The organism is Enterobacter sp. 3U4, assembly GCF_057224565.1.
The window spans coordinates 3,028,096-3,085,766 of sequence record NZ_CP136665.1 but is presented as its reverse complement, the minus strand read 5'-3'; the positions used below and the strand labels follow the sequence as shown (position 1 = coordinate 3,085,766).

General features: G+C 54.5%; 48 protein-coding genes, 5 tRNA genes and 3 rRNA genes. 38 read left to right on the top strand and 18 right to left on the bottom strand.

All coding sequences use genetic code 11. The features are described from left to right. Positions 1-290 precede the first annotated feature (290 nt). The 7 genes from RVY89_RS14850 to dkgB all read left to right on the top strand — a co-directional run bounded on the left by RVY89_RS14850 (position 291) and on the right by dkgB (position 6,451). Positions 291-1,830: ribosomal RNA gene (locus RVY89_RS14850) — 16S ribosomal RNA — on the top strand. Positions 1,831-1,899: 69 nt separating this feature from the next. Next, a tRNA-Ile gene (locus RVY89_RS14845) sits at positions 1,900-1,976 on the top strand. Between the two features lie 42 nt (positions 1,977-2,018). Next, a tRNA-Ala gene (locus RVY89_RS14840) sits at positions 2,019-2,094 on the top strand. 171 nt (positions 2,095-2,265) lie between these two features. Continuing rightward, a 23S ribosomal RNA gene (locus tag RVY89_RS14835) occupies positions 2,266-5,169 on the top strand. A 69-nt stretch (positions 5,170-5,238) separates the two neighbouring features. Beyond that, positions 5,239-5,354 (top strand): 5S ribosomal RNA (gene rrf / locus RVY89_RS14830). The 16S, 23S and 5S rRNA genes sit together here with 3 tRNA genes alongside, the layout of an rRNA operon. A 56-nt stretch (positions 5,355-5,410) precedes the next feature. Further along, positions 5,411-5,487, top strand: a tRNA-Asp gene (locus tag RVY89_RS14825). Between the two features lie 160 nt (positions 5,488-5,647). Next, positions 5,648-6,451, top strand: coding sequence for a 2,5-didehydrogluconate reductase DkgB (gene dkgB / locus RVY89_RS14820; RefSeq protein ID WP_484825741.1), 804 nt, complete (start codon positions 5,648-5,650; stop codon positions 6,449-6,451). 27 nt (positions 6,452-6,478) lie between these two features. On the opposite strand, the gene yafC is transcribed toward dkgB, so the two are convergent. Then, positions 6,479-7,384, bottom strand: a complete 906-nt coding sequence (gene yafC, locus RVY89_RS14815; protein ID WP_024909446.1) for a DNA-binding transcriptional regulator YafC — start codon at positions 7,382-7,384, stop codon at positions 6,479-6,481. 104 nt (positions 7,385-7,488) lie between these two features. Here yafC and RVY89_RS14810 point away from each other — a divergent pair, with 104 nt between their 5' ends. From RVY89_RS14810 to RVY89_RS14800, 3 genes are all read left to right on the top strand, one after another. Then, complete coding sequence (locus tag RVY89_RS14810) at positions 7,489-8,664, top strand: MFS transporter (protein ID WP_484825740.1); 1,176 nt, start codon at positions 7,489-7,491, stop codon at positions 8,662-8,664. A gap of 136 nt (positions 8,665-8,800) precedes the next feature. Then, the gene (locus tag RVY89_RS14805) at positions 8,801-9,601 is read left to right on the top strand and encodes an endonuclease/exonuclease/phosphatase family protein (protein WP_024909448.1); all 801 of its coding nucleotides are present in this window, start codon (positions 8,801-8,803) and stop codon (positions 9,599-9,601) included. 75 nt (positions 9,602-9,676) lie between these two features. Then, entirely contained in the window at positions 9,677-10,450 is a 774-nt protein-coding gene (locus RVY89_RS14800) for a class I SAM-dependent methyltransferase (protein ID WP_484825739.1), read from the top strand. 52 nt (positions 10,451-10,502) lie between these two features. Here RVY89_RS14800 and mltD read toward each other — a convergent pair whose 3' ends face one another. Both mltD and gloB read right to left on the bottom strand, forming a co-directional pair. After that, complete coding sequence (mltD, locus tag RVY89_RS14795; RefSeq protein WP_063145495.1) at positions 10,503-11,867, bottom strand: murein transglycosylase D; 1,365 nt, start codon at positions 11,865-11,867, stop codon at positions 10,503-10,505. 68 nt (positions 11,868-11,935) lie between these two features. Beyond that, positions 11,936-12,694 (bottom strand): hydroxyacylglutathione hydrolase, encoded by a 759-nt coding sequence (gene gloB, locus RVY89_RS14790; protein WP_484825738.1) that lies wholly within the window; start codon positions 12,692-12,694, stop codon positions 11,936-11,938. 32 nt (positions 12,695-12,726) lie between these two features. Between gloB and RVY89_RS14785 the strand changes: the two genes are divergently transcribed. Then, complete coding sequence (locus tag RVY89_RS14785; RefSeq protein WP_023310484.1) at positions 12,727-13,446, top strand: class I SAM-dependent methyltransferase; 720 nt, start codon at positions 12,727-12,729, stop codon at positions 13,444-13,446. Here the strand turns inward: RVY89_RS14785 and rnhA are convergent. After that, entirely contained in the window at positions 13,443-13,910 is a 468-nt protein-coding gene (gene rnhA, locus RVY89_RS14780; RefSeq protein WP_023334599.1) for a ribonuclease HI, read from the bottom strand. The two genes, RVY89_RS14785 and rnhA, sit on opposite strands and share 4 nt — an antisense overlap. Before the next feature lie 64 nt (positions 13,911-13,974). Between rnhA and dnaQ the strand changes: the two genes are divergently transcribed. The 9 genes from dnaQ to RVY89_RS14735 all read left to right on the top strand — a co-directional run bounded on the left by dnaQ (position 13,975) and on the right by RVY89_RS14735 (position 23,069). Beyond that, positions 13,975-14,706, top strand: a complete 732-nt coding sequence (gene dnaQ / locus RVY89_RS14775) for a DNA polymerase III subunit epsilon (protein WP_484825737.1) — start codon at positions 13,975-13,977, stop codon at positions 14,704-14,706. Positions 14,707-14,838: 132 nt separating this feature from the next. Continuing rightward, a tRNA-Asp gene (locus RVY89_RS14770) sits at positions 14,839-14,915 on the top strand. 379 nt (positions 14,916-15,294) lie between these two features. Beyond that, positions 15,295-16,014 carry a FadR/GntR family transcriptional regulator gene (locus RVY89_RS14765; protein WP_484825736.1) on the top strand — a complete coding sequence of 240 codons (720 nt, stop codon included), beginning with the start codon at positions 15,295-15,297 and terminating at the stop codon, positions 16,012-16,014. After that, positions 16,011-17,024 (top strand): ABC transporter ATP-binding protein, encoded by a 1,014-nt coding sequence (locus tag RVY89_RS14760; RefSeq protein WP_484825735.1) that lies wholly within the window; start codon positions 16,011-16,013, stop codon positions 17,022-17,024. The genes RVY89_RS14765 and RVY89_RS14760 overlap by 4 nt, the downstream gene beginning before the upstream one ends. Continuing rightward, positions 17,021-18,103, top strand: a complete 1,083-nt coding sequence (locus RVY89_RS14755; RefSeq protein WP_484825734.1) for an ABC transporter ATP-binding protein — start codon at positions 17,021-17,023, stop codon at positions 18,101-18,103. The genes RVY89_RS14760 and RVY89_RS14755 overlap by 4 nt, the downstream gene beginning before the upstream one ends. A gap of 2 nt (positions 18,104-18,105) precedes the next feature. After that, entirely contained in the window at positions 18,106-19,620 is a 1,515-nt protein-coding gene (locus tag RVY89_RS14750) for an ABC transporter substrate-binding protein (protein WP_484825733.1), read from the top strand. A gap of 18 nt (positions 19,621-19,638) precedes the next feature. Next, positions 19,639-20,580 carry an ABC transporter permease gene (locus RVY89_RS14745; RefSeq protein WP_008500268.1) on the top strand — a complete coding sequence of 314 codons (942 nt, stop codon included), beginning with the start codon at positions 19,639-19,641 and terminating at the stop codon, positions 20,578-20,580. A gap of 2 nt (positions 20,581-20,582) precedes the next feature. Then, complete coding sequence (locus tag RVY89_RS14740; RefSeq protein WP_484825732.1) at positions 20,583-21,458, top strand: ABC transporter permease; 876 nt, start codon at positions 20,583-20,585, stop codon at positions 21,456-21,458. A gap of 9 nt (positions 21,459-21,467) precedes the next feature. After that, the gene (locus tag RVY89_RS14735; protein WP_484827941.1) at positions 21,468-23,069 is read left to right on the top strand and encodes a gamma-glutamyltransferase family protein; all 1,602 of its coding nucleotides are present in this window, start codon (positions 21,468-21,470) and stop codon (positions 23,067-23,069) included. A gap of 56 nt (positions 23,070-23,125) precedes the next feature. Here the strand turns inward: RVY89_RS14735 and RVY89_RS14730 are convergent, their stop codons facing one another. Then, a complete protein-coding gene (locus tag RVY89_RS14730) occupies positions 23,126-23,896 on the bottom strand; it encodes an amidohydrolase (RefSeq protein WP_484825731.1) in 771 nt (256 codons plus the stop codon). A 108-nt stretch (positions 23,897-24,004) separates the two neighbouring features. Then, positions 24,005-26,449, bottom strand: a complete 2,445-nt coding sequence (gene fadE / locus RVY89_RS14725) for an acyl-CoA dehydrogenase FadE (protein ID WP_371899786.1) — start codon at positions 26,447-26,449, stop codon at positions 24,005-24,007. Positions 26,450-26,688: 239 nt separating this feature from the next. Between fadE and lpcA the strand changes: the two genes are divergently transcribed. Together lpcA and RVY89_RS14715 are read left to right on the top strand one after the other, a co-directional pair. After that, positions 26,689-27,267 (top strand): D-sedoheptulose 7-phosphate isomerase, encoded by a 579-nt coding sequence (gene lpcA / locus RVY89_RS14720; protein ID WP_021242877.1) that lies wholly within the window; start codon positions 26,689-26,691, stop codon positions 27,265-27,267. A 46-nt stretch (positions 27,268-27,313) separates the two neighbouring features. After that, positions 27,314-28,081, top strand: a complete 768-nt coding sequence (locus RVY89_RS14715; protein ID WP_010427885.1) for a class II glutamine amidotransferase — start codon at positions 27,314-27,316, stop codon at positions 28,079-28,081. On the opposite strand, the gene dpaA is transcribed toward RVY89_RS14715, so the two are convergent. Next, entirely contained in the window at positions 28,052-28,792 is a 741-nt protein-coding gene (gene dpaA / locus RVY89_RS14710; protein WP_111965861.1) for a peptidoglycan meso-diaminopimelic acid protein amidase, read from the bottom strand. The two genes, RVY89_RS14715 and dpaA, sit on opposite strands and share 30 nt — an antisense overlap. A 298-nt stretch (positions 28,793-29,090) precedes the next feature. On the opposite strand from dpaA, the gene RVY89_RS14705 reads away from it, so the two are divergent. From RVY89_RS14705 to dinB, 8 genes are all read left to right on the top strand, one after another. Beyond that, complete coding sequence (locus RVY89_RS14705) at positions 29,091-30,434, top strand: Na(+)-translocating NADH-quinone reductase subunit A (RefSeq protein WP_484825730.1); 1,344 nt, start codon at positions 29,091-29,093, stop codon at positions 30,432-30,434. Between the two features lie 3 nt (positions 30,435-30,437). After that, complete coding sequence (locus RVY89_RS14700) at positions 30,438-31,673, top strand: NADH:ubiquinone reductase (Na(+)-transporting) subunit B (RefSeq protein WP_484825729.1); 1,236 nt, start codon at positions 30,438-30,440, stop codon at positions 31,671-31,673. Continuing rightward, positions 31,666-32,460, top strand: a complete 795-nt coding sequence (locus RVY89_RS14695) for a Na(+)-translocating NADH-quinone reductase subunit C (RefSeq protein ID WP_484825728.1) — start codon at positions 31,666-31,668, stop codon at positions 32,458-32,460. Before RVY89_RS14700 ends, RVY89_RS14695 begins: the two co-directional genes overlap by 8 nt. Further along, the gene (locus RVY89_RS14690) at positions 32,453-33,091 is read left to right on the top strand and encodes an NADH:ubiquinone reductase (Na(+)-transporting) subunit D (protein ID WP_045330387.1); all 639 of its coding nucleotides are present in this window, start codon (positions 32,453-32,455) and stop codon (positions 33,089-33,091) included. The genes RVY89_RS14695 and RVY89_RS14690 overlap by 8 nt, the downstream gene beginning before the upstream one ends. A 6-nt stretch (positions 33,092-33,097) precedes the next feature. Next, on the top strand, positions 33,098-33,694 hold the full coding sequence (gene nqrE, locus RVY89_RS14685) for an NADH:ubiquinone reductase (Na(+)-transporting) subunit E (RefSeq protein ID WP_008500255.1): 597 nt from the start codon (positions 33,098-33,100) through the stop codon (positions 33,692-33,694). 10 nt (positions 33,695-33,704) lie between these two features. Continuing rightward, positions 33,705-34,928 carry an NADH:ubiquinone reductase (Na(+)-transporting) subunit F gene (gene nqrF / locus RVY89_RS14680; protein ID WP_484825727.1) on the top strand — a complete coding sequence of 408 codons (1,224 nt, stop codon included), beginning with the start codon at positions 33,705-33,707 and terminating at the stop codon, positions 34,926-34,928. Beyond that, positions 34,928-35,131, top strand: coding sequence for a (Na+)-NQR maturation NqrM (gene nqrM / locus RVY89_RS14675; RefSeq protein ID WP_023615899.1), 204 nt, complete (start codon positions 34,928-34,930; stop codon positions 35,129-35,131). Before nqrF ends, nqrM begins: the two co-directional genes overlap by 1 nt. A gap of 107 nt (positions 35,132-35,238) precedes the next feature. Next, positions 35,239-36,297 carry a DNA polymerase IV gene (gene dinB, locus RVY89_RS14670; protein WP_484825726.1) on the top strand — a complete coding sequence of 353 codons (1,059 nt, stop codon included), beginning with the start codon at positions 35,239-35,241 and terminating at the stop codon, positions 36,295-36,297. 76 nt (positions 36,298-36,373) lie between these two features. Here the strand turns inward: dinB and pepD are convergent, their stop codons facing one another. Next, a complete protein-coding gene (gene pepD, locus RVY89_RS14665; protein ID WP_484825725.1) occupies positions 36,374-37,831 on the bottom strand; it encodes a cytosol nonspecific dipeptidase in 1,458 nt (485 codons plus the stop codon). Between the two features lie 260 nt (positions 37,832-38,091). Here pepD and gpt point away from each other — a divergent pair, with 260 nt between their 5' ends. From gpt to crl, 3 genes are all read left to right on the top strand, one after another. Next, positions 38,092-38,550 carry a xanthine phosphoribosyltransferase gene (gpt, locus tag RVY89_RS14660; RefSeq protein WP_010427903.1) on the top strand — a complete coding sequence of 153 codons (459 nt, stop codon included), beginning with the start codon at positions 38,092-38,094 and terminating at the stop codon, positions 38,548-38,550. Between the two features lie 104 nt (positions 38,551-38,654). Further along, positions 38,655-39,899 (top strand): esterase FrsA, encoded by a 1,245-nt coding sequence (gene frsA / locus RVY89_RS14655; protein ID WP_484825724.1) that lies wholly within the window; start codon positions 38,655-38,657, stop codon positions 39,897-39,899. A 57-nt stretch (positions 39,900-39,956) separates the two neighbouring features. Next, on the top strand, positions 39,957-40,358 hold the full coding sequence (gene crl, locus RVY89_RS14650; RefSeq protein ID WP_023310506.1) for a sigma factor-binding protein Crl: 402 nt from the start codon (positions 39,957-39,959) through the stop codon (positions 40,356-40,358). A 125-nt stretch (positions 40,359-40,483) separates the two neighbouring features. Here the strand turns inward: crl and phoE are convergent, their stop codons facing one another. Next, entirely contained in the window at positions 40,484-41,536 is a 1,053-nt protein-coding gene (phoE, locus tag RVY89_RS14645; RefSeq protein ID WP_112781982.1) for a phosphoporin PhoE, read from the bottom strand. Between the two features lie 304 nt (positions 41,537-41,840). On the opposite strand from phoE, the gene proB reads away from it, so the two are divergent. The 3 genes from proB (at position 41,841) to RVY89_RS14630 (ending at position 44,396) form a co-directional block, all read left to right on the top strand. Beyond that, the gene (gene proB, locus RVY89_RS14640; RefSeq protein ID WP_008501877.1) at positions 41,841-42,944 is read left to right on the top strand and encodes a glutamate 5-kinase; all 1,104 of its coding nucleotides are present in this window, start codon (positions 41,841-41,843) and stop codon (positions 42,942-42,944) included. Between the two features lie 11 nt (positions 42,945-42,955). After that, a complete protein-coding gene (gene proA, locus RVY89_RS14635; RefSeq protein WP_484825723.1) occupies positions 42,956-44,209 on the top strand; it encodes a glutamate-5-semialdehyde dehydrogenase in 1,254 nt (417 codons plus the stop codon). Positions 44,210-44,320: 111 nt separating this feature from the next. After that, a tRNA-Thr gene (locus tag RVY89_RS14630) sits at positions 44,321-44,396 on the top strand. A gap of 52 nt (positions 44,397-44,448) precedes the next feature. Here the strand turns inward: RVY89_RS14630 and catA are convergent. The 8 genes from catA to RVY89_RS14590 form a co-directional block, all read right to left on the bottom strand. Beyond that, positions 44,449-45,126, bottom strand: a complete 678-nt coding sequence (catA, locus tag RVY89_RS14625; RefSeq protein ID WP_484825722.1) for a type A chloramphenicol O-acetyltransferase — start codon at positions 45,124-45,126, stop codon at positions 44,449-44,451. 62 nt (positions 45,127-45,188) lie between these two features. Next, a complete protein-coding gene (locus RVY89_RS14620; protein WP_484825721.1) occupies positions 45,189-47,120 on the bottom strand; it encodes a putative bifunctional diguanylate cyclase/phosphodiesterase in 1,932 nt (643 codons plus the stop codon). 17 nt (positions 47,121-47,137) lie between these two features. Next, on the bottom strand, positions 47,138-47,632 hold the full coding sequence (locus tag RVY89_RS14615) for a putative pterin-binding protein (protein WP_484825720.1): 495 nt from the start codon (positions 47,630-47,632) through the stop codon (positions 47,138-47,140). A 400-nt stretch (positions 47,633-48,032) separates the two neighbouring features. Next, complete coding sequence (locus RVY89_RS14610) at positions 48,033-48,620, bottom strand: cytochrome b (protein ID WP_484825719.1); 588 nt, start codon at positions 48,618-48,620, stop codon at positions 48,033-48,035. Beyond that, positions 48,617-49,690: a catalase family peroxidase gene (locus RVY89_RS14605; protein WP_484825718.1), complete on the bottom strand. Its 1,074-nt coding sequence runs from the start codon at positions 49,688-49,690 to the stop codon at positions 48,617-48,619. The genes RVY89_RS14610 and RVY89_RS14605 overlap by 4 nt, the downstream gene beginning before the upstream one ends. Before the next feature lie 489 nt (positions 49,691-50,179). Further along, entirely contained in the window at positions 50,180-51,724 is a 1,545-nt protein-coding gene (locus RVY89_RS14600; RefSeq protein ID WP_484825717.1) for a DHA2 family efflux MFS transporter permease subunit, read from the bottom strand. A gap of 13 nt (positions 51,725-51,737) precedes the next feature. Continuing rightward, positions 51,738-52,880 (bottom strand): EmrA/EmrK family multidrug efflux transporter periplasmic adaptor subunit, encoded by a 1,143-nt coding sequence (locus RVY89_RS14595; protein ID WP_484825716.1) that lies wholly within the window; start codon positions 52,878-52,880, stop codon positions 51,738-51,740. A 49-nt stretch (positions 52,881-52,929) separates the two neighbouring features. Further along, positions 52,930-54,417, bottom strand: coding sequence for an efflux transporter outer membrane subunit (locus RVY89_RS14590; RefSeq protein ID WP_484825715.1), 1,488 nt, complete (start codon positions 54,415-54,417; stop codon positions 52,930-52,932). A 189-nt stretch (positions 54,418-54,606) separates the two neighbouring features. On the opposite strand from RVY89_RS14590, the gene RVY89_RS14585 reads away from it, so the two are divergent. Both RVY89_RS14585 and RVY89_RS14580 read left to right on the top strand, forming a co-directional pair. Further along, positions 54,607-55,251, top strand: a complete 645-nt coding sequence (locus tag RVY89_RS14585; protein WP_484825714.1) for a TetR/AcrR family transcriptional regulator — start codon at positions 54,607-54,609, stop codon at positions 55,249-55,251. Between the two features lie 124 nt (positions 55,252-55,375). Next, positions 55,376-55,780 carry a helix-turn-helix domain-containing protein gene (locus tag RVY89_RS14580; RefSeq protein ID WP_023326759.1) on the top strand — a complete coding sequence of 135 codons (405 nt, stop codon included), beginning with the start codon at positions 55,376-55,378 and terminating at the stop codon, positions 55,778-55,780. A gap of 12 nt (positions 55,781-55,792) precedes the next feature. On the opposite strand, the gene RVY89_RS14575 is transcribed toward RVY89_RS14580, so the two are convergent. Further along, on the bottom strand, positions 55,793-57,577 hold the full coding sequence (locus tag RVY89_RS14575) for a GGDEF domain-containing protein (protein WP_484825713.1): 1,785 nt from the start codon (positions 57,575-57,577) through the stop codon (positions 55,793-55,795). Between the last annotated feature and the right edge of the window lie 94 nt (positions 57,578-57,671).

Sequence of the window (57,671 nt, the reverse complement as noted above, 5' to 3'; positions counted from 1 at the left end):
CGCCTCCATCGACACGGCGGATGTGAATCATTTCACAAACAACCCGGTCGGTTGAAGAGAAAAAATCCTGAAATAACGGGTTGACTCTGAAAGAGGAAAGCGTAATATACGCCACCTCGCAACGGTGAGCGAAAGCCGCGTTGCACTGCTCTTTAACAATTTATCAGACAATCTGTGTGGGCACTCAAAGTGACATGGATTCTTAACGTCCTCGGACGAAAAATGAATACCAAGTCTCTGAGTGAACATACGTAATTCATTACGAAGTTTAATTCACGAGCATCAAACTTAAATTGAAGAGTTTGATCATGGCTCAGATTGAACGCTGGCGGCAGGCCTAACACATGCAAGTCGAGCGGTAGCACAGGGAGCTTGCTCTCGGGTGACGAGCGGCGGACGGGTGAGTAATGTCTGGGAAACTGCCTGATGGAGGGGGATAACTACTGGAAACGGTAGCTAATACCGCATAACGTCGCAAGACCAAAGAGGGGGACCTTCGGGCCTCTTGCCATCAGATGTGCCCAGATGGGATTAGCTAGTAGGTGGGGTAACGGCTCACCTAGGCGACGATCCCTAGCTGGTCTGAGAGGATGACCAGCCACACTGGAACTGAGACACGGTCCAGACTCCTACGGGAGGCAGCAGTGGGGAATATTGCACAATGGGCGCAAGCCTGATGCAGCCATGCCGCGTGTATGAAGAAGGCCTTCGGGTTGTAAAGTACTTTCAGCGGGGAGGAAGGTGTTGAGGTTAATAACCTCAGCAATTGACGTTACCCGCAGAAGAAGCACCGGCTAACTCCGTGCCAGCAGCCGCGGTAATACGGAGGGTGCAAGCGTTAATCGGAATTACTGGGCGTAAAGCGCACGCAGGCGGTCTGTCAAGTCGGATGTGAAATCCCCGGGCTCAACCTGGGAACTGCATTCGAAACTGGCAGGCTAGAGTCTTGTAGAGGGGGGTAGAATTCCAGGTGTAGCGGTGAAATGCGTAGAGATCTGGAGGAATACCGGTGGCGAAGGCGGCCCCCTGGACAAAGACTGACGCTCAGGTGCGAAAGCGTGGGGAGCAAACAGGATTAGATACCCTGGTAGTCCACGCCGTAAACGATGTCGACTTGGAGGTTGTGCCCTTGAGGCGTGGCTTCCGGAGCTAACGCGTTAAGTCGACCGCCTGGGGAGTACGGCCGCAAGGTTAAAACTCAAATGAATTGACGGGGGCCCGCACAAGCGGTGGAGCATGTGGTTTAATTCGATGCAACGCGAAGAACCTTACCTACTCTTGACATCCAGAGAACTTAGCAGAGATGCTTTGGTGCCTTCGGGAACTCTGAGACAGGTGCTGCATGGCTGTCGTCAGCTCGTGTTGTGAAATGTTGGGTTAAGTCCCGCAACGAGCGCAACCCTTATCCTTTGTTGCCAGCGGTTCGGCCGGGAACTCAAAGGAGACTGCCAGTGATAAACTGGAGGAAGGTGGGGATGACGTCAAGTCATCATGGCCCTTACGAGTAGGGCTACACACGTGCTACAATGGCGCATACAAAGAGAAGCGACCTCGCGAGAGCAAGCGGACCTCATAAAGTGCGTCGTAGTCCGGATTGGAGTCTGCAACTCGACTCCATGAAGTCGGAATCGCTAGTAATCGTAGATCAGAATGCTACGGTGAATACGTTCCCGGGCCTTGTACACACCGCCCGTCACACCATGGGAGTGGGTTGCAAAAGAAGTAGGTAGCTTAACCTTCGGGAGGGCGCTTACCACTTTGTGATTCATGACTGGGGTGAAGTCGTAACAAGGTAACCGTAGGGGAACCTGCGGTTGGATCACCTCCTTACCTTAAAGAACCTGCCTTTGTAGTGCTCACACAGATTGTCTGATGAAAAACAGCAGTAAAAATCTCTGCAGGCTTGTAGCTCAGGTGGTTAGAGCGCACCCCTGATAAGGGTGAGGTCGGTGGTTCAAGTCCACTCAGGCCTACCAAACTCCTTTTAAAGGATGAGCGGTACAGAGATTACAAACGATGGGGCTATAGCTCAGCTGGGAGAGCGCCTGCTTTGCACGCAGGAGGTCTGCGGTTCGATCCCGCATAGCTCCACCATCTTTTACTGCGAACACAAGAAAACTTCAGAGTGAACCTGAAAAGGTGCACTGCGAAGTTTTGCTCTTTAAAAATCTGGATCAAGCTGAAAATTGAAACGACACATCTTTAATGGTGTGTTCGAGTCTCTCAAATTTTCGCAATCAGAAGTGAAACATCTTCGGGTTGTGAGGTTAAGCGACTAAGCGTACACGGTGGATGCCCTGGCAGTCAGAGGCGATGAAGGACGTGCTAATCTGCGAAAAGCGCCGGCGAGGTGATATGAACCTTTGACCCGGCGATGTCCGAATGGGGAAACCCAGTGCAATTCGTTGCACTATCGTTAACTGAATACATAGGTTAACGAGGCGAACCGGGGGAACTGAAACATCTAAGTACCCCGAGGAAAAGAAATCAACCGAGATTCCCCCAGTAGCGGCGAGCGAACGGGGAGCAGCCCAGAGTCTGAATCAGCTTGTGTGTTAGTGGAAGCGTCTGGAAAGTCGCACGGTACAGGGTGACAGTCCCGTACACGAAAGCACACAGGCTGTGAACTCGAAGAGTAGGGCGGGACACGTGGTATCCTGTCTGAATATGGGGGGACCATCCTCCAAGGCTAAATACTCCTGACTGACCGATAGTGAACCAGTACCGTGAGGGAAAGGCGAAAAGAACCCCGGCGAGGGGAGTGAAAAAGAACCTGAAACCGTGTACGTACAAGCAGTGGGAGCACCTTCGTGGTGTGACTGCGTACCTTTTGTATAATGGGTCAGCGACTTATATTCTGTAGCAAGGTTAACCGTATAGGGGAGCCGAAGGGAAACCGAGTCTTAACTGGGCGTTAAGTTGCAGGGTATAGACCCGAAACCCGGTGATCTAGCCATGGGCAGGTTGAAGGTTGGGTAACACTAACTGGAGGACCGAACCGACTAATGTTGAAAAATTAGCGGATGACTTGTGGCTGGGGGTGAAAGGCCAATCAAACCGGGAGATAGCTGGTTCTCCCCGAAAGCTATTTAGGTAGCGCCTCGTGAACTCATCTTCGGGGGTAGAGCACTGTTTCGGCTAGGGGGCCATCCCGGCTTACCAACCCGATGCAAACTACGAATACCGAAGAATGTTATCACGGGAGACACACGGCGGGTGCTAACGTCCGTCGTGAAGAGGGAAACAACCCAGACCGCCAGCTAAGGTCCCAAAGTCATGGTTAAGTGGGAAACGATGTGGGAAGGCACAGACAGCCAGGATGTTGGCTTAGAAGCAGCCATCATTTAAAGAAAGCGTAATAGCTCACTGGTCGAGTCGGCCTGCGCGGAAGATGTAACGGGGCTAAACCATGCACCGAAGCTGCGGCAGCGACACTATGTGTTGTTGGGTAGGGGAGCGTTCTGTAAGCCGTTGAAGGTGTGCTGTGAGGCATGCTGGAGGTATCAGAAGTGCGAATGCTGACATAAGTAACGATAAAGCGGGTGAAAAGCCCGCTCGCCGGAAGACCAAGGGTTCCTGTCCAACGTTAATCGGGGCAGGGTGAGTCGACCCCTAAGGCGAGGCCGAAAGGCGTAGTCGATGGGAAACAGGTTAATATTCCTGTACTTGGTGTTACTGCGAAGGGGGGACGGAGAAGGCTATGTTAGCCGGGCGACGGTTGTCCCGGTTTAAGCATGTAGGCGGAGGTTCCAGGTAAATCCGGTACCTTTTAACGCTGAGGTGTGATGACGAGGCACTACGGTGCTGAAGTAACAAATGCCCTGCTTCCAGGAAAAGCCTCTAAGCATCAGGTAACATCAAATCGTACCCCAAACCGACACAGGTGGTCAGGTAGAGAATACCAAGGCGCTTGAGAGAACTCGGGTGAAGGAACTAGGCAAAATGGTGCCGTAACTTCGGGAGAAGGCACGCTGATATGTAGGTGAAGCCCCTGCGGGTGGAGCTGAAATCAGTCGAAGATACCAGCTGGCTGCAACTGTTTATTAAAAACACAGCACTGTGCAAACACGAAAGTGGACGTATACGGTGTGACGCCTGCCCGGTGCCGGAAGGTTAATTGATGGGGTTAGCGGCAACGCGAAGCTCTTGATCGAAGCCCCGGTAAACGGCGGCCGTAACTATAACGGTCCTAAGGTAGCGAAATTCCTTGTCGGGTAAGTTCCGACCTGCACGAATGGCGTAATGATGGCCAGGCTGTCTCCACCCGAGACTCAGTGAAATTGAACTCGCTGTGAAGATGCAGTGTACCCGCGGCAAGACGGAAAGACCCCGTGAACCTTTACTATAGCTTGACACTGAACACTGGTCCTTGATGTGTAGGATAGGTGGGAGGCTTTGAAGCGTGGACGCCAGTCTGCGTGGAGCCGACCTTGAAATACCACCCTTTAATGGCTGGTGTTCTAACGTAGACCCGTAATCCGGGTTGCGGACAGTGTCTGGTGGGTAGTTTGACTGGGGCGGTCTCCTCCCAAAGAGTAACGGAGGAGCACGAAGGTTAGCTAATCCTGGTCGGACATCAGGAGGTTAGTGCAATGGCATAAGCTAGCTTGACTGCGAGAGTGACGGCTCGAGCAGGTGCGAAAGCAGGTCATAGTGATCCGGTGGTTCTGAATGGAAGGGCCATCGCTCAACGGATAAAAGGTACTCCGGGGATAACAGGCTGATACCGCCCAAGAGTTCATATCGACGGCGGTGTTTGGCACCTCGATGTCGGCTCATCACATCCTGGGGCTGAAGTAGGTCCCAAGGGTATGGCTGTTCGCCATTTAAAGTGGTACGCGAGCTGGGTTTAGAACGTCGTGAGACAGTTCGGTCCCTATCTGCCGTGGGCGCTGGAGAATTGAGGGGGGCTGCTCCTAGTACGAGAGGACCGGAGTGGACGCATCACTGGTGTTCGGGTTGTCATGCCAATGGCACTGCCCGGTAGCTAAATGCGGAAAAGATAAGTGCTGAAAGCATCTAAGCACGAAACTTGCCCCGAGATGAGTTCTCCCTGACCCTTTAAGGGTCCTGAAGGAACGTTGAAGACTACGACGTTGATAGGTCGGGTGTGTAAGCGCAGCGATGCGTTGAGCTAACCGATACTAATGAACCGTGAGGCTTAACCTTACAACGCCGAAGCTGTTTCGGCGAAGAGAGACGCGATTTTCAGCTCTGATACAGATTTAACAGAATTTGCCTGGCGGCTTTAGCGCGGTGGTCCCACCTGACCCCATGCCGAACTCAGAAGTGAAACGCCGTAGCGCCGATGGTAGTGTGGGGTCTCCCCATGTGAGAGTAGGGAACTGCCAGGCATCAAATTAAGTAGTAAGCCGGTGCATTAATCCGGTGGTTACAAGCAGTCTTCGGTGGAGCGGTAGTTCAGTCGGTTAGAATACCTGCCTGTCACGCAGGGGGTCGCGGGTTCGAGTCCCGTCCGTTCCGCCACTTATTAAAAGCCCTGAGCTAACGCTCAGGGCTTTTTTCTTATCTGTCGTTTAATTATTGCTAAATTAGCAAAAATCCTCTGCGTTTTGCGATCTTTTTCTCTATAACACCGCCAGCGATAATCGTCTTCAGTTTACGAACATAACGATTGAGGAATATTATGACTCTCCCTGCATTTGGTCTGGGCACTTTCCGCCTGAAAGACGACGTTGTTATCGCATCAGTTAAAACCGCACTCGAACTGGGCTATCGCGCAGTTGATACGGCGCAGATCTATGAAAACGAAGCTGCCGTTGGACAAGCTCTCGAAGAGAGCGGTGTACCGCGTAATGAGTTGTTCATTACCACGAAAATCTGGATTGAGAATCTCAGCAAAGACAAGCTGATCCCTAGCCTGAAAGAGAGCCTGAAGAAACTGCGTACAGACTATGTCGATCTGACGCTGATCCACTGGCCATCACCAAACGATGCCGTCTCCGTGGAAGAATTCATGCAGGCGCTGCTGGAAGCGAAAAAGCAGGGCTTAACCCGCGAAATAGGGATCTCCAACTTCACCATTCCGCTGATGGAAAAAGCCATTGCTGCTGTTGGCACAGAAAATATTGCGACCAACCAGATTGAGCTGTCCCCATACCTGCAAAACCGCAAAGTCGTGGACTGGGCAAAACAGCACGGGATCCACATCACCTCATACATGACGCTGGCCTACGGTAAAGCGCTGAAAGATGAAGTTATTACGCGTATCGCTGAGAAACATAGCGCGACTGCTGCGCAGGTCATTCTGGCATGGGCAATGGGGGAAGGTTATGCCGTGATCCCATCTTCAACTAAACGTGAAAACCTGGCCAGCAACCTGTTAGCAACGGATCTTCATCTGGATGCTGACGATAAAAAAGCGATCGCAGCACTTGAGTGCAACGATCGCCTGGTTAGCCCGGAAGGTTTAGCACCTGACTGGGACTGATATTAACCCCCTCTGTACTCTAAACCCTCATACAGCTCCTTCGGGAGCTGTTTTTATATGTTCACTCAGGAAGTCAATAAAGGCCCGGATGCGCGTGCTTACCGCTCTGTCACTGTAATACACCGCGCTAAAAGGCATCTCTACAGGTAGGCGCTTATCGGCCATTAACTCCACGAGCTCACCACGCGCAATTTCTTTATCAATCATGTAATCCGACAAACAGGCGATGCCATTCCCGGTAAGGCACAGCTGTTTTAGCGTTTCCCCGCTGTTAGACGATAACCCGCAGGTGATTTCATGCAACTGACCATCATGACAGGCGACAGGCCAGGTGTTTAGCGATACCGGCTCCGTAAAGCCCAGGCACAGATGCTGCTTCAATTCTTCGACCGTCTCCGGTTTACCATGTTCGGCAATATACTCTGGTGATGCGATAATTTTGCGGTAGCTGGCAAACAGAGGGCGGGCACGCAAGCTTGAATCTGTCAGGGTTCCCGCCCGGATAGCCACATCCACTTTCCGTTCGATGAGGTTGATAAACGTCTCTGAGGAGACCAGAGATAGCGTCATCTCCGGATAGCGCTCGCGGAAAGGTTTAATCAGCGGCATCAGAAAGTGAAGCACCACCGGCGTGGCCGCATCAATGCGCAGCAATCCCCGCGGCGTGCTGCGGGTCTCCATGATCTCCGTCTCGGCTGCAGCCATCTCCTGCAGTACCGACTGCACACGGCGAAAGTAACGCTCCCCTTCTTCCGTCAGGCTCAGCTGCCGCGTCGTTCGGTTGAGCAGACTCACTCCAAGCTTCATCTCCAGTTTCTTTACCGAACGGCTGATGGCCGAATTAGCCTGACCCAGCTGTTCGGCCGCGCGGCTAAAGCTGCCGCTTTCAACAACGGCGACAAAGATTGTCAGCTCTTCTGACGTTGCTTTCATTGTTGCACCACCTGCAAAATTCTATTGAGATTTTGACCATTTTTGTTATTTAAACACTGGCGCATACTGCCTGTCATCTTAATCCTGATGATATGGAGTATTTTATGCCACTGGCGCTACTTGCCCTGACGATCAGTGCCTTTGCAATTGGCACGACCGAATTTGTTATCGTGGGGCTGGTTCCCACTATTGCTAACCAGCTTGCGATCTCGTTACCCTCTGCCGGGCTGTTGGTGTCTATCTACGCTCTGGGCGTCGCCGTCGGTGCGCCAGTGTTGACGGCGCTGACCGGGCGTTTTCCGCGTAAGCAGCTGTTAGTCGCGCTGATGGTGCTGTTCACCGCCGGCAACATTCTTGCCTGGCAGGCTCCGGACTACACCACGCTGGTGATTGCCCGTCTGTTGACCGGCCTTGCGCACGGGGTGTTCTTCTCGATTGGTTCCACTATTGCAACCAGCCTGGTACCCAAAGAGAAAGCGGCTTCAGCCATTGCGATCATGTTTGGTGGACTGACCGTTGCACTCGTTACGGGCGTACCGCTGGGAACGTTTATCGGACAACACTTCGGCTGGCGCGAAACGTTCCTGGCCGTCTCCTTGCTGGGGGTTATCGCCCTGGTGACCAGCCTGCTGCTGGTACCGTCGAATATTCCAGGACGGGCGAGCGCCAGCCTGCGCGATCAGCTGAAGGTGCTCACGCATCCGCGTTTGCTGATCATCTATGCGGTTACGGCACTGGGCTATGGCGGCGTATTCACCGCCTTCACCTTCCTGGCGCCGATGATGCAGGACCTGGCGGGCTTTTCCCCCAATGCCGTGAGCTGGATTTTGCTGGGATACGGTATTTCCGTTGCCATTGGCAATATCTGGGGCGGAAAGCTTGCAGATAAGCATGGTGCGGTACCGGCGCTGAAATTTATCTTCGCCGCTCTGGTTATTCTGCTGATGATTTTCCAGTTCACCGCTTCGATACACTACGCGGCGCTGGTCACGGTGCTGGTCATGGGGATCTTTGCCTTTGGTAATGTGCCCGGGCTTCAGGTCTACGTTGTCCAGAAAGCCGAGCTCTATACGCCAAATGCGGTGGATGTGGCATCGGGTCTGAACATTGCCGCATTTAATATCGGCATCGCGCTGGGCTCCATCATTGGCGGACAAACCGTAGCGCATATTGGATTAGCCCAGACCCCGTGGATTGGCGCGGTGATTGTCCTGGTGGCCTTCCTGCTGATTGGCCTGAGCGGGCGTCTCGATAAACCTGCTCGCGTCGCGCTGGGTTAACATCAGTAAGTGCTTGCTTACAAAACTGGAAAGCGGTTTCTCAGAAATTGCGTTGAAAGTATGACCTAAAGTCCCTATAACATTAGAACCAGTCCGTTTTCCGGGCTGGTTCATGTTACAGAGGCTGTTTCCAAAAGTGCGAAAAAATACCTATGCCATGCGTTATGTTGCCGGAATGCCCGCGGAGAGGATCTTGCCTCCGGGGTCATTTGCGAGCATAAGCCAGGCATTACCCGCCGGCACACCGTTAAGCAGCGATGAGAAAATCCGTGTACTGGTGTGGAATATCTTTAAGCAGCAGCGTGCCGAATGGTTATCGGTACTCAAGAATTTTGGAAAAGATGCCCACCTGGTTCTGCTCCAGGAGGCGCAAACCACCCCTGAGCTGGTCCGGTTTGCCACTACCAACTATCTTGCCGCCGACCAGGTGCCTGCATTTGTCCTGCCACAACACCCCTCAGGCGTGATGACGCTTTCAGCAGCACATCCGGTCTATTGCTGTCCTCTGCGAGAACGTGAACCTATCCTGCGTCTGGCAAAATCGGCGTTGGTGACGGTCTATCCGCTGCCGGATACCCGAATGCTGATGGTCGTGAATATCCATGCGGTAAATTTCAGCCTGGGCGTGGATGTCTACAGTAAGCAGTTACTTCCGATCGGCGATCAGATTGCCCATCACAGCGGCCCTATCATTATGGCGGGCGATTTCAATGCCTGGAGCCGTCCGCGCATGAATGCGCTGTATCGCTTTGCGCGCGAAATGTCGCTGCGTGAAGTTCGTTTTAGCGATGACCAGCGCAAAAAAGCCTTTGGTCGCCCTCTCGATTTTGTCTTCTATCGTGGTTTGAGCGTGCACGATGCCTCTGTTCTGGTGACGCGCGCCTCGGATCATAACCCTCTACTAGTTGAATTCAGTCCCGGCAAACCTGATAAATAATGGTGTGTCAGGTCTGCCGTGGGGCAGGCCTGCGCGGGTGCTGCCCTTTATTTTTCACTCACAAAGGACAGTACGATGGCAACAACACACTCCCATCATGACAACGTAGAAAAACAGTTTGGTTCTCAGGCAAGTGCCTATCTGAGCAGCGCCGTGCATGCTTCTGGCCGCGATCTGGTGCGTCTCGGTGAACGTCTGACGGCGTTCCCGCAGGCGCACGTGCTGGATTTGGGCTGCGGAGCAGGGCATGCCAGCTTTACGGCTGCGCAGCAGGTCGCGCACGTTACCGCGTATGACTTATCCAGCCAGATGCTGGACGTCGTTGCCGAGGCGGCGAAAGCGAAGGGGCTGGACAACATTGATACGCGTCAGGGCTATGCCGAATCCTTACCTTTTGATGATGCCTCGTTTGAGGTGGTTATCAGCCGTTATTCCGCGCACCACTGGCATGATGTCGGCCAGGCATTACGCGAGGTCAAACGCGTTCTGAAGCCGGGCGGCACATTCATCATTATGGATGTGATGTCACCTGGACACCCGGTGCGCAATATCTGGCTGCAAACGGTAGAAGCGCTGCGCGATACCTCGCACGTGCAAAACTACTCCAGCGGAGAGTGGTTGTCACTTGTCACTGAAGCGGGGCTGATCGCGCGCGCGTTGATTACCGATCGCTTACCGCTGGAGTTCAGCTCGTGGATCGCGCGTATGCGTACTCCGGAAGCATTAAGCCAGGCGATCAGACTCTATCAGGAAAGCGCGTCCGCAGAGGTAAAGGCGTATTTTGAACTGCAGGATGACGGATCGTTTACCAGCGACACCATCATGGCTGAAGCGCAAAAAGCGGGATAAACAAAAAAGGCACCGAGGGGAATCGGTGCCTTTTTATCTTTAGATCGTGTTATCAGGAGTCTGGCGTAGCGCTGTTCTTCACAAACAGCGTCAGCTGGTCGCCAGGTTTCAGATTGTCAGTATCATTGTTCCAGCGCATCACATCCTTGATGTTCACGCCGTGTCGTTTTGCGATACTGGACAGTGAGTCGCCCTTGCGCACGCGATAGGTAATACTATCGCTGTTGCTGGCGAGACGCTGCGCGCTGCTACCTGCACCAACCGTCAGAGTCTGACCCACTTTCAGGCCTGAGCTGCGCAGATTATTCCACTGCTGCAGATCTTTCGCATTCACGCCAAGACGTGACGCAATGCCCGAAAGCGTATCACCTGAACGAACCTTATAGCTGCGGCTGTTGACTGATGATGCATCCGCGATCAGCGTTGACTGAACGGCGGCGATTTCACCAGAAGCTAAAGACTCACGTAACTGGTCAGCATGTTTCTGCGGAACCATTACATACTGCGGGCCACTTGCCCCCAGGGTTGAGCCTTTAACGCCAGCATTAAAGGTTTTCAATTTACTTACCGACATACCCGTCATATCAGCAACCTGTTGAATATCAACTGGATTGCTGAGGCGAACACGCGCCAGTGCACGACTTTCGTCTGGTGTTGGCAGTTGTACACCGTAACGCTTGCTGTTCTTGAGAATATCGCTCAATGCCAGCATTTTCGGTACGTAAATCTTTGTTTCCTGTGGCAGTGAGAGCGACCAAAAATCGGTGGATTTACCCCGTGCTTTATTCGCTTTCATTGCCTTCAGTACACGACCTTCGCCACTATTATACGCTGCGACCGTTAACAGCCAGTCGCCGTCAAACATCTTGTTCAGACGTTGCATCATGTCGAGAGCGGCTGTCGTTGAAGCGACAACATCGCGACGCGCATCATAGTTGCGGGTCTGTTTCAGACCGTAGTTTCGCCCGGTGCTCGGAATGATCTGCCAAATGCCTGCGGCATTGGCGCCAGACGTCGCGTGTGGGTCAAAAGCGCTCTCCACTATGGGTAGGAGTACCAGCTCCATAGGCATGTTACGTTTCTTAACTTGCCCGGCTATCCAGTACATATACGGCTCTGCCCGTAACGTTACATCGTGGAGATAGCTCTTATTACTTAAATACTTCTGTTTCTGTTCGCGAATCCGGGTATTTTCCGGAATTCCCATCTTTAGCTCGTCGCCAATAGAGGTCCACAAGTCTTGATCCTGCGCGAAAGATGTTCCATCGTCCATCCAGCGCGCCGAACTTGCAAACTTCCCTGCTTCCCCTTGACCAGCTGCAGAAAGGCTCTGTGCGTGCTGTTGTACGTTGCTGCCGTTCTGCGACTGGCAACCTACAAGCAGGACAGAGGCGAGTAATATCGCTTTTGCCTTCATGTGTGTGTCAATAGTTGCTTAAAAGACGAGCGATGATAACGGCGAAATTTTGAAAAGGCAACCCGCAATTATCTGAAGTTATCTTTCTTTGACCTTAACCATGCAAATCGTTGTTCTGGTTGTTGCAAATTTGTTTCTTGGTTAATTTTATTAATTAAATCAATATCATCTGTTCGTAAAAATAAATTAATTTGGCGCTCGTTTTTCAGAATTACGGGGAGTGTTTTTTGGTTTTTTGCACGTAACTCCTTCACTTTGTGATAATAATCCTGAATAGCCCGATCCTTGGGTAAGAGGCTTACGGCAAACTTCATATTTCCTAATGTATACTCATGGGCGCAGCAAATAACGGTTTCATCGGGTAACGCGTTAATCTTCTGTAAAGACTGGTACATTTGAGTTGGTGTGCCTTCAAACAGTCTTCCACACCCTCCGGAGAACAGCGTATCGCCGCAAAAAAGATAAGGCTTACTGTAGAAACACAGATGTCCCAAAGTGTGACCTGGTGTAGCAAATACAGAAAACTCCCACTCGCGTATGAGGATAGTTTCGCCTTCTTCGACTACATGTGTGGTTCCCTTATCTTGTGCCTCTGCCGGTCCGTAAACCACCAGATGCGGAAAGTGAGCGTGCAGTTCAGGCACGCCACCAGTGTGATCGTTATGATGATGCGTCAACAGAATGGCTTCTGGCTGCCAGCCGTTCTCTTTTATTGCGCGCAAAACAGGGGCGGATTCTCCGGGATCGACAATGACGCATCGGCGAGCGTCGTCAACCAAAACCCAGATGTAATTGTCCTGAAAGGCTGGAATACTGATAAGATTCATACATTACCTCTTATAGCGTGGCGGGTGTTTTGATGAAACCGGCAAGGATACCTCAGACTGTCGCAGCACCGGAACGTTGGGCGGAATTGCCCTGGGGTGAATACTATCGCGAAGCGTTAGAACAACAGCTGAAGCCCTGGCTTGCGAAAATGTATGGCTTTCACCTGCTTAAGATTGGCAATCTCAGCGCGGAAATCAATACCGAAAGCTGCGCTATCTCGCATCAGGTTAACGTCTCTCTCGGCGGATCGCCGGTCCAGGTGAAAGCAGACCCGTTGCATCTGCCGTTTGCGGAAAAATCCGTCGATGCGTGTTTGCTCGCACACACGCTGCCCTGGTGCAGCGATCCGCATCGTCTGCTTCGCGAAGCAGATCGCGTGCTGATTGATGATGGCTGGCTGGTACTTAGCGGATTCAATCCGCTAAGCCTGATGGGCCTGCGTAAGCTGGTACCGGTGCTGCGCCGGACTCCACCTTACAACAGCCGGATGTTCACCATGATGCGCCAGCTCGACTGGCTTTCACTGCTGAACTTTGAAGTGCTCTGCTACGGTGGTTTTCAGGTGCTGCCCTGGGCGAGGCAGGGGGGCGTGGTACTAAGCACCCATCTCCCCGCACTGGGCTGTTTGCAGTTTATCGTTGCGCGTAAGCGAACCATTCCCCTTACGCTTAACCCCATGAAGCAGAGCAAGTCGAAAACGCCCATCCGCCAGACCGTCGGCGCCACGCGGCAGTACAAAAAAACCGATTAGACGTCGGGCTGATAGCCCGCATCTTCATGAGCGGGATTGGATGCCGCAGCACGCGCCAGTTCGTCGCAGCGTTCGTTCTCCGGGTGGCCTGCGTGGCCTTTAACCCACTCCCACTTAATCTGGTGCTGGCCCAGCGCAGCATCAAGACGTTTCCAGAGATCGACGTTCTTGACCGGTTTCTTATCGGCAGTCTTCCAGCCGCGTTTTTTCCAGTTATGGATCCACTGAGTAATCCCCTGGCGGACGTACTGACTGTCGGTACTTAACACCACGTCGCAATGTTCTTTTAACGCCTCCAGCGCCACGATGGCCGCCATCAACTCCATCCGGTTGTTGGTGGTCAGGAAATAGCCTTCGCTAAAAGTTTTTTCGTGCTGGCGATAGCGCATAATCGCGCCGTAGCCGCCGGGGCCTGGGTTACCGAGACAAGATCCATCGGTGAAAATTTCTACCTGTTTACGCATCTCTGGTAGACTTCCTGTATTCGAAACGTTCAGTTAAACGATAAGTCTGACATAAATGACCGCTATGAGCACTGCAATTACTCGCCAGATTGTCCTCGATACCGAAACCACCGGTATGAACCAGATCGGCGCGCACTACGAAGGGCATAAGATCATCGAGATCGGCGCCGTTGAAGTGGTGAACCGTCGTCTTACGGGGAACAACTTCCACGTCTACCTCAAGCCCGATCGGCTGGTGGACCCCGAAGCGTTCGGCGTTCACGGTATTGCCGATGAGTTCTTGCTGGATAAGCCGACGTTTGCGGATGTGGCTGACGAGTTCCTGGAATACATCAAGGGCGCTGAGCTTGTCATCCACAACGCATCGTTCGATATCGGCTTTATGGATTATGAATTCAGCAAGCTTAATCGTGATATCCCGAAGACGAATACCTTCTGTAAGGTAACAGACAGTCTGGCGCTGGCGAGGAAAATGTTCCCCGGCAAGCGTAACAGCCTGGATGCACTTTGTTCGCGCTACGAGATAGACAATACCAAACGAACGCTCCACGGGGCGTTGCTCGATGCCCAGATCCTCGCCGATGTCTATCTGACGATGACCGGTGGGCAGACATCAATGAAGTTCAGTATGGAAAATGAGTCTCAGCAGACGCAGGGCGAAGCGGGTATTCAGCGTGTTGTCCGTCAGGCAAGCCGGCTACGGATTGTTTCAGCCAGTGATGAAGAGCTGCTTAACCACGAATCCCGTCTTGATCTGGTGCAGAAGAAGGGCGGCAGCTGTCTTTGGCGTGCCTGAAAAAACGCCGGAATGCCTGTAAAATCATCGCTTGGGCGATTTTTGCAGCAAACGATTCAAAACGTGAGAAAAAGCGTTGACGAGATCGGAGGCGCACCGTAATATGCGCCTCGTTCCCCAAACGGGAACAGTGGAGCGGTAGTTCAGTCGGTTAGAATACCTGCCTGTCACGCAGGGGGTCGCGGGTTCGAGTCCCGTCCGTTCCGCCACTATTCAGAAGGCCTGAATCAGAAATGATTCAGGCCTTCGTCGTTTCAGCATTCTGTAATCTCATCCTCTCACTTGTCGTTAACAAAAAGTTAATACACATAGTGCAATTTATTAACAATTGCACTGGTGTAGTGCATTATTTGCACTATTGTTGTGCATTTTGCCACCATCTCTCTCTTCAGCCCTCATTCAGAATGTGTCTTACTGTAAAAATAATTCACGCAGAATCATTTGGTTATCTCCTGCTTTCCAAAAAAACACCGAACCAATTGCGTATTGGTTTGGTTATTGCTTAATCATTAGCACGATAAGCTTCATTCAATATCAATAACTTATCGTTAATAAAAATAAAGCAATGATGAAAGCGAGCGAACCAATATGGAAAAACCGTCACGGTTTCTGGCAAATTCCAGCACCGCGCTTGAGCAGCTGCGCGGGCTAATCAACCAGCATGAGTCAACACCAGGCATTCCGCTGCCCACGGAACGTGAGCTGTCGGATACTCTCGGCGTAGGGCGACGTGAAGTCCGTCGTGCGCTGGACGTGCTGGAAGAAGAGGGGCGTATCTGGCGTAAGCAGGGCAAAGGGACGTTTATCGGCCCGTCAGCACCTGTTGAACCGCTGGCCCTTCAGGGACTGGTGCAGCAAACAAACCTGCTGGAAGTGATGGAAGCTCGTCTACAGCTTGAACCCGGCCTCGCCCGGCTTGCGGCACTGCGTGCCACCAGGGAAAACCTCGCGCTTATGCAGCGCATGCTGGAACGCATCGATAAGGTCAGCCCGGATGACCGAGATCTCAACGAACTCTGGGATAGCGCCTTTCACCGCGCTATTGCCGAGGCGGCGGGTAACCGTCTGATGCTCGGCCTGTTTGATGCCATTGATGCCGTCAGACGTGAACCGGGCTGGCAGCATCTGCGCGAATTAGCCCGCACGCCCGAACGTGTCGATAGCTATAACGACCACCACCACAAGATCATAGCTGCGATTATCCATCGCCAGCCTAATGAAGCTGCGGCCGCCATGCGCGAACACCTGCTCAGCCTGCAAACCGCCCTGATTCAGGCGATCCACCTTGAGGACGACTTCACGCCATGACGACAATCCCCTTTAAGGACGCCACGCCCGTACTGCAAGTACAAAACCTCAACGTTACGTTCGCGGGCTCGCCGGTTAGCGTGCTTGACGGTATCTCATTGACCGTCAGGGCCGGCGAAACGCTGGCGCTGGTGGGGGAGTCCGGCTGCGGGAAAAGTATCACCTCACTGGCGCTAATGGGGTTACTGCCCGCCAGCGCACGGATCGTCAGCGGGGAGATGCAGTTTCGCCGCCACGATCTGCGAAAGCTCTATCCGAGGGAATATGCCGACCTGCGCGGCAGCGAGCTGGCGATGATTTTTCAGGAGCCGATGACCTCGCTCAATCCGGCGTTTACGCTGGGGGATCAGCTGAGCGAAGCGGTTATGCGACACCAGAACGTCTCGCGCGCAGAGGCGATGAAGGTCGCGCTGCAGATCCTTGAGAAAGTGCAGATTCCGGCGGCAGAGATGCGCCTGAAAGCGTATCCTCACCAGCTTTCCGGCGGCATGCGCCAGCGCGTGATGATTGCGATGGCGCTGATTAACAACCCCAAACTGCTGATTGCCGACGAACCGACCACCGCGCTCGACGTCACCATTCAGGCGCAAATCCTCGCCTTGCTCAATACCTTGAAAGAGGAAACCGGCACGGCGGTGCTTATGATCACCCACGATTTAGGCGTGGTGGCCGAAGTGGCGCAGCAGGTGGCGGTGATGTATGCCGGACAGGTAGTGGAGCAGGGAAGCGTCGAGGCGATATTTGCCGACCCGCAGCACCCGTACACCATCGGTCTGATGGGGTCTATCCCCTCCCTTGGCGCACGTAAAGGCCCGCTTTCCACCATTCCCGGTTCGGTACCTCTGCCTGAATCCATGCCGAAAGGCTGCCGTTTTGCCACCCGCTGTCCGTTTGCGCAGTCCCGCTGCCATGATGAAAAACCGTCGCTCACCGCGCTTGGCGCGGGCCATCGGGTCGCCTGCTTCCGCGTGCCGCTCGAACACCACATTGCCCTGGGAGAGACCGCATGACCACGCCCATTCTTGAAGCTCGGGACCTCAGCAAGCTCTTCCCCGGCCCGAAAAAACTCTTTACCCCGGCCCGGTTTGTCACCGCGGTCGATCGCGTGTCGCTTGCCGTGATGCCGGGCGAAACGCTGGCGATCGTCGGCGAGTCCGGCTCCGGAAAATCTACGCTTGGCCGTCTGCTGCTGCGCCTGCTGGCCGCCAGCGAAGGGCGCGTATTTTACCAGGGGGAAGAGATCACTCATGCATCGGGTGCGCGCCTCAATCAGCTCCGCCGCGAGCTGCAGATCATCTTTCAGGATCCCTTTGCGTCCCTGAACCCGCGCATGACGGTGGAGCAGATCGTCGGCGAGCCGCTGTGGCTGCACCAGAACATGAATAAAGCGGACCGTCAGTACCGCGTTGCCGAGCTGCTTAAAACCGTAGGCCTGCCCGCCGCCTGGGCCGGGCGCTACCCGCACGAGTTTTCCGGCGGGCAGCGCCAGCGTATCGGCATTGCGCGCGCGCTGGCCTCAGGACCGAAGCTGCTGCTGGGCGATGAGCCGGTATCCGCGCTGGACGTGTCGGTGCAGGCGCAGGTGGTCAATTTGCTGGAAACCCTGAAGCACCAGCTGGGGCTGACGATGGTGATTGTCGCCCACGGACTGGCGGTGATCCGCCACATGAGCGACCGCGTGGCGGTCATGTACCTTGGGCAAATCGTCGAGCTTGCCACCGTGGATGAGATCTTTGACGCGCCGCTGCATCCTTATACGCAGGCGCTGATCGCCTCGGCGCCGCAGATGCAGCCGGGCGCTGAACGCGACGCGCCACTGCTGCAGGGGGACTTACCGAACCCTGCCAGCCCGCCGTCCGGCTGTCGTTTCCACACCCGCTGCCCGTACGTCACCGACGAATGCCGCCAGGTTGAGCCGATCAATCAGGTGCTCGACGGCGGGCGTCAGGTTGCCTGCCACCGCTGGCAGGAGATCAACCGCGATCGCAGCGTTATCCAGATCGCACCGCCATCCGCCGCTTTTCTGCGCCGCCGCGCGCTGTTTGAACACGCGGCCACTCACTCGTCCCTTCCTTCAAGGAACTCATGATAATGACAATGCGTAATTCTCTTTTGACCGTACTGGGAAGTGTTATGTTGCTTGGCGCGGCGCTGCCCGCGCATTCTGAAAGCGTGCTGCGAATCGGTCTGGGCGCTGACCCGGATATGCTCGACCCGCATCTGGCGCGCACCTACTATGGCCGCTTCGTGTTTGCCTCCCTGTGCGACAGGCTAGTGGACGTGGATGAAAACCTGAAGGTGGTCCCCGGTCTGGCTAAAGACTGGGCGTGGAGTGACGACGGTAAAACCCTGACGCTCAATCTGCGCGAAGGTGTGACCTTCCACGACGGTGAGAAATTCGATGCCGCCGCTGCAAAATACAACCTCGACCGTGCCCTGACCCTGAAAGGCTCCCTGCGCAAAAGCGAGCTCTCCTCCGTTGAATCGGTCGAGGTCACCGGCCCGATGCAGATTGCGCTGCACCTGAAGACCCCCGATGCCGCGCTGCTGATGCAGCTTACCGACCGCGCGGGCGCGATGATGGCCCCCGAGGCGGCGAAAAAGCCTGACTTTGCCGCCCACCCGGTCTGCTCCGGCCCGTATAAATTCGACAGCCGCGTGTCCCAGGACCGCATTGTTCTGACCCGCTTCGACAACTACTGGAACAAAGACGCCTACCACTTCGACAAAATTATCTATCTGCCGATCCCGGATGCCTCCGTGCGCCTCGCGAACCTGCGTGCGGGCGATCTCGACCTGACCGAAGGCATCGCCGCCAGCGACGTGAAAACCGTCGAGGCTGACAGCAAGCTGGCGCTGGCGAAGATAACGGGCCTGGGGTATCAGGGCATCACCTTCAACATCAACAACGGCAAGGTGCCGGCCAACGATCCGTTCAAAGATGCCCGCGTGCGCGAGGCCTTCTCGCAGGCTATCGACCGCGATGCGCTAAATCAGGTGGTCTTTGAAGGACTGTATACGCCAGCCAACCAGGCGTTTTCGACGGTGAGCCCGTATCACGTCAACCTGCCGGTCCCGCCGCGCGACGTCGACAAGGCCAAAGCGCTGCTCAAAGCGGCAGGCGTCAGCGCGCCGCTGACCGTCAACCTGCTGGTGCCGAACAACCCAACCTCACAGCAGGTGGGGCAGGTACTGCAGGCGATGGTCGCCGAGGCCGGATTTAACCTGAACCTGCAGATGACCGAATTCGCCACGCTGCTCGACCGCCAGCAGAGCGGCGACTATCAGCTGAGCTTCTCCGGCTGGTCGGGTCGCCCGGACCCGGACGGCAGCATCTACGGCTTTATCAACAGCAAAGGCACCCTGAACGACGGCCGCTACAGCAACGCGCAGGTTGACGAATGGCTGACTCAGGCGCGCCAGAGCACCGACCAGGCTGCGCGCCAGCCGCTGTACGACAAGGTGGTGAAGCAGCTGCAAACCGACATGCCGATTGCCTACCTCTACTTCGAGCCGCGCATTTTTGGTCTGAACAAAAGCGTGCAGGGCTTTAAGCCTTACCCGGACGGCATTGTGCGTCTGGCTGGCTTAACGCTGGCGAAATAACCGTCCTGAGGAGAGCCCATGCTGGAACTGATTTGCAAACGTCTGCTGCTGGCCGTCCCGACGCTACTGCTGGTGAGCATGATGGTGTTTGGGCTGCAAAAGCTGCTGCCCGGTGACCCGCTGATCGCCATGGCCGGCGAGGAGCGCGACCCGGCAGTCATCGCTCAGCTGCGCGCGGAGCTGAACCTCGATGCGCCGATCCCCGTGCAGTATTTCCACTGGCTGACGCGGGCGCTGCAGGGCGATCTGGGCGTCTCCTTACGCACGCACGAACCGGTGACGCAGCTGATCGCCAGTAAGCTGCCGGTCACGCTGGAGCTTTCGCTGCTGGCGATGATTATCGCGCTGGTGTTCGGCATCAGCATGGGGATCCTCGCGGCGGTGAACAAAAACAGCTGGGTCGATCACGGGGCGAACTTCGTGGCGATCTCGGGGATCTCGATCCCGCACTTCTGGCTGGGGATCCTGCTGATTCTGGTCTTCTCGGTAAACCTGCAGTGGCTCCCCGCGTCCGGCTACGTGCCGTTCAGTGAAGACCCGCTCCAGAACCTGCGCACGCTGCTGCTGCCCGCGTCCGTGCTCGGAACGGGCCTGGCGGCGACGCTGATGCGCCATACCCGCGCCTCGATGATTGCCGTGCTGAAAGCGGATTACATCCGCACCGCGCGGGCGAAAGGGCTGCTGCCGAAGGCGGTGATCCTGAAGCACGCGTTTCGCAACGCGCTGGTGCCGGTGATCACCCTCACTACGCTGCTGTTTGGCGAGCTGCTGGGCGGCGCGGTGCTGACCGAGCAGGTCTTCACCATTCCGGGCTTCGGCAAGATGATCGTCGACTCGGTATTTAACCGTGACTACGCGGTGGTGCAGGGCGTGGTGCTGATCGTGGCGATCGGTTTCCTGATGCTGAACCTGCTGGCCGACGTGCTCTACGTCCTCATCAACCCGAAAATGCGAGGTTAACCATGGCGGAACTGACGACGCAAACCGTTGTGCCTGCGCTGCCGCGGGCGCAGAACCGGGTGCTGAAGAAATTCCTCGGCAATAAAAGCGCGGTCATTGGCGCGGCGGTGGTGGGCTTTTTTGTGCTGGTGGCGCTGCTGGCGCCGTGGATCGCCCCGTTCGATCCGGTTAAGGCCAACTTCCTGGCGGTGCGCAAAGCTCCGTCGGCGATGTACTGGTTCGGCACCGACGAACTGGGGCGCGACATCTTATCCCGCATTATCTGGGGGGCGCGCACCTCGCTGATGGCGGGCTGTATGTCTGTGGTGATTGCCGTAGCTATCGGGGTACCGCTGGGGCTGGTGGCGGGCTACTTCCAGAAGATGTGGGACGGGGTGATCTCGCGCTTCATCGAGGCGCTGCTGGCCTGCCCGTTCCTGATCATGGCGATCGCGCTGGGGGCATTTTTAGGCCCAAGCCTGACCAACGCGATGATCGCCATTGGTCTTTCGGCGATGCCGATCTTCGCCCGCCTGACGCGCGGCCAGGTGATCGCCATTCGCAATGAAGAGTATATCGACGGCGCGCGGGCGATTGGCCTGCCGGATCGCTGGATCATCATTAAATACGTCCTGCCCAACGTGATGTCGCCGATCCTGGTGCAGGCCACGCTGGCGATTGCCTCGGCAATTATCGCCGAAGCCAGCCTGTCGTTTTTGGGGCTGGGACAGCAGCCGCCAAATCCGTCCTGGGGCTCAATGCTCAACACCGCGAAAGGGTTTCTGGAGCAGGCGCCGTGGATGTCCATTTTCCCCGGCGTGGCGATTTTTCTTGCCGTGCAGGGCTTTAATTTACTCGGCGACGGGCTGCGCGATGCGCTCGATCCGCGCCACGACTAAGGAGTCATGATGACCAAAGCGCTTGATTTTACGTCCGGTTACGATTCACGCCGTCCGCCGATGCTGGGCCATAACGCGGTTGCCACGTCGCAGCCGCTGGCGGCGCAGGCAGGGATGAAAATGCTGCAGCTGGGGGGGAATGCCGTGGATGCGGCCATTGCCACCGCGATGGCGCTGACGGTGGTCGAGCCGACCGGCAACGGGATCGGCAGCGACGCCTTTGCCATCGTCTGGGACGGTGAAAAGCTGCACGGCCTCAACGCGTCCGGTCGTTCGCCGGCCAGCTGGCATGCGGATCTGTTTGCCGGTAAAACGGCGGTGCCGGAAATCGGCTGGGATGCGGTGACCGTGCCGGGCGCGGTATCCGGCTGGGTCGCCCTGGCGGAACGCTTCGGCACGCTGCCGCTTGCTACCCTGGCGCAGCCAGCCATTGACTACGCGCGCAACGGTTTCCCCGTCTCCCCGCTGATTGGGCATCTCTGGCAGCGCGGCTATAGCAAGCTGAAAGATCAGCCGGGCTTCAGCGCCTGCTTCGCCCCGGAAGACCGCGCCCCGCGCGTGGGGGAGATCTTCCGTAACCCGGCGCAGGCGAACTCGCTGGAGCTGATCGCCCGCACCAACGGCGAAGCCTTTTATCGCGGCGAGCTGGCGCAGAAAATTGCCGCTTTCGCCAAAGAACACGGCGCGCACCTGACGGCTGAGGATCTGGCCAACCATCGCGTGGACTGGGTAGAGCTGCTGTCGCGCGACTTCGCGGGAGGTTCGGTGCAGGAGCTACCGCCTAACGGTCAGGGGATCGCCACGCTGATCGCGCTCGGCATCCTTGAGCAGTGCGGCATTGAGAAGCATCATCCGGATTCCGTGCAGTCCCTGCACCTGTCTATTGAGGCGATGAAGCTGGCGCTGGCGGATCTCGACCGCTACGTGGCCGATGAAGAGCACATGGCGTTCGCGGCGAAAGAGCTGCTGAGCGACCATTATCTGAAGTCGCGCGCGGCGCTGATCAACCACGACAGCGCATCAGACTTCGTTTACGGTTCCCCGACGCAGAGCGGCACGGTCTACATCAGCACCGCGGACGCCAGCGGGATGATGGTCTCGTTTATTCAGTCCAACTATATGGGCTTCGGTTCAGGCATCGTGGTGCCGGACACCGGCATTAGCCTGCAAAACCGGGGCTGTGGCTTTGTGCTGGATCCAAATCACCCGAACGCGCTGGCGGGCAGCAAGCGTCCGTTCCACACCATCATTCCGGGCTTTGCGATGGACGGCAACGGCCAGCCGCTGATGTCCTTTGGCGTGATGGGCGGCCCGATGCAGGCGCAGGGGCATATGCAGATGGCGCTGCGCATCATGCTGCACGGGCAAAACCCGCAGGCGGCAATCGATGCGCCGCGCTGGCGCGTGGTGCAGGGCAGGGAGGTGATCGTTGAATCGACGTTCGATCGCAACACGATTGCCGCCCTGCGCGAGCGCGGGCATCAGATCGTGGTTGAAGATCCGCTTCAGGATTACAACTTCGGTGGCGCGCAGGTAATTTACCGCCTGCCGGAAGGACACTACGTGGCCGCGACGGAAAGCCGCAAGGACGGGCAGGCGTTGGTGAGTTAAAAGAAGCGAGCAGCATTTGTAGGCCGGGTAAGGCGTAGCCGCCACCCGGCTTTTAATCACCCAATGCTAAACGGATCTGCATCCTGCCATGCCGGAAACTTCTCCCGGTACTCCTTCAGCGCCGTTAACGACAGCTCCGCATCAATGCGCGTCGCCTGATGCGGCTCGGCGGTGGCAATAATCTCGCCCTGCGGATTCACCACCCGGCTGTCGCCGCGGTAGTGATGTCCGTTGCCGTCCGTTCCCACGCGGTTACAGCCCACCACGTACGCCTGGTTCTCAATCGCGCGGGCCACCAGCAGCGACTGCCAGTGCAGGGAGCGCGGTGCAGGCCAGTTGGCGACATACAGCGCCAGGTCGTAATCGTTGCGGTTACGCGACCACACCGGGAAACGGAGGTCGTAGCATACCAGCGGCAGAATGCGCCAGCCTCGCCATTCGAACACCACGCGCTCGTTACCGGCTTCATAGTGATGATGCTCATCCGCCATGCGGAACAGGTGGCGTTTATCGTAAAAATGAACGTTCCCTTCAGGCTCCACCAGCAGGAAGCGGTTCACCGGCCCGCGTTCGGTCTGCAGGGCGGCACTGCCGGCGATCAGCGCATTAGTCTGCTGCGCTTTGGCATGCATCCAGGCGACCACCTCATCCTGAGGCATTGACTGTTTTGCCGCTTCCATGGCGAAGCCGGTGGTGAACATTTCCGGCAGGACAATTACATCACGCCCGGTAATGTCTTCCAGTTGACGATCAAAGTGGCGCAGGTTGGCGGGACCATCCATCCACACTAAAGGTTGCTGCAAAATAGAAATCTTCAGACCAGGCACAATTCAGACTCCTCAAACGACCACTTTTTGACACTGTAGCACGACATAACGAGAAAATGTGGCAATAAAAAACCCCGCGCGAGGCGGGGTTTGTATAAGCGAAACGCGTTATGCCGCTTCAGGTTTGCGGTGCTTCTCCGGCAGCTTTACCGGCTGCGTCGCCAGCTCGTCCGGTTCGAAATCATCCACGTTAATGCTGCGCAGACGGCTCTCTTCGGCTTTCACCAGCAGAGCGGCCTCATCTTTACTGATAATGCCACCGGCCAGCGCCTGTTTTGCCAGTTCGTCCAGACGGGTAAACGGCAGGTTTTTGCCCAGCTGTTTACAGATCTTCTGGTGAATCGGATCGGCGGCCATCACGTCCAGCAGCGCTTCTTCCAGCAGACCCACCGGGTTATGCGGCGTCGGCGCCAGATACTGACCGCGACCGATGCGGGAGCGGGTTGCGCTCGGAACCTGCAGGATCTTCGCCACCTTGTGGTCCAGCTTGTCGGACGGCGCCAGGTGGTGACGACCGGTCGGGAAGATCACAGCGCGCAGGGCGCCTGCCACGAAGCGGTTCGGGAAGTTCGCCAGCAGATCGTCAATCGCCTGCTCGGCCTGATACATCGCATCCTGCACGCCCCAGTGCACCAGCGGCAGATCCGCTTCCTGACGGCCTTCATCGTCGTAACGTTTCAGGACCGCAGAGGCCAGGAAGATCTGGCTCAGCACATCGCCCAGACGGGCAGAGATACGTTCGCGACGCTTCAGGCTGCCGCCCAGCACCGCCATGGAAACGTCAGACAGCAGGGCCAGGTTGGCGCTCAGACGGTTCAGATGCTGGTAATAACGTTTAGTTGCATCGCCGGTCGGCGTTGCGCTGGTAAGACCGCGCGTCAGGCCCAGCCAGAAGCTGCGCACCTTGTTGCTGCCAACGTGACCGATATGTTTGAACAGCAGCTTATCAAAGGCATCCACGTCGTTGTTCTGCGCAGCGGCCATCTCTTCCAGCACGTACGGATGGCAGCGAATTGCGCCCTGACCGAAGATCATCATGCTGCGCGTCAGGATGTTTGCCCCTTCCACGGTGATGGCAATCGGTGCGCCCTGATAGCCGCGCGCCAGGAAGTTGCCTTCGCCGAGCATAATGCCTTTACCGCCTGCAATATCCATCGCGTCAATGATTGACTGCTGCGCGCGGTGGGTACAGTGGTACTTCACAATGGCGGACAGTACGGCCGGTTTTTCGCCCAGCATAATGCCGTAGGTAATCAGCGTGGCGGCGGCGTCCATCACGTAGGCGTTGCCCGCGATACGCGCCAGCGGCTCTTCGATACCTTCCATCTTGCCGATGGAGATTTTGAACTGACGGCGGATGTGGGCGTAAGCACCAATCCCCATCGCTACCGACTTCAGACCGCCGGTTGAGTTCGACGGCAGGGTAATGCCGCGGCCCACGGACAGACATTCCACCAGCATACGCCAGCCCTGACCGGCCATTTTCGGACCGCCGATGATGTAGTCAATCGGCACAAAGATATCCTGGCCGCGGGTTGGACCGTTCTGGAACGGCACGTTCAGCGGGAAGTGACGACGACCAATCTCGACGCCTGGGGTAGAGGTTGGGATCAGCGCACAGGTAATGCCCAGATCTTCTTCACCACCCAGCAGTTTTTCCGGGTCAGAGAGCTTAAAGGCCAGACCCAGCACGGTGGCAATAGGCGCCAGCGTGATATAACGCTTGTTCCAGGTCAGGCGCATGCCCAGCACCTGCTCGCCTTGCCATTCGCCCATGCAGACCACGCCGGTATCCGGAATCGCACCCGCATCGGAGCCTGCTTCCGGGCTGGTCAGCGCGAAGCAAGGGATTTCCTGACCGCGTGCCAGACGCGGCAGGTAGTGATCTTTTTGCTCTTCCGTACCGTAATGCTGCAGCAGTTCGCCCGGGCCTAAGGAGTTAGGCACGCCAACGGTAATCGCCAGGATCCCGGAGACGCCCGCCAGCTTTTGCAGGACGCGAGCCTGAGCGTAAGCGGAGAACTCCAGACCGCCGTACTCTTTCTTAATGATCATCGCGAAGAAGCGATGCTCTTTCAGATACGCCCACAGTTCTGGCGGCAGGTCGGCCATTTCATGGGTGATGGCAAAGTCGTTTGCCATGCGGCACGCTTCTTCCACCGGGCCGTCAATAAAGGCCTGTTCTTCAGCGGTCAGGCGCGGCTGCGGATAGTTATGCAGCTTTTTCCAGTCAGGATTGCCCTGGAACAGGTCGCCTTCCCACCAGGTGGTGCCCGCATCAATCGCTTCTTTCTCGGTACGCGACATTGGCGGCATCACTTTGCGGAAGCCTTTGAACACCGGCGCAGAGATCATTGATTTACGCATCGGGGCAAAGTTAAACGGCAGAAGAATGATGGCAAGAGGGACTAAAAGCCAGATATTCCAGAGGCCTGCGACGCCAAGCGCAGCCGTCCAGGCCAGAAGAATCAGGCTGCTCAGGAATAAACTCACGCGGTGATAGAACAACACACCGAGCAAAACAACGGTTGCGAGAATGCTCAAAATCATCATAAAGAAAAGCTCCCTTGCTTGTAGGAGGTCTGACCACTTGTGATGATATGGTTGTAGTTGATGTGAATTCCTTTAGCAATGTGTTTACAAAATAATTACAACCTGGTTCACATTGTTCGTGTTTTAGCCGGCACAAAAAATCAAAACGCCGGACGATTCGCATGGCTTTAGCTTCTCGCTTTTCGCGCTATCCGGTACACTCCACTGTGTTATTTCATCAATACTGAAGGATTATCCTCATGTACCAGGATCTTATTCGTAACGAACTGAACGAAGCGGCGGAAACGCTGGCTAACTTTCTGAAAGATGATGCCAATATTCACGCTATTCAGCGCGCAGCGGTCCTGCTGGCCGACAGCTTCAAAGCCGGTGGCAAAGTGCTCTCCTGCGGTAACGGCGGTTCCCACTGCGACGCGATGCACTTCGCAGAAGAGCTGACCGGTCGCTATCGCGAAAACCGCCCGGGCTACCCGGCGATTGCGATTTCAGACGTGAGCCACATCTCCTGCGTAGGCAACGACTTCGGTTACGACCACATCTTCTCTCGCTACGTTGAAGCGGTAGGCCGTGAAGGCGACGTGCTGCTGGGGATTTCTACCTCCGGCAACTCCGGCAACGTGATCAAAGCGATCGCCGCCGCACGTGAAAAAGGGATGAAAGTCATCACCCTGACGGGTAAAGATGGCGGTAAGATGGACGGTACGGCGGATGTTGAAATTCGCGTTCCGCACTTCGGTTATGCTGACCGCATTCAGGAAATTCACATCAAAGTGATCCACATCCTGATCCAGCTGATCGAAAAAGAGATGGCTAAGTAAGACTTCGCTGGGGGCACTCTTGCCCCCGCTGTTGTGGAGGTGATGTATGTGCGAACTGCTCGGGATGAGCGCCAATGTGCCAACCGATATCTGCTTTAGTTTCACCGGGCTGGTTCAGCGCGGTGGAGGAACCGGGCCGCATAAAGACGGCTGGGGCATCACCTTCTACGAAGGCAAAGGGTGTCGCACGTTCAAAGATCCACAGCCCAGCTTTAACTCACCGATTGCCAAACTGGTGCAGGACTACCCCATCAAGTCCCGCTCGGTAATCGCCCACATCCGTCAGGCTAACCGTGGCGAAGTGGCGCTGGAAAATACCCATCCGTTTACCCGCGAGCTGTGGGGTCGTAACTGGACCTACGCGCACAACGGGCAACTTACGGGCTATAAGTCGCTGGAGACGGGCAATTTCCGCCCGGTCGGCGAGACGGACAGCGAAAAAGCCTTCTGCTGGCTGCTGCACAAGCTGACGGAGCGCTATCCCCGCACGCCCGGCAACATGGCCGCCGTATTCAAATACATCGCGACGCTGGCATCGGAGCTGCGCGAAAAAGGCGTGTTCAACATGCTGCTCTCCGACGGGCGCTATGTGATGGCGTTCTGCTCGACGAATCTGTTCTGGATCACTCGCCGTGCGCCGTTTGGCGTTGCGACGCTGCTCGATCAGGATGTGGAGATAGACTTTCAGAAGGAGACCACACCGAACGATGTGGTCACAGTCATTGCAACGCAGCCGCTGACGGGCAACGAAACCTGGCAAAAGATTATGCCAGGCGAGTGGGTGCTATTTTGTCTCGGGGACCGTGTAATTTGACGCCAGCTGCGGATGGACGACTTCGTGGCTCAGCGGTTTGCTGACCACGTAACGGCCATCTACGATAGAGACCACCGGTGGCTTATGGGTCTGCTCAAAGTAGTCGTAACCTGGCTTAAGCTGTTTCCAGAAATCCGCGTAGTATGAGTACTTGTGACGCGCCATGTTGGCGTCAGTCATGCGGAACGGATAAATGCTGACCTGTACGTTAGGCTGCCCAAATACCAGCGCGCCGGTCACGAACTGGAAAATCTCATCAATGCCGGAGTCGGTCATCGCATAACAGCCGATAGACACGCAGGCGCCGTGGATCATCAGGTATTTACCTTCATAACCGTGTGCACGGTCATAGGCATTCGGGAAGCCGATGTTAATGGCTTTATAGAAGCGGCTGTCAGGCTTGAGCTGGCTGCGCTGAACGTTGTAGAACCCTTCCGGACTTTTGAAATCGCCCTGGCGCTGTTTTGGCCCCAGCCCGCCGGAGTAGTTACAAATTTTGTAACTATCAAGCAGCTGATAGGTCTCGCCCATTTTCACAAACAGATCGAGAGTGCGTTCTTCCTTGAAGATTTGAATATAAACCGGCGATCCCATTAACTGCTGTTTATATTCCTTGCTGACCGGCGTCGTTGAGCTGTTACTGCTGAGCAGTCCGGCAAACGACATGCACGGAATCAGAAGCATCGCAATGAACAATGCGATTTTACGCATACTACTAGTTCCTTGATAAAACCATGACCAACTTGCCAGGACGGCAAAAGAGACCCGAAATCAGATTATTCTGTTAGGAGCGCTCACATTAGCACCGCTATAGATTTTCGCAAGAGCCGGGCGGTGAGTTTACAAATTAGTTTTACTTTATAAACCATCAAAATCGCGATGGCTCCAGGAACTTTGCGCATTAGCTCGCAATTTGGCGCGCGCGACGGCGGTTTCCCTGCCCGCGAGAAGGGGAAAATGCTACACTTCGCGGCCACTGGATTGTTGTTCATGGAAACCTGCTAACCACATGTTTAAAATAAAAAAAGGACTTGATCTGCCGATTGCAGGCGTGCCAGCGCAGCACGTTTCGACAGGCGCAAGCGTCCGTCATGTCGCCATTTTGGGCGACGACTATCTGGGAATGCGACCTTCAATGCTGGTACAGGAAGGCGATTGCGTTATTAAAGGACAGGCGCTCTTCGAGGACAAAAAAAATCCCGGCGTGATGTTCACAGCCCCCGCGAGCGGCACCGTTGTGGCGATTAACCGTGGCGAACGACGCGTTTTGCAGTCGGTGGTTATCCGCATTGAAGGCAACGAACAGCGTGAATTCGCCCATTACGATGCCGCAGACCTCGCATCGCTGAGCCGTGACGCTGTTCAGGCTCAACTCCTTGCGTCCGGTTTATGGACTGCGCTTCGTACCCGTCCCTTCAGCAAATCCCCTGTTCCGGGTACGGAACCGGCCGCCATTTTCGTCACGGCAATGGACACCAACCCGCTCAGCGTGGACCCGGAGCCGGTTATCCTGGCGCAGCGTAAAGCCTTTGATGGCGGGCTGACCGTGTTAACCCGCCTGACGTCGGGAAAAGTCCACGTTTGCCAGGCCGGCGGCGGCAAGCTCGGCGGACATCCGCAGGGGCAGGTCACGTTTAATGCGTTTGCGGGCCCGCATCCGGCGGGTCTGGTTGGAACGCACATCCACTTTCTTGAGCCGGTAAGCCTGGCGAAACAGGTCTGGCACCTTAATTATCAGGACGTCATCGCCATCGGGAAGCTCTTCACCACCGGAGAGCTGTGCGCAGAGCGCGTCATCGCCATCGGCGGGCCGCAGGCTGCTAACCCGCGTCTGGTGAAGACGCTGATTGGCGCGGATATCAATGAACTGCTGAGCGAAGAAACCAAAGCGGGCGAAAACCGGCTGATTTCCGGTTCGGTCCTCAGTGGCCGCCATGCCGTGCAGGCGCACGCGTACCTGGGGCGTTTCCATTTACAGGTGAGCATTGTGCAGGAAGGGCGCGAGAAAGAGCTGTTCGGCTGGGTTCTGCCCGGTGCAGAAAAATACTCCGTCACCCGCACCACGCTGGGCCACTTCCTGCGTAATAAGCTGTTCAGCTTCTCAACCAGCACGCACGGCGGCGAGCGCGCCATGGTCCCGATTGGCAACTACGAGCGCGTCATGCCGCTGGATATTCTGCCGACCATGCTGCTGCGCGATCTGCTCGCCGGTGATACCGACAGCGCGCAGGCGCTGGGCTGCCTGGAGCTGGACGAAGAAGATCTGGCGCTCTGTACCTATGTCTGTCCGGGCAAATACGAATATGGACCGGTATTGCGCGAGGTGTTAACCCGCATTGAGCAGGAAGGATAACCGATGGGCTTAAAACACCTCTTTGAAAAAATGGAGCCGCACTTTACCGAAGGGAAGCTCAAAAAGTACTACCCGCTGTACGAAGCAACGGCGACCATTTTCTACACGCCGGGGCTGGTGACGAAAGGCGCGGCGCACGTTCGTGACGCTATCGACCTTAAGCGGATGATGATCCTGGTGTGGTTTGCGGTCTTCCCGGCGATGTTCTGGGGGATGTACAACGTTGGCCTGCAGACCATTCCGGCGCTGCACCACATGTACGATGCACAGCAGCTGGCGCAGGTAATTCAGTCCGACTGGCACTACCGCCTGGCGCAGTCGCTAGGGGTAAGCTTTGCTGCAGACGCGGGCTGGCTGAGCATGATGACGCTGGGCGCGGTGTTCTTCCTGCCGATTTACATCACGGTATTTATCGTGGGTGGCTTCTGGGAAGTGCTGTTCGCCATCATCCGTAAACACGAGATCAACGAAGGCTTCTTCGTAACCTCGATTCTGTTTGCCCTGATTGTCCCGCCAACTTTGCCGCTCTGGCAGGCGGCGCTGGGCATCAGCTTTGGCGTGGTGATTGCCAAAGAAATTTTCGGCGGCACCGGGCGGAACTTCCTCAACCCGGCGCTGGCGGGACGTGCGTTCCTGTTCTTTGCCTATCCGGCGCAAATCTCGGGCGATCTGGTCTGGACGGCGGCAGACGGTTTTTCCGGCGCAACGCCGCTTTCACAGTGGGCGGCACACGGCGGCGAAACGCTGGTGAACAACGCGACGGGTCAGCCTGTGACCTGGTTTGATGCCTTTATTGGCAACATTCCGGGCTCCATCGGGGAAGTTTCCACGCTGATGATTTTGATTGGTGGGGCAATCATTCTGTTTGGGCGCGTGGCCTCCTGGCGGATTGTGGCGGGCGTGATGATCGGCATGGTGCTGACCGCCACGATGTTCAACGTTATTGGTTCAACCACCAACCCGATGTTCTCCATGCCGTGGTACTGGCATCTGGTGCTGGGTGGCTTCGCGTTCGGCATGATGTTCATGGCGACGGACCCGGTCTCGGCCTCGTTTACCGATAAAGGTAAATGGAGCTATGGCGTGCTCATTGGCGCGATGTGTGTCCTGATCCGCGTGGTCAACCCGGCGTATCCGGAGGGGATGATGCTGGCGATTCTGTTTGCCAATCTGTTTGCGCCACTCTTCGATTACCTGGTGGTGCGGGCCAACATCAAGCGGAGGAAGGCGCGTGGCTGAAGTAAAAAATAACGACAGCATCAGCAAAACGCTGCTGGTGGTGCTGGTGCTCTGTCTGGTCTGCTCCATTGTCGTGGCCGGTTCTGCCGTGGGGTTAAAACCCCTGCAGCAGGAGCAACGTGCCCTGGATAAACAGCGCAACATTCTGGCCGTGGCCGGGCTGATGCAGGAGGGGATGAGCGCAGACGACGTTTCGGCCGTCTTTGCCGAACGTATTTCCGCGCGTCTGGTGGATTTAAAAACCGGTCAGCTGCTGGATAAAGACCCGGCAACCTTCAACCAGGCGCTAGCGCTGAAAGATCCGCAGATGAGCCTGACGCTCGAAGCATCGCAAGATCCCGCCGGGATTAAGCGTCGCAGCAATCTGGCCGAAATCTATCTGGTTCGCGATCCCCAAAAACGCATTCAGGAAGTGGTAGTGCCTATTTACGGTAACGGGCTGTGGTCAATGATGTATGCCTTTGTGGCACTGGATACGGATGGCCGCACGGTCAAAGGCATTACGTATTACGACCAGGGCGAAACGCCGGGGCTGGGTGGCGAAGTGGAAAACCCTAACTGGCGGGCACAGTTTGTCGGTAAGAAAGTGCTCGACGATAACGGTCTGCCTGCGCTGAAGGTGATGAAAGGGGCGGCACGTCCCGGTGACGACTACGCCGTTGACGGGCTCTCCGGCGCCACGCTCACCTCAAAAGGCGTGCAGCACAGTTTTGATTTCTGGATGGGCGAGCTGGGCTTTGGTCCTTTCCTGAAAAACGTACGTGAAGGAGCGCTGAACAATGGCTGATACCGGTGAACTGAAAGAAGTCAAAAAGGTGCTCATTGGCCCACTGCTCGCCAATAACCCGATCACGCTGCAGGTGCTGGGCGTCTGTTCAGCCCTGGCGGTGACGACCAAGCTGGAAACGGCGGTGGTGATGACGCTGGCGGTCACGCTGGTCACGGCGTTTTCGAGCATGTTTATCTCGATGATCCGCCACCACATTCCCAACAGCGTGAGGATCATCGTGCAGATGGCGATCATCGCCTCGCTGGTGATCGTGGTCGATCAGCTGCTGCGCGCCTTCGCCTATGAAACCTCCAAACAGCTCTCGGTGTTTGTCGGGCTGATCATCACCAACTGTATCGTCATGGGGCGTGCGGAAGCCTACGCTATGAAAATGCCGCCGCTGGCGAGCTTTATGGACGGTATCGGCAATGGACTGGGCTACGGCGCGATCCTGCTTACCGTGGGGTTCCTGCGCGAGCTGATTGGCAGCGGCAAGCTGTTTGGGATCACGGTGCTGGACACGGTGCAAAACGGCGGCTGGTATCTGCCAAACGGCCTGTTCCTGCTGGCCCCTAGCGCATTTTTCATTATCGGTTTGCTGATCTGGCTGATTCGTACGTTGAGACCAGAGCAGCAGGAAAAGGAGTAACCGACAATGGCTCATTACCTGAGTTTGTTTGTGCGCGCGGTGTTTGTTGAAAACATGGCGCTCGCGTTTTTCCTCGGCATGTGTACGTTCCTTGCGGTTTCCAAAAAAGTGTCGACGGCATTTGGTCTCGGTATCGCGGTCACCGTTGTGTTGGGGCTTTCGGTTCCGATTAACAATCTGGTGTACAACTTCGTGCTGCGGGACGGCGCGCTGGTGGAAGGGGTTGATCTCAGCTTCCTGAACTTCATCACCTTTATCGGGGTGATCGCGGCGCTGGTGCAAATACTCGAGATGATCCTCGATAAGTACTTCCCGTCGCTGTACAACGCGCTGGGGATCTTCCTGCCGCTGATCGCGGTGAACTGCGCCATCTTTGGCGGCGTCTCGTTTATGGTTCAGCGTGATTACAACTTCAGTGAATCCGTGGTGTACGGGTTTGGTTCCGGCATCGGCTGGATGCTGGCGATTGTCACCATGGCGGGGATCCGCGAGAAAATGAAATATGCCAACGTGCCTGCGGGTCTGCGCGGCTTAGGGATCACCTTTATCACCACCGGTCTGATGGCGCTGGGCTTTATGTCCTTCTCCGGTGTGCAGCTATAAGGGCTAACAGATGGAAATTATTCTTGGCGTGGTGATGTTCACGCTGATTGTACTGGTGCTGTCAGGACTCATTCTGGCGGCGCGGGCGAAGCTGGTGAATTCCGGCGACGTGGTGATTGATATTAATGACGATCCGCAGAATCAGATCCGCACGCCTGCGGGTGACAAACTGCTCAACACGCTCTCAGGGAACGGTATTTTTGTCTCCTCAGCCTGCGGCGGCGGCGGCTCCTGCGGACAGTGCCGCGTGACGGTAAAAGAGGGCGGCGGCGATATTCTGCCCACCGAGCTGGCGCATATCACTAAGCGTGAGGCAAAAGAGGGCTGCCGTCTGGCCTGCCAGGTCGCAGTGCGTCAGAACATGAAGATTGAGCTGCCGGAAGAGATCTTCGGCGTCAAAAAATGGGAGTGCGAGGTTATCTCCAATGATAACAAAGCCACTTTTATTAAAGAGCTGAAGCTGCGGGTGCCAGAAGGGGAAGATGTTCCGTTCCGCGCCGGAGGATACATTCAGATTGAGTGTCCTGAGCATACCGTCGCCTATGCGGACTTCGACGTGCCGGATGAATACCGCGCCGACTGGGATAAATTCAATCTCTTCCGCTTTGTATCAAAGGTAAAAGAGCCGACGCTGCGCGCCTACTCGATGGCCAACTACCCGGAAGAGAAGGGCATTATCATGCTCAACGTGCGTATCGCCACGCCGCCACCGAATGTCCCGGATGCGCCGCCGGGCGTGATGTCGTCATACATCTGGTCCCTGAAGCCGGGAGATAAAGTGACCATCTCCGGTCCGTTCGGGGAGTTCTTCGCGAAAGATACCGACGCGGAAATGGTCTTTATCGGCGGCGGTGCCGGTATGGCCCCGATGCGCTCGCACATTTTTGACCAGCTCAAGCGGCTCGGCAGCAAGCGTAAAATCAGCTTCTGGTACGGGGCGCGCTCGCTGCGCGAAATGTTCTACGACGACGAGTTTGAACAGCTGGCGCGTGAAAACCCGAATTTTACCTTCCACGTTGCGCTCTCCGATCCGCAGCCGGAAGATAACTGGACGGGCTACACGGGGTTCATCCACAACGTGCTGTATGAAAACTACCTCAAACAGCACCCGGCGCCCGAGGACTGCGAGTTCTATATGTGTGGTCCGCCGATGATGAACGCCGCCGTGATTAAGATGCTGAAGGATCTCGGCGTCGAAGATGAGAACATCATGCTTGATGACTTTGGAGGCTGATGATGCTGACCTTTCTGGCAACCTTTGTGGTTTTTGTGCTTGTCATCTTCGGCATGTCGTTAGGCTGGATCGTTAAGCGGAAAAGCATTCAGGGCAGCTGCGGCGGTATTTCCTCCATTGGTATGGAGAAGGTCTGCGACTGCCCGGAACCGTGCGACGCCCGCAAAAAACGCATGGCGCGCGAGCAGCAGCGCATCATTTAATCTGCCAGGTCGGGTAAGGCAAAGCCGCCACCCGACAATTCTCACGCCTACTTCTCAATCCTCATTTATTTACTGTATACTTATCCAGTAATGAGTGAGGGCTTACTATGCGCAAAATAATCCATGTTGATATGGACTGCTTTTTTGCCGCAGTGGAGATGCGTGACAACCCGGCGCTGCGGGAAATTCCCATCGCCATTGGCGGCAGCCGCGTTCAGCGTGGTGTCATCAGCACCGCCAACTATCCTGCGCGCAAATTTGGCGTGCGAAGCGCCATGCCGACGGCGATGGCCTTAAAGCTTTGCCCTCATCTCACGCTTCTGCCCGGCCGGTTTGAAGCCTATAAAGAGGCTTCCCTTCACATTCGGGAAATCTTCTCCCGCTATACCTCTCTGATAGAGCCGCTGTCGCTGGACGAAGCCTATCTGGATGTGACCGACAGCGTGCACTGCCACGGCTCCGCCACGCTGATGGCTCAGGAGATCCGCCAGACGATTTTCAACGAGCTGAACCTGACGGCGTCTGCGGGCGTCGCGCCCGTTAAATTCCTTGCCAAAATTGCCTCGGATTTAAATAAGCCCAACGGCCAGTACGTCATCACGCCGGAAGAGGTGCCTGCATTTTTAAAAACGCTGCCGCTCGGCAAAATCCCCGGCGTGGGGAAAGTTTCCGCCGCAAAGCTGGAAAGCATGGGGTTACGCACCTGCGAAGACGTGCAGCGCAGCGATCTCGCCATGCTGCTTAAGCGCTTTGGAAAGTTTGGCCGCGTGCTGTGGGAGCGCAGCCAGGGGATTGACGATCGCGATGTGAACAGCGAACGGCTGCGGAAATCCGTCGGCGTTGAGCGCACCCTCATTGAAGATATTCATGACTGGTCTGAATGCGAAACTATTATCACGGAACAGCTTTACCCCGAGCTGGAACGACGCTTAAGCAAGGTGAAGCCGGACCTGCTCATCGCCCGACAGGGCATCAAGCTCAAATTCAACGACTTCCAGCAGACCACGCAGGAACACGTCTGGCCGCGTCTGAATAAAGACGATCTTATCGCGACGGCAAAAAAGGCATGGGAAGAGCGCCGGGGCGGGCGAGGGGTGAGGCTGGTGGGATTGCACGTTACGCTGCTGGATCCGCAGTTAGAGCGGCAGCTGGTATTGGGATTGTAAAAAAGCCCGGAGCGCTACGCTTACCGGGCCTGCGTTTTTCACCCTCTCCCTTTGGGAGAGGGCTGGGGTGAGGGAATTACTTAGCAGGGATCGCCTTCAGCAGTTCAGTCAGCAGCGTCCAGTAGTGACCAACGCTTTCGATATGAACCTGCTCATCCGGCGAGTGCGGACCGGTAATGGTTGGCCCGATAGAAACCATGTCCATGTCCGGATACGGTTTCTTGAACAGACCACATTCCAGACCCGCGTGGATCACCTGAATGTTCGGCGTGCTGTTGAACAGACGCTGATAGGTTTCACGCACCAGCGCCATCACCGGAGAACTTGCATCCGGCTGCCAGCCCGGGTAGCTGCCTTTTGCTGACGTTTTCGCGCCCGCCAGCGTACCCAGAGATTCCAGCATGCTCACCACGTACTCTTTACCGCTGTCGATAAGGGAACGGATCAGGCAGATGATCTCCGCGCTGTCGTCGCCCATGGTCACCACGCCCACGTTCAGTGAGGTTTCCACCACGCCTTTCGCCACGTCAGAGTTGCGGATCACGCCGTTTGGCGTCGCGTTCAGCAGTTGAACGAAGGTGTCACGAGACTGCGCGGTCAGCGCGGCTTTATCTGTAGAAACAGATTCCAGCACCACGGTCAGGTTTTTCTCTTTCGCCGACAGTTCGTTTTTCAGGATATCCAGGTATACGGTGGAGAGTTTTTTCAGCTCGTCCGCTTTTGCCGCTGGAACCGCTACGGTGGTGAATGCTTCGCGCGGAATCGCGTTGCGCAGGGTACCGCCGTTGAAGTCCACCAGACGCAGATCCAGCTCGGCCGCATGGCCTGCCAGGAAGCGAGCCAGCAGCTTGTTGGCGTTGCCCAGACCCAGGTGAATATCGCCGCCGGAGTGGCCGCCTTTCAGCCCTTTCAGCGTCAGCTTGAAGGTCTGGAAACCGGCAGGAATCGCTTCGCGCGACAGTGGCAGGGTAGAGATGAAATCAATCCCGCCCGCGCAGCCCATGTAGATCTCACCTTCTTCTTCAGAGTCGGTGTTGATCAGAATATCCGCCTGCAGCCAGTTCGCCTGCAGACCGAACGCCCCGTCCATGCCCGCTTCTTCGGTCATGGTCAGCAGCACTTCCAGTGGACCATGCTCAACGCTGTCGTCGGCCAGCACGGCCAGCGCAGAGGCCATACCGATGCCGTTATCCGCGCCCAGGGTAGTGCCGCGCGCTTTCACCCAGTCGCCGTCGATGTACGGTTGAATCGGGTCTTTGGTGAAGTCGTGAACGGTGTCGTTGTTCTTCTGTGGCACCATGTCCAGGTGCGCCTGCAGCACAACCGGTTTACGGTTGTCCATGCCTGCGGTGGCAGGTTTGCGGATCAGAATGTTGCCAACCTGGTCACGTTCCGCATGCAGACCTTTTTCCTTCGCCCAGCCCATAATATGTTCGGCAAGCTGTTCTTCGTGGTAGGAAGGGTGTGGAATGGAGCAGATTTTGGCAAAAATATCCCACAGCGGCTGCGGAGATAGTTGAGACAGTTCAGACACGATAAGTCTCCTTGTCGAGGCGCTGCAAACAGGGTTGCAGGTCACAGGGTTAGCAGGTTAATAGTTACCACAAGTCAGGCTTGCGAGATGAAACTGAGAATACCACTTTCTCTGCTGGCTGGTAGCATAAAGCATGTAAAAACTCAGGCAGAGGGCGCTAAACACTGGTTTTTAGTGCGTCAGATCTCTATAATCTCGCGCAACCTATTTCCCCCTCGAACACTTTTTAAGCCGTATAAAAACAGGCTGGGACACTTCACATGAGCGAAAAATACGTCGTCACCTGGGACATGTTGCAGATTCACGCACGCAAACTGGCTGCGCGTCTGATGCCTTCCGAACAGTGGAAAGGCATTATTGCCGTCAGCCGTGGCGGTCTGGTACCGGGGGCGCTGCTGGCTCGTGAGCTGGGTATTCGTCATGTCGATACCGTCTGCATCTCCAGCTATGACCATGACAACCAGCGTGAGCTGACCGTGCTGAAACGCGCGGAAGGCGACGGTGAAGGCTTCATCGTTATTGATGACCTGGTGGATACCGGCGGTACTGCGGTCGCTATCCGCGAAATGTATCCGAAAGCACATTTCGTCACTATCTTCGCGAAGCCTGCTGGCCGCCCGCTGGTTGACGATTACGTGATTGATATCCCGCAGGATACCTGGATTGAACAGCCATGGGATATGGGCGTGGTCTTCGTACCGCCGATTTCAGGCCGTTAATACCAGTACGTAACTTTACACGCCCGGCTATGCCGGGCGTTGTTCTTTTTGGACTGCCACGCGTTACAATAGTCTCCATATGACGTATTCATGGAGGCAACGCAATGACGCAGGCGAATCTCACCGAGACACTTTTCAAACCCCGTTTCAAACACCCTGAAACGTCGACGCTGGTGCGTCGCTTTAATCCGGGTACCCAGCCTGCCGTCCAGTCCGCGTTAGACGGCAAAAACGTGCCTCACTGGTATCGTATGATTAACCGCCTGATGTGGATCTGGCGCGGTATCGACCCCCGTGAAATACTTGACGTGCAGGCGCGTATCGTGATGAGTGAAGCCGAACGGACCGAGAGCGAGCTTTACGATACGGTGGTGGGCTATCGCGGCGGCAACTGGATCTATGAGTGGTCGAAACAGGCGATGCTCTGGCAGCAAAAAGCCAGTCAGGAAGAGGATGCCACGCGTAGCGGCAAGCACTGGCTGCATGCGGCCAATCTCTACGCCATTGCCGCGTATCCACATCTGAAAGGTGATGAGCTGGCTGAGCAGGCCCAGGCGCTGGCAAACCGTGCTTATGAAGAGGCGGCGCAGCGTTTGCCGGGCCAAATGCGCGAGCTTGAGTTCAGCATTCCAGGTGGCGCACCCGTCACCGGGTTCCTGCATATGCCGGAAGGCGACGGTCCGTTCCCGACCGTGCTGATGTGCGGTGGGCTGGATTCCCTGCAAATCGATTATTACAGCCTGTATGAGCGTTACTTCGCACCAAAAGGGATCGCGATGCTAACGCTTGATATGCCCTCAATCGGCTTTTCCTCCAAATGGAAGCTGACTCAGGATTCCAGCCTGCTGCACCAGCATGCGCTAAAAGCGCTGGAAAACATTCCGTGGGTCGACCACACCCGCGTGGCGGCATTTGGCTTCCGCTTTGGCGCGAACGTCGCGGTGCGTCTGGCTTACCTTGAGTCTTCGCGCCTGAAAGCCGTCGCCTGCCTTGGTCCGGTCGTTCACGCCCTGCTCAGCGATCCCGCACGTCAGGGGAGCGTGCCTGAAATGTACCTTGATGTGCTGGCCAGCCGTCTTGGCATGCATGATGCATCAGACGAAGCGCTGCGCGTTGAGCTCAATCGCTACTCGTTAAAAACGCAAGGGTTACTGGGACGTCGCTGCCCAACGCCGATGCTGTCGGGTTTCTGGAAAAACGATCCGTTCAGTCCGGAAGAAGAGTCGCGCTTAATCACGTCGTCATCTGCGGATGGCAAATTGCTAGAAGTGCCGTTCAGCCCGGTCTATCAGAATTTCGATAAAGCGCTGAAAGAGATTACGCGCTGGATCGCTCAGAGATTGTGTTAATAGATTGCTAAATTTTGCTGGTTTGGTAAAACAGTGGCTTCACAAAAGGAGATCGCAATGACGTTACCGAGTGGACACCCGAAAAGTAGACTGATTAAGAAGTTTATGGCTCTCGGCCCGTATATTCGAGAAGAGCAGTGTGAAGAGAATCGCTTTTTTTTCGACTGCCTGGCTGTATGCGTCAACGTGAAGCCTGCACCCGAAAAACGTGAATTCTGGGGCTGGTGGATGGAAATGGAAGCAGAGGAAAAACGCTTTACGTATAGCTACCAGTTTGGCCTGTTTAATAAAGACGGCAACTGGCAGGCGACCACCATTAAAGATCAGGAAGTGATTGACCGCCTGGAATACACGCTTAAAGAGTTCCACGATAAGGCACGCGCACTGCTGGCGACTCTGGATCTCAAGTTCGAGCCAGCGGATGACTTTTCCAGCGAAGCGGTGAAGCTGACTGCCTGATAGCGTCACAGCGCCGGGTGGCGGCTTCGCCTTACCCGGCCTACAAAATGCGGCCCGGTAAGCGCAGCGCCACCGGGCAAAAAAAATCCCGGCTTATCTGCCGGGATTTTCTTATTCGGATAATCTTAGAACTGGTAGGTCATACCCAGAGCAACAATGTCATCGCTGCTTACGCCCAGTTTATTTTTGTCGTCAATCTGGTTGATTTTATAATCAACAAACGCGGACATATTTTTGTTGAAGTAATAGGTCGCGCCAACGTCAATATATTTCACCAGGTCTTCGTCACCGATACCTTCGATATCTTTGCCTTTAGACTGGACATAACCCAGGGACGGACGCAGACCGAAATCGAACTGATATTGTGCGACCACTTCAAAGTTCTGCGCTTTATTTGCAAACCCGCCAGAAATTGGCGTCATATTGCGGGTTTCTGAATACATCGCTGCCAGATAAATATCGTTCGCGTCATATTTCAGACCGGTAGCCCAGGCTTCGGCTTTCTGCCCCTGACCACGCGCCAGCAGGTTCTGCGCGTTGGTGCGGTCAGAGCTGGTGTAGGCGCCGCTGACGGCGAAATCGCTGCCGCCGAAGTCATAGGTCAGAGAGGTACCAAAACCGTCACCGTTCTGTTTCTTGGCGTCACGGTTTTCGTTTTTGCCCTGGTACTGCAGGGTCATGTCCAGGCCGTCAACCGCGCCGAAGAAGTCGGTGTTACGGTAGGTAGCAAGACCGGTTGCACGCTTGGTCATGAAGTTATCGGTCTGCGCGGAAGAATCGCCGCCGAACTCAGGGAACATGTCGGTCCATGCTTCGACGTCATACAGGGCACCCAGGTTACGACCGTAATCCAGAGAACCAAAGTTTTTCAGCTTCAGGCCCGCGAACGCCAGACGGGTTTTCTGAGAGGAGTCGCTCTCGGCTTTGTTACCTGCAAATTCAGATTCCCAACGGCCATAGCCCGTCAGCTGATCGTTAATCTGCGTTTCGCCTTTAAAACCGAAACGAACGTAAGTCTGATCGCCATCTTTGGTGGCATCATCGCTGATGTAGTGCATGGCTTTCACTTTGCCGTACACGTCCAGCTTATTACCATTTTTATTATAAACTTCAGCTGCGTGAACGGATGCAGAAGCCACTACGCCCATAACCATTAATGCCAGAGTGCTCTTTTTCATTTTCGATCCTGTCTTATAAACGCGCTAAAAAATTCGCTGGACGATAAGCTCATGCTTAAGTCCCGTGAAAAAACAGGAAGGGTTTTATCGTTCTGGAATGAAACTTTTATGACAAACTAAGAATAATTTTAAAAAACTGTGATTTATTATTTCGGTAATAAAAGTGTCAAATTCTCCCGCTACGCTTCCTGATCCCGCGCAACAAAGTGTTTCGCGATGTGCTAAGGCAGTTGGCAACGGGGCTGACTCCTGCTAAAACGTTCGTTCGACATTACTTTCCCTTATCGTTGAACGGCAGAGAATCATGAGTGACAGCCAGACGCTGGTGGTAAAACTCGGTACCAGTGTTTTAACAGGCGGATCGCGCCGCCTAAATCGCGCCCACATTGTTGAGCTTGTACGTCAGTGCGCTCAGTTACATGCCGCAGGGCATCGTATTGTGATTGTGACCTCCGGGGCGATTGCCGCCGGGCGTGAACACCTGGGTTACCCCGAACTCCCCGCGACGATCGCTTCCAAACAGCTGCTGGCCGCCGTGGGACAAAGCCGACTCATTCAACTCTGGGAACAGCTGTTCTCTATCTATGGCATCCACGTCGGGCAGATGCTGCTGACGCGTGCGGATATGGAAGACAGAGAGCGCTTCCTGAACGCCCGCGATACCCTGCGCGCGCTGCTCGACAACAATATCGTTCCGGTCATTAACGAGAACGATGCCGTTGCTACCGCTGAAATCAAAGTGGGAGATAACGATAACCTTTCTGCGCTGGCCGCCATTCTGGCCGGCGCCGACAAATTACTGCTTCTGACCGATCAGCAGGGGTTATTCACCGCCGATCCGCGCTCTAACCCGGAAGCCGAGCTGATTACCGACGTTCACGGTATCGACGATGCGCTGCGCGCCATCGCCGGTGACAGCGTGTCCGGCCTGGGAACGGGCGGCATGGGGACCAAGCTGCAGGCCGCCGACGTGGCGTGCCGCGCCGGTATCGACACCATCATTGCCGCGGGCAGCCGTCCAGGCGTGATTGGCGACGTGATGGAAGGCATCTCTGTCGGCACCCGTTTCCACGCTCAGGAATCCCCGCTGGAAAACCGTAAACGCTGGATTTTTGGCGCGCCGCCTGCGGGCGAACTCGTCGTCGATGAAGGGGCAACCGCCGCGATTCTGGAACGAGGAAGTTCATTACTTCCTAAAGGAATTAAAAGCGTGACAGGCAACTTCTCCCGTGGTGAAGTGATCCGTATCCGTAACCTCGAAGGTCGGGACATCGCACACGGCGTAAGCCGCTATAACAGCGATGCCCTGCGCCGCATCGCGGGTCACCATTCGCAGCAGATCGACGCCATTCTGGGCTATGAATATGGCCCGGTTGCCGTGCATCGCGATGACATGATTATTCGTTAAGGAGCCAGAACATGCTGGAACAAATGGGCGCCGCCGCGAAGGCCGCCTCTTACAAACTGGCGCTCCTTTCCAGCCGCGAGAAAAACCGCGTGCTGGAAAAAATCGCTGATTATCTGGAATCTCAGTCCCAGGAAATTTTGCTCGCCAACGAACAGGATTTACTGGAAGCGCGCCGCAACGGTCTGAGCGAAGCCATGCTCGACCGCCTGGCGTTGACCCCGGCCCGTCTGAAAGGCATCGCCGACGATGTTCGTCAGGTCTGCAATCTGGCCGACCCGGTAGGGCAGGTGATTGACGGTGGGCTGCTGGACAGCGGTTTACGCCTGGAGCGCCGCCGCGTGCCGCTCGGCGTTATCGGCGTTATTTATGAAGCCCGTCCAAACGTGACGGTGGATGTCGCCTCCCTGTGCCTGAAAACCGGTAACGCCGCGATTCTGCGCGGTGGGAAAGAGACCTGGCGCACCAACGCCGCGACGGTGAAAGTCATTCAGCAGGCGCTGGAAGAGTGTGGCTTACCGGCGGGTGCCGTTCAGGCAATTGAGAGCCCGGACCGCGCGCTGGTTAACGAAATGCTGCGCATGGACAAATACATCGACATGCTGATCCCACGCGGCGGGGCGGGCCTGCACAAGCTGTGCCGCGAGCAGTCGACGATTCCGGTGATCACCGGCGGTATTGGCGTGTGTCACATCGTGGTCGACGACAGCGCTGAGATTGCACCTGCGCTGAAGATTATCGTGAACGCGAAGACCCAGCGTCCTAGCACCTGTAACACCGTTGAAACGTTGCTGGTGCATCAGGGCATTGCGAACACTTTCCTTCCGGCCCTGAGCAAACAGATGGCAGAGAGCGGCGTGACGCTGCATGCTGACGCCAGTGCGCTCGCGCTGCTTCAGGATGGCCCGGCTAACGTCGTTCCCGTCAACGCGGAGCAGTACGACGACGAGTTCCTGTCACTGGATCTGAACGTGAAAATCGTGAGCGATCTTGACGACGCGATTGCGCACATCCGTGAGCATGGCACGCAGCATTCTGACGCCATCCTGACGCGTAAGCTGCGCAATGCGGATCGCTTCGTGAACGAAGTGGATTCCTCTGCAGTGTATGTAAATGCCTCCACCCGATTCACCGACGGCGGCCAGTTCGGCCTCGGCGCTGAGGTGGCGGTCAGCACGCAGAAACTGCACGCCCGCGGTCCGATGGGGCTGGAAGCGCTGACCACGTACAAGTGGATCGGCTTCGGCGACGATACGATTCGTGCGTAAATAATCACGGGTGATGCAAAAATAGCCGTTTGATTCAAAAGGGCATTGACGCATCACCCGGATAGATCTAACCTTTTGCCCCGTGGTTACGCTCGTAACCGGCCTCTCAGGGCCGATATAGCTCAGTTGGTAGAGCAGCGCATTCGTAATGCGAAGGTCGTAGGTTCGACTCCTATTATCGGCACCATTTTTAACGCAGCCTTCCGACTATCAAATAAACAACATTTGTCCCTTGTGCATCAGCCATTCCTCTCCTCTGACAGTCCCGACAAACCATCACACATCTCCTGCAACTCATTAAACATCCTTGCCACATGGAAGCCATCGCACACCGAATGGTGGACCTGCACCGCGAGCGGCAACAGCACTTTTCCATCCTGCTCGTAGTATTTTCCAAACGTGAACATTGGCGAAAAGAAGTTCTTCATGTGCGCAATGTTCATATTAAAGTTGGTAAAGGTTACCCACGGAATCGATGACACGAAGAAAACATTTTCCCGGGACTCTTCCTTCGGCCAGTAGGAAAGGCTATTTCCATAGCGGGCCGTATCTTCTGCATACGTATTCTGGAAGTGATGAATATTGCCGTCATAGTGGCTCCACAATGACGAAAAGGTCTCCGTTTCTGGGTGGAAAATGGTGTAGCTGGGATGAACTTCATTCCATATGACAAGCTCATTGTCCTTCATGGCCATACGGAACTCAGGATGCCGGTTCATGATGTTAGACAGGAGAAAAATGATCGTCGGGTAAAACTTCCAGCCCACCGCTTTGATATGTTTTCGCAGCGCGGTAATGTCGATCAGAACGGTTTGGTTAATTGTGCATTCAGCAAATGACTGGAAGACTTCAAAATGCTCCTTCCTTGGCCAACGAGATAAATCAACAGGCGTATAGTCCGGGGCTGTTTTTTTCATTTTTAACCTTTGATTATCAATTGTCTACATGATTTTGGGCCAGAAACAACCGCACAACCATTTCAACCGTATCTAATCTTCCTGTCAATCTCAGCCTGTGGTTTTCCGAACAGGTATCCCTGCACGAGATCGCAGCCAAGCGCCTGAAGACGTTCAAGCTGCGCTTCGGTTTCAACACCCTCTGCAATGACCCGCATATTGAGGCTCTTCGCCATGCCGGTAATCAACTTAACGATATTAAGGGCATCATCCTGCGTGGATATCGGATTCACAAAGGATTTATCTATCTTAATTTTATCAAAATTAAGTTCACTCAGTCGTGAGAGCGAGGAATATCCCGTTCCGAAATCATCAATGGAAATTTTTACGCCCAGTGCTCTTAGCTTTTTGAGAATAGTGATCGGCATGTTGCTGTCACTGAAGAGCGAAGACTCAGTCACCTCTAACTCAAGTCGGCTGGCCGGTAGCCCCGTCTCTTTCAGAATGGACTGCACCATCGTGGTAAACGATTTACTGCCTAACTGAACGGGTGAGACGTTTACTGAGATCCTGGCCGGCACCGCCCAGGACACCGCTTCCCGGCAGGCCATTTCAAGCACCGACTTGCCGATCTCATTAATCATTCCCGTTTTTTCAGCGACGGAAATAAAATAATCTGGCGCGAGTATCCCTTTCACCGGGTGTATCCAGCGAATAAGCGCTTCATAGCCGTAAATTTCATTGCTGAATGAGTCGACAATAGGCTGGTAATACACAACAAATTCATTGTGATCGATCGCCAGAGCCATATCATGTTCAAGGGTTCTGCTTTCCTGCAGTCTTTGCAGCATCCACTGCCGGAAGACTTTGATCTGCTGCGAACCTTCTTTTTTCGCTTCGTAGAGGGCCAGATCGGCAAATTTGTATAGATAATCAGAGCGTCGTTCATTATCTGATAATACGATACCCACGCAGGTGGCAATTTTTATCAGCTGGTTGTTAATCGTATAGGGCTGGCTGATATGATCGCTGATTTCTTTGGCGCGCGAAACGGCGGCTGTTTCGGTGAGTCCGCTGGAGAGAAGGGCAAATTCGTCGCCGCCCAAACGGTAAAACGTATCCGTTGCGCTGCTCATTGAGGTCAGCCGTCGGGATACCTGATTCAGCAGCAAATCTCCCGTATCATGGCCATAGGTATCGTTGACCTCTTTGAAACGGTCTAAATCAAATAACATCACGGTGACGGGGACGTGGTTTTTATCTGCCTGAAGATTAATTTTGTTGAGATCGTCCCAGAAGAAAAGGCGGTTTTTCATGCCGGTGAGGGAGTCATGATAAACATCATACTCCAGCTTCGAGTTCTGAATTTGCAGTTTTTCTTTTGATATTTGAAGTTCGTCAGCCAGGCTTTTAACCTGCATGTGTGCTTTCAGAATGTTTTTATTCTGGTAGATCATTAAGAAGCCAAGAATAAAGCTTAAAATTACCAGAAGCAAAGAAAGTGCGGAATAAATATAATACAGGATTTGTATTTTTTTGTTGGATTCATTAACCGTATTAATATCTTTCGTTAATGCCGTTGCTGACAGCTGGCTGAGCGGAGCATCGAGCTCATGCATATTTGTCAGATATGCCTGTAACTCTGGATGACTCATTTTTTCAAGATGGCTATCAAGATAGGCCAGTATTTTTTCTAGGCGTAGAGCGAGCTCCTGATGCGTTTTATCGCTGTCAATGTAGCGACCTAAATCGCCCCCTTTCATTAAATCGCCCTGACTGAGCATAATTTCGAGGCGCATGCGGACCTGGTCTATCGTAACGTCATCAGTATCGGTTGCGTATAGACCAAGCCATGATTCAAAACGGTAATACTCTGATACCAGTTGTGCCACGGACCAGGACTCAGTGTATTGAGTCAGTTTTTGCAATTCCTGCTGTCGATCATAAACAAGGTATGCAATATATCCTGTCGTGATAAAAAGAGAAAAAATGATACCAACCAGTATCCTGTTCATTATGTTCTCCTGAACGACTACTCAATCTTCATTTTGCTTACCTGCCATGCTGATCGTGAGTAATAAATCTGATTATTCAACTCAGGAAGACTGTCATAGGGGTATACAATAAACGATGGGCCTTTATCGCGGATGCGCATATATTCGCCATTGACTTTTAAGGCAAGGATGGCGTTGTATTTTTTAAAGTCGCTAAGAGGGATGACGGTTGAGTAATCATTAAGCGCAATAACATTAACGTTCGTACCTTTTGCACCCACATAATCCATGAGCTTGTTCATGGGGACACCCTCAAACTTCGTACGACCGTTATACCAGGGGGAAGTCGTCTCGAAACTCACTACTCCGAGTTTTTCAAGGCTGGCGAGATCAAACACTGCTTTTCCATTTTCATTGGTATTTTCTATATTACCGTAAATCGTTAAAATGGGTTTACCAACTGGTTTTGGCAGGTCGCCAGCCCAGGTTACACTTTGTACCAGACAGCATAACAGCAGTAGGGTTAATCGCATTTTGACCTCCACCTTTTTAACAGAAGTATAAGAATTATAATTTAGATATCACACGAGTTGATATATTTTGTTGGAGAGTAGGGGGTTTTATCGTTTTTATTGATGTAAACTCATTTTAATCAATGAGTTAGGCGTTTGGGGTGTCAGGGTGTTTGATACTCGAGCGACGCTTAACTTTTTGATAAAAGCTAAAATTGCGGGCATAAATGCTCTTCTGTTTAAAAAGTAATCGCTTTAATTGAGAGATATTATCTTTCACGATAATTGTGGGGTGTCCGCGGCTTTTTGGAGCGCGAATCTGGAGACTAAATACGCGCCCCGGTTTTGTCGGCAGTTTCAGGATGGCGATGATAGGCGAGGACACGAACATTCTGATTGTGCGTGTCACCTGCCGCTTGCCTTACGTCACGTCATCCCGGGTGACTGACGCAGACTTACCCCCTTTCGCCATGCTGGCAAACACTGCGTCCCGGTAGATCCACGCGTGAACGAGTGCGGCGGAGAGATGGATCAGCACCACGGCAAAAAGCAACTTTGCCAGAAGGCTATGTGCGTCGTGACACCAGGCATAGAGTGCCGGACTGGTCGGGACAATCGCCGGCAGGTTGACGCCATCAACCATCACAATCGGCAGGCCCGCTGCCGACAGCTGCGCCCAGCCCAGCAGCGGCATTGCCAGCATTAACCCATACAGCATCCAGTGTGATGCCTTTGCGGCAAGCACCTGCCAGACGGGCAAATCGGCAGGAAGAGGGGGCGTGCGGCTCAAAAGTCGATTGACCAGACGAACCAGTACCAGCAGTAAAATGGCGATACCCAGCGGCCGGTGCAGGTCGATTAACCAAATCCGGTGATGTAACGACGTCATCATCGCGGTACCGATGAAAAGCATGGCCAGGATCATCACCGCCATCAGCCAGTGCAGGCATCGCGCCAGGGTATTGAAATGCTGCGGCACGTGCTCTCGCATATCTTTATTTGAGCTCATTTTACCTCCTGCTTTTGCACGGCTTCGGTGGCCTTGCCGTAGCCGATTTCCCGCTCACGGCGGCTGAAAGAGTGGGAGTAGGCTGCGGAGCGGGCGTTTAAGATGGGATCCTCCGACACCGCAACGCCTGCAGGTACGACAGAAGGATCAAAGTTAACGTCGCGGCACGCGCCTGTAGATTGTGCTTCGACCCGCGTTACTTCCAGCGTGCCGGCTACCACCTTTTTGCGATCGTCCGGCCATGGCTGGGAAGGGTCATCCACCGGATCGCCCGGCTGTGCGAGCTGCAAAACGTAATCCCAGTAGAGTGGCTTTTGCGCCAGGCGCTGACGCAGATTTTCGAACAGGAAGTTATCATCGGCTTTCTGGCGTTGCTCGTCGCTTATCGACAGGAAAGGCTCGTGCGGACGCATCATCCAGCGAACGGCTTGACGCTCCCCCTGCGCGTTCACAAGGTAAAAGGCGTTAATGCTGTAAAACGTCGCGCCCGCGAAGCTGCCGGGCGCGGGTTTTTGTGCCGCCCATTTAAGGTATTTCTCCGCCTCCGGGTACGCTTTCAAAAAGTTTGCGAGACGCAGCGGATCGGGTTTTCCGGTGGCCGCGTCAACGGCCGTGGCTTTTCGCAAGGCCAGAAAACCTTCCGGGCTGTGCGTGGCGAAGAAAGGCTCGTTGTTCATCGCCATCCGCCATTGTTGCTTGTCATCTGTCTTCAGCAGCAGCGCCATGCTCAGGGTTTTGGTCGTACTATCCGGGGCATGAGGATCGCCGGTACCAATAGAGAATCGGCCCACCACGGGCACTTCCTGCTGTGAGAAGAGGCGGGAGGTTGAAAGAGAAACCCCCGAGCCGTTTGGCGTAAAGGTGCCGGCAAAGCAGATGCCTTTTCCATGCGCGCGGCGAAAACCCGGCGGGAAGGGTTTCGGTGTTTCCCCTACCAGTGCCTGGCTTACAGTGCGCGACCCAAGCCAGCCCGCCGTCCATGCAAAAGCAGATGCCAGCGTACCGGCGACAACCGCGATCGCTGCCAGCGCGCCCCAGGTTTTTTTGGACCTCAAATCCAGTTTCGACATAGACGTTTTTCCAGAACAAAATATCTTCACCTGTCATGCACAACGTATTGCGCGTGACAGGTGTTAAAACAGTGGCGAATATGGCTCGAGTATAGGAACTAAGGGGCGTAAAGAAAGAATATCACGAAAAGTTTAAACCTTTGTGCTGCCAAAAAGACCTGTTTACTTATCGTGTCGTAAGTTGTGACCGAGCCGGTGACCCAGCGAGAAAGAGTGGCGAAACAGGTAGGTGATGGCAGAAAATGTAAATAATGAACAGAAGGGAGTATGCGATATTATCGATGAGATCGTCAGTTAACGGTTTCAATCTGTGTCTGAATAATTGCCTGATTTAGGACGCTTCTTCCACTGGGAAGCGTCCACTTTTTTATATATTGAAAAATATATTCCGGATATTAAGCAACGCTTTTTCTGTACAGAAAGTCCTGGTTTTTCATCCATCAAAATTTCTCTTTTATTTGACGCCCACATCCCTGTGCTGAATAACGATTAATGTCCTACAGATGCGGCATCAACAACGCGAGAGGGTTTCGGTGCTAAAGCAATAGCAAAAGCAGCGATAAAGAATATGACGCCTATCGACATCATCAGATTATTGGTAGATAGCATCATGCTTTGGCTGTTAACCATCTTGTCAAAAAGCTCCCGAACAAACTGCCCACCTTGCTGAGGCGCCGAGTTGATGTACTGTGAAAGATCGCCTGTCGGGTCAACGACGGACGCCAGCCTGTCATGCGCAATATAGCGCTGGTCCTGCCATGACGTCGTCACGAGCGATGTGGCAAACGCACCTGATAACGTTCGGACAAAGTTCATTAACCCTGCTGCCGAGGGCATTTCCGCTTCATCTACCGAGCCCATTGCAAGGCCCGTAATCGGGACATAGTACAACGGCATTCCCACCCCCATGAATAACAAGGGGACACAGATGGACCAGTAGTCCATATCGGTCGTCGCATAGGCGCGCCAGAAGGTATCGAGACCGAGCCAGGCACAGCCAAAGAAGATAAGAATGCGCGGATCGATTCTGTTGGAGAGGTTAGCGGCAACCGGAGAAAAGACCACCTGCAGAAGGCCACCCCAGGCCACCACAATCCCGGCCCATGTTGTTGTATACCCTAAGTTATATTGTAACCACAAAGGCGTGAGGACATTCAGACCAAAAAAACACCCGAACGCAAGCGCGAGCACAAACATGCTGGCCGAAAAACCACGATGGCGAAAAACGCTGATATCGACAATCGGATGCTCAGCGGTCAGCTCCCAGATGCAGAAACTTAAAAAGCCGATACAGGCCACAGTCGCCAGAACCCAAATTTCTTCTGAGGCAAACCAGTCAAGGTCTTTCCCTTCATCCAGCATGATCTGCAGTGCGCCAACCCAGATAACCAGTAAAACAAACCCAACGATATCAATAGCGTTATTAACCAGCTCATCTTCGAAGATTTTTAATACTGACCACGCGATGACTGAAAAAGCGATGGCCATCGGAACGTTGATGATAAACACCCACGACCAGCTGTAATGATCGCAAATCCAGCCACCGAGAACCGGGCCTATAACGGGCGCCAGCAATGTGGTCATTGCCCATAATCCCGTCGCCTGCATGGATTTTTCTTTCGGGAAAATACGCAGCAGTAACGTTTGTGATAAGGCCATCAGGGGACCTCCCGCCATGCCCTGAAAAACTCGCATCAGCAGCAGCATTCCCAGCGAAGTGGAAAGGCCACAAAGCAAAGAAAAAATGCCAAACATGAACACGGAAATGCAGAAAACGCGCACGCCGCCGAACCGGGTGGTTAACCATCCTGATAGCGGCACCGTTATGGCTTCAGCCACGGCATAGGCCGTAATGATCCAGGTTCCCTGGCTGGTTCCTGCGCCCAGGGCGCCAGCCATGTTGGGCTGAGTGACGTTTGCAATGGTCATATTGAGTACGGCTAAAAAGTTTGCCATTGCAAGAACCAGGGCACCCACCCATAACATACCGCCCTTCAGCGAAGGCGGCTGGTTATCGATAACGAATGTAGACATAGCCTGGTTTCCGTTATTCACTTTTTAAATTAACTGTCGCTTTCATGGACAGCCCAACCCGCAGCGGATGTGCTGCAAGTTCGTCAGCATTGAGTTTGATGCGCACGGGCAAACGCTGAACAACCTTAATCCAGTTACCCGTTGCGTTCTGTGCAGGAATAACTGAAAACGCTGCGCCGGTGCCGCCATCAAAGCCTTCTACCGTTCCATGGAATGAAACGTTGTCGCCATACAGATCGCTCACCAGCTCCACTTTCTGCCCCACTTTCACATGCTGGAGCTGAACTTCCTTGAAGTTGGCATTGACGTGAATTTGCTGTACCGGCACCACGGACAATAACGGCGTGGAAGGCTGGACACGTTGCCCAAGCTCGACCTGGCGACGAGCAACCACGCCATCGACTGGCGAACGGATCACGGTTCTTTCCAGATCCAGTCTGGCCTGATCGCGCTTTGCTCTGGCGAGAGCGACTTCTGGGTTGGTCTCGGTATTTGCATCCTCAATCATCACGGCATTCGCCTGTCTTGCACCCACTGCCGCCTGTCTTGCTGCATCGGCTTGCGCCACGGCGGCTTTAGCGGCATTCAGGTTTGCCAGAGCGGAAGCATAAACGTTTTGAATACGCGTCAGTTCGTCGCCTGAAATCGCGCCTGTCTGCATGAGCGCCTCGCGTCGCTTGAGATCAACCGTTGCGCGCTGGAAGTCAGCGTTTGCGGCATCAACCTGGGCCAGCAGGCGTTTTTGCTCTTTTTCATTTGCCACAACTTCAGCGCCGAGTTTTGTGTCGGTGGCCTTATATCCATTTACCCGCCGAATGGACAGATTCAGATCTGCTTCCGCCTGATTAAGGGCTAACTTTGCGTCGGTAGGATCCAGCTGGATCAGAACATCGCCTTTTTTTACCACCTGGGAATCCGTGACCAGGATGGCGCTTACCGTACCGGTAACGGCAGAAGAGAGTTGGGCTGATTCGACATCGGTATAGGCGTTATCGGTTTCAACATACCGGGAACCGACGAATTCCCACCAGGCAAAAGAGCCTGCACCAGCAAGCGCAATACTTACTGCAAGACAGGAGAACAAACGTTTTCTCTTTTTCTTTTTGATATCGGATGATTCAATATTTTGATTTTCAATCGCTGCAGAATGACTCATTTTATTTCCTTTCTTTCCACTATTTAGTTATTAACCTGGTGTTAAATAATCACTGTTTGCTCGAGGTATATCCGCCGCCTAATGCGCGCGCTAATGCGATATCAATCGTAAAGGCACGAGAATTAACGTCGGCTAATTTTCTGCGGGCAGCGACCAGTTCGTCTTCCGAGGATAAGACGTCAAGATAATCAGCAACTTTTCCTTCATACCTTTGTCTGGTGAGCGAATACGCTTTTTCTGCTGACGCGACTGCGGCCTGAGAATAAAGCATCTCGTCTTTAAGAGAGGCTCTGCTGGTGAGCGCATCGCTCACTTCACGAAGTGCATTCGTTAACGTGTCGTTATAAACGTCCACCGCAATGTCATATTCACCGCTGGCATATTTCAAATCACCCTGTAGCTGTTGCGTATTAAATATGGGCAACGATATTGCCGGGCCAAAGCTGCCAATTGCTGAGCCACTCCGGGTAAGGTTGTTAATACCCAATGACTGGAATCCGGCAAAGGCAACCAGATTAACGCTCGGGTAAAAGCCGGCTTTTTTCTGTTTGATTTTCTCTGCTGCCGCCTCTGCGCGTAAACGTGCCGCGACAATATCGGGACGGCGACCAATCAGATCCAACGCAATATTGGGAGGAAGGTCCTCATGCGCTAAAAGCGTTGCCTTAGGCGCGGTTATGGCCAGCGCCCTGTCAGGCCCGTCACCGATCAATGCGGCGAGGGCATGTTTTTTGATCGCAATCGCTTCATCTATTGCCACCAGGTTTGCTTTTGCGTTGAGTTGACGCGTCTCAACCTGTTGAAGGCTGGATAAATCTTCAAGCCCCGCGTCATGCCGTTGCTGGAACAACGTAAGCGTACTGGTTCGTATCGTCAGGGTATCGTTAAGCGTTTCGCGAACGGTGTATAAATGCGCCAGCTCCGCGTAAACGGTAACAACAGACGAAGACAGCACCAGTCTTGTTTGCGCTTTTTCGGCGACTGCCGCCATTTCACCTGACGTTGCAGCCGCGAGCGCCGCGCGGTTTTTACCCCAAAAATCAATTTCCCAGCTCATATCCAGCGTGGTGCGCCCATAGCTGTTCCAGTTTTGGGGTGTTGCGCTCTCAGGCGTCACATAGTTGTAACTCATTTTGTCCCGCATAAAGCTGGCGTTAGCGGTGACCTCGGGGAAAAGCGATCCGCTCGCGCTTTGCGTCATCGCCTGCGCTTGCTTCACGCGAGCGTCGGCGATGTTAAGCGTGGGGGAATTTTTGAGCGCGTCATCAATCAGTCCGTTGAGCTGCTCATCACCGTATTTTTTCCACCAGTCATCTTTCGGCCACTGGCCGTTCTGATGTGGGAAACTTTGATCGCTTTTAAGTTGTGTGACCGTCTTCATAGGCGGTGGGGTGCCGAAATCGGGGATCATGGCGCATCCGCTCATGCTGATGGCGGAAAAGACAACACAGCCCATCACTATCCTGGACCGGGTTAAACCGGAAATACGACACTTCGGGAGTGCCTCCTGAAAACCTTTCATCAGTACGCTCATCATGCTGTTCATCAAGTAGTCCAAATGCAGTACCGTACAGTACGGTACGATTTATATCTTGACTTCTGAGCGCCGTCAAATAAAAATGTACTCGTCGGTACGATTACGAACCCTACTCACAGACGTGATTCCGAAATCAGATAACAAAAAGTGTTGGCGAGCGGCCAAACACCTAAACTACCGAGGAAACATATGGATAAAAGAGCGCTTAAACGGCAACAGATTCTGGAAGTTGCATCCGGGCTGTTTCGACAAAAAGGATTTGATGCTACGTCTATCTCTGAGATCAACGCGATTGTGGGTGGCTCAAAATCGACAATTTACAGTCACTTTTCTTCGAAAGAAGAGCTATTTGTAGAATGCATGTCTTCTGAAACAGAACAGTATATTAAGAGCATGACTATTGAAACTGCAGGGCAGGTGCGCCTTTTCAGAAAATCACCACAGCTGGTCATCGAGCAATTTGCCGTTGCCTTTTTACGCTATATTTGTTCACCGGATATTGTGGACTTGCAAAGATTAATGATTTCCGAAGCCGGAAGGTCGGGAATTGGAGAGTTGTATTATGAACGAATGCAAAAACTTCGTTCAAACGTATCGGCGCTTTTCACCGATTTAATGAATCAAAATATTTTAAGAAAAGATGACCCAGTGCTGGCTGCTGAGTATTTTCGCTCTCTTCTCCAGGCCGGTATCCTTGAACCCTTGCTTTTAAAAGCACGAAAGGATCAGCCGGACGAAAGTGAAATTGTCAATAAAGCGCAGACCTCCGTTAATGCGTTTATGAAGTTGTATGGTCCTGAACAAAATGAGGATGTTGCAAAGACATCTCACTAAAATACAGTAAGCATTCTCTCACCCTATTATTAGGGTGATTTTTTCTTTTTGGAAATATTATTTTCAATTGTCATTGGATGACGTTGCCAGCGGCCTTCTTGTAAATAAAATTTCGTGGATACTTATGTGTATAAAGTTTACTCTCTTAAAAGATCGTGAAACTGTAATTAAGTCCCTGACTCACTGGATTGACTCGAATTTATACAGACCCATTACCGTTCTGGATGTGGCGCGAAAATCCGGTTATTCATTGGCTTATATTCAACGAAACTTTCGCCAGGAGTGTGGCATAAGTATAGGTCTCTATATCCGCAGCCGGAAACTTGAAAAAGCCGCGCATATGCTCAGACATACGCAGCTCTCTGTTTCAGATATATTTACAATGCTAGGCTATGAAGAGCCGTCCACCTTCAGCAGAGCGTTCTCAAACCAATATGGACTCTCCCCAACCAAATACCGTGAGATGGCTAAAAAAAGTCATGACATGAATGGCTTGTCGATATTGATTACAGAGGTGACGCGCGACTAAAGCGAAAATCCGCTAACCCGCCTCCAGCATCCCAAAACTCACAATCCGCGCGCGGCCCAGCTCTTTTGCCCGGTATAGCGCCACATCCGCAGCGCGCAGCAGGTTGTCGGTCTGGGCATGTTGCGGATAGCTGGCAATGCCAATCGACACGTCCACCGGCCCAATCTCGGTCAGCCCGTAGCGAAGCGACAGCTCATGCACGCCGGTGTAAATCTTCTGCGCGCAGGCGTACGCTTCTGCTTCATCGGCACCGGAAAGCAGCACCAGAAACTCCTCGCCCCCGTAGCGGAATGCCAGTCCGTTGTCATGTGCGGCCCGCTGAACAATTGACGCCACGCTTTTGATCACCAGATCGCCCGCTTCATGGCCGAAACGGTCATTAATGCTCTTGAAGTGGTCGATATCAATCATCATGCAACTTAACGGCACGCCAGTGCGTATCGCCTGTGCCGTTTGGGTTTGCAGGGTATCTTCCAGATGATGACGGTTACGCAGGCCGGTGAGCGGGTCAAACAACGCTTTTTCCAGCAGCGCGTCGCGCAGTCGCTGGTTGGCCAGCGCCAGCCCGAGCGCCTCGGCCATCAGCTCCAGGTACGCGCGGGAAGGGGCATTATCCGCCGTGATGTTCTGGAAGGAGAGCAGGCCAATGGCCTCTCCCTGGGCGATAAGCGGCACGCAAAGCGCGCTTTCCGCCTGTGAGGCCGGAAGGTGGTAGCAGGCAATATCCGGCTCGCCGTTTACCGGCGGGTGGCTCTGCCCGCGACGCACGGCCCAGCACTCGTCCGGGTGGAACGTCGTCTCTTCACCAATCGGCGAAAGCCACTGCGCGACGCAGCGCATCTGCCACGGTTCGCGGTCAAGGACGTAGAGCCGGCCCGCGATCCCCGGCGCGATATTGGGGGCAAATAGTTCTGCCACATTAATCACATCGTTAAAGTTCTCACACCCCTGCAGCCGCTGGGTCATGCGAGCCAGCAGCTCGCGGATGGCCCAGTCGGCATCGCGCTCTTTTTCCAGACGCTGTCGCGCCAGGCCGTTTTCACGAAAGATGCTGATGGCCTGAGCCATATCGCCTATCTCATCAATCTGGTTGAAGTTGGGCGTTTCAACCGCGTAATCCTGGGATGCCAGGCGGTGTACCACGTCGCTCAGGCGCACCACGGGGCGCAGCACCCGGCGTTTCAATATAAAGCCAAGCACAAACAGGAACAGCAGGGCGGTCAGGCCGACCGTCAGCTCAGAGGCGGTACGCAGCGCTTTCGATTTTTTAGTCGCCTCCTGAACGGCGGCGATGACGCGCTTGTCGAGTATCTGGCGAAAGTGATCGATCTGATTCTGCGCGCGATCCAGCTCCTGCTCATAGGGCTGACCATAGAGCAAGGCAACGGCCTGGGCGTCTTCACCGCGTTCCAGGCTGGCGAGGGCGGTTTGCTGCTCGTCCTGCAGCTCATCGATGATTTTTATGCCTTCGCGCAGCAGGGAGAGTTCATCATCTGATGCGCCGTTGTCCCGCAGTTTTTCCAGCCGTATCTCAATGTTCTTAAGGTTATTCTCTGACTGATTGTATTCCTTTAACGTCTGCGGATCTTTTTTGATGACATAGAGGCGTGCTAAATCGGACTGTGCCCAGGCGTCTGTCTCAACATCCTCTGTGAGCTGATCAAATCGCTGTCGCTGTTCAACGGCTTGACGCTCTGCCGTGTCAGCATTGGATGCCAACAGCATGATAATGCCGGAGGCGATGGTCAGGCAGACCGTGGCACCATAGGCCCAGTTTGTTATCGTCGCGATTCGCACCAGATGATCCTTTTACGACATGAGTAGGATGGCGTTCTTCAAATTATAGAAAACGTTTAATTTAAGGCGTAAAAAAAAGGCGGCACAGTGCCGC

Coding starts and splice junctions, on each gene's coding strand:
- dkgB (WP_484825741.1), top strand. CDS start 5,648: ATGACTCTCCCTGCATTTGGTCTGGGCACTTTCCGCCTGAAAGACGAC.
- yafC (WP_024909446.1), bottom strand. CDS start 7,384: ATGAAAGCAACGTCAGAAGAGCTGACAATCTTTGTCGCCGTTGTTGAA.
- RVY89_RS14810 (WP_484825740.1), top strand. CDS start 7,489: ATGCCACTGGCGCTACTTGCCCTGACGATCAGTGCCTTTGCAATTGGC.
- RVY89_RS14800 (WP_484825739.1), top strand. CDS start 9,677: ATGGCAACAACACACTCCCATCATGACAACGTAGAAAAACAGTTTGGT.
- mltD (WP_063145495.1), bottom strand. CDS start 11,867: ATGAAGGCAAAAGCGATATTACTCGCCTCTGTCCTGCTTGTAGGTTGC.
- gloB (WP_484825738.1), bottom strand. CDS start 12,694: ATGAATCTTATCAGTATTCCAGCCTTTCAGGACAATTACATCTGGGTT.
- RVY89_RS14785 (WP_023310484.1), top strand. CDS start 12,727: ATGAAACCGGCAAGGATACCTCAGACTGTCGCAGCACCGGAACGTTGG.
- rnhA (WP_023334599.1), bottom strand. CDS start 13,910: ATGCGTAAACAGGTAGAAATTTTCACCGATGGATCTTGTCTCGGTAAC.
- dnaQ (WP_484825737.1), top strand. CDS start 13,975: ATGAGCACTGCAATTACTCGCCAGATTGTCCTCGATACCGAAACCACC.
- RVY89_RS14765 (WP_484825736.1), top strand. CDS start 15,295: ATGGAAAAACCGTCACGGTTTCTGGCAAATTCCAGCACCGCGCTTGAG.
- RVY89_RS14760 (WP_484825735.1), top strand. CDS start 16,011: ATGACGACAATCCCCTTTAAGGACGCCACGCCCGTACTGCAAGTACAA.
- RVY89_RS14755 (WP_484825734.1), top strand. CDS start 17,021: ATGACCACGCCCATTCTTGAAGCTCGGGACCTCAGCAAGCTCTTCCCC.
- RVY89_RS14750 (WP_484825733.1), top strand. CDS start 18,106: ATGACAATGCGTAATTCTCTTTTGACCGTACTGGGAAGTGTTATGTTG.
- RVY89_RS14745 (WP_008500268.1), top strand. CDS start 19,639: ATGCTGGAACTGATTTGCAAACGTCTGCTGCTGGCCGTCCCGACGCTA.
- RVY89_RS14740 (WP_484825732.1), top strand. CDS start 20,583: ATGGCGGAACTGACGACGCAAACCGTTGTGCCTGCGCTGCCGCGGGCG.
- RVY89_RS14735 (WP_484827941.1), top strand. CDS start 21,468: ATGACCAAAGCGCTTGATTTTACGTCCGGTTACGATTCACGCCGTCCG.
- fadE (WP_371899786.1), bottom strand. CDS start 26,449: ATGATGATTTTGAGCATTCTCGCAACCGTTGTTTTGCTCGGTGTGTTG.
- lpcA (WP_021242877.1), top strand. CDS start 26,689: ATGTACCAGGATCTTATTCGTAACGAACTGAACGAAGCGGCGGAAACG.
- RVY89_RS14715 (WP_010427885.1), top strand. CDS start 27,314: ATGTGCGAACTGCTCGGGATGAGCGCCAATGTGCCAACCGATATCTGC.
- dpaA (WP_111965861.1), bottom strand. CDS start 28,792: ATGCGTAAAATCGCATTGTTCATTGCGATGCTTCTGATTCCGTGCATG.
- RVY89_RS14705 (WP_484825730.1), top strand. CDS start 29,091: ATGTTTAAAATAAAAAAAGGACTTGATCTGCCGATTGCAGGCGTGCCA.
- RVY89_RS14700 (WP_484825729.1), top strand. CDS start 30,438: ATGGGCTTAAAACACCTCTTTGAAAAAATGGAGCCGCACTTTACCGAA.
- RVY89_RS14690 (WP_045330387.1), top strand. CDS start 32,453: ATGGCTGATACCGGTGAACTGAAAGAAGTCAAAAAGGTGCTCATTGGC.
- nqrE (WP_008500255.1), top strand. CDS start 33,098: ATGGCTCATTACCTGAGTTTGTTTGTGCGCGCGGTGTTTGTTGAAAAC.
- nqrF (WP_484825727.1), top strand. CDS start 33,705: ATGGAAATTATTCTTGGCGTGGTGATGTTCACGCTGATTGTACTGGTG.
- nqrM (WP_023615899.1), top strand. CDS start 34,928: ATGATGCTGACCTTTCTGGCAACCTTTGTGGTTTTTGTGCTTGTCATC.
- dinB (WP_484825726.1), top strand. CDS start 35,239: ATGCGCAAAATAATCCATGTTGATATGGACTGCTTTTTTGCCGCAGTG.
- gpt (WP_010427903.1), top strand. CDS start 38,092: ATGAGCGAAAAATACGTCGTCACCTGGGACATGTTGCAGATTCACGCA.
- frsA (WP_484825724.1), top strand. CDS start 38,655: ATGACGCAGGCGAATCTCACCGAGACACTTTTCAAACCCCGTTTCAAA.
- crl (WP_023310506.1), top strand. CDS start 39,957: ATGACGTTACCGAGTGGACACCCGAAAAGTAGACTGATTAAGAAGTTT.
- phoE (WP_112781982.1), bottom strand. CDS start 41,536: ATGAAAAAGAGCACTCTGGCATTAATGGTTATGGGCGTAGTGGCTTCT.
- proB (WP_008501877.1), top strand. CDS start 41,841: ATGAGTGACAGCCAGACGCTGGTGGTAAAACTCGGTACCAGTGTTTTA.
- proA (WP_484825723.1), top strand. CDS start 42,956: ATGCTGGAACAAATGGGCGCCGCCGCGAAGGCCGCCTCTTACAAACTG.
- catA (WP_484825722.1), bottom strand. CDS start 45,126: ATGAAAAAAACAGCCCCGGACTATACGCCTGTTGATTTATCTCGTTGG.
- RVY89_RS14620 (WP_484825721.1), bottom strand. CDS start 47,120: ATGAACAGGATACTGGTTGGTATCATTTTTTCTCTTTTTATCACGACA.
- RVY89_RS14615 (WP_484825720.1), bottom strand. CDS start 47,632: ATGCGATTAACCCTACTGCTGTTATGCTGTCTGGTACAAAGTGTAACC.
- RVY89_RS14610 (WP_484825719.1), bottom strand. CDS start 48,620: ATGAGCTCAAATAAAGATATGCGAGAGCACGTGCCGCAGCATTTCAAT.
- RVY89_RS14605 (WP_484825718.1), bottom strand. CDS start 49,690: ATGTCGAAACTGGATTTGAGGTCCAAAAAAACCTGGGGCGCGCTGGCA.
- RVY89_RS14600 (WP_484825717.1), bottom strand. CDS start 51,724: ATGTCTACATTCGTTATCGATAACCAGCCGCCTTCGCTGAAGGGCGGT.
- RVY89_RS14595 (WP_484825716.1), bottom strand. CDS start 52,880: ATGAGTCATTCTGCAGCGATTGAAAATCAAAATATTGAATCATCCGAT.
- RVY89_RS14590 (WP_484825715.1), bottom strand. CDS start 54,417: ATGATGAGCGTACTGATGAAAGGTTTTCAGGAGGCACTCCCGAAGTGT.
- RVY89_RS14585 (WP_484825714.1), top strand. CDS start 54,607: ATGGATAAAAGAGCGCTTAAACGGCAACAGATTCTGGAAGTTGCATCC.
- RVY89_RS14580 (WP_023326759.1), top strand. CDS start 55,376: ATGTGTATAAAGTTTACTCTCTTAAAAGATCGTGAAACTGTAATTAAG.